The organism is Streptomyces sp. NPDC030809 (genome assembly GCF_055572195.1).
On the sequence record NZ_JBVIDV010000013.1, the window covers coordinates 168,316 to 225,338 of the forward strand.

At 72.4% G+C, this 57,023-nt stretch carries 48 protein-coding genes; 22 read left to right on the forward strand and 26 right to left on the reverse strand.

Annotation, left to right across the window (positions count from 1 at the left end; translation table 11 throughout):
- Positions 1 to 275: 275 nt before the first annotated feature.
- The 5 genes from ACZ407_RS19045 to ACZ407_RS19065 form a co-directional block, all read right to left on the reverse strand.
- Entirely contained in the window at positions 276 to 635 is a 360-nt protein-coding gene (locus tag ACZ407_RS19045; RefSeq protein WP_468129584.1) for a YciI family protein, read from the reverse strand.
- Positions 636 to 716: 81 nt separating this feature from the next.
- Positions 717 to 1,943, reverse strand: a complete 1,227-nt coding sequence (locus tag ACZ407_RS19050) for an acyltransferase family protein (RefSeq protein ID WP_468129586.1) — start codon at positions 1,941 to 1,943, stop codon at positions 717 to 719.
- A 2-nt stretch (positions 1,944 to 1,945) separates the two neighbouring features.
- Positions 1,946 to 3,358: a condensation domain-containing protein gene (locus ACZ407_RS19055; RefSeq protein WP_468129588.1), complete on the reverse strand. Its 1,413-nt coding sequence runs from the start codon at positions 3,356 to 3,358 to the stop codon at positions 1,946 to 1,948.
- Positions 3,355 to 3,627: a phosphopantetheine-binding protein gene (locus ACZ407_RS19060; RefSeq protein ID WP_468129590.1), complete on the reverse strand. Its 273-nt coding sequence runs from the start codon at positions 3,625 to 3,627 to the stop codon at positions 3,355 to 3,357. The genes ACZ407_RS19055 and ACZ407_RS19060 overlap by 4 nt, the downstream gene beginning before the upstream one ends.
- On the reverse strand, positions 3,620 to 5,173 hold the full coding sequence (locus ACZ407_RS19065; protein ID WP_468129592.1) for a 4-hydroxyphenylacetate 3-hydroxylase family protein: 1,554 nt from the start codon (positions 5,171 to 5,173) through the stop codon (positions 3,620 to 3,622). The genes ACZ407_RS19060 and ACZ407_RS19065 overlap by 8 nt, the downstream gene beginning before the upstream one ends.
- 175 nt (positions 5,174 to 5,348) lie before the next feature.
- Between ACZ407_RS19065 and ACZ407_RS19070 the strand changes: the two genes are divergently transcribed.
- The 16 genes from ACZ407_RS19070 (at position 5,349) to ACZ407_RS19145 (ending at position 23,854) form a co-directional block, all read left to right on the forward strand.
- Complete coding sequence (locus ACZ407_RS19070; protein ID WP_468129594.1) at positions 5,349 to 6,710, forward strand: extracellular solute-binding protein; 1,362 nt, start codon at positions 5,349 to 5,351, stop codon at positions 6,708 to 6,710.
- 95 nt (positions 6,711 to 6,805) lie between these two features.
- A complete protein-coding gene (locus ACZ407_RS19075; protein ID WP_468129596.1) occupies positions 6,806 to 7,555 on the forward strand; it encodes a DUF2306 domain-containing protein in 750 nt (249 codons plus the stop codon).
- A gap of 34 nt (positions 7,556 to 7,589) precedes the next feature.
- Positions 7,590 to 8,372 (forward strand): SDR family oxidoreductase, encoded by a 783-nt coding sequence (locus ACZ407_RS19080; protein ID WP_468129598.1) that lies wholly within the window; start codon positions 7,590 to 7,592, stop codon positions 8,370 to 8,372.
- 84 nt (positions 8,373 to 8,456) lie between these two features.
- A complete protein-coding gene (locus ACZ407_RS19085) occupies positions 8,457 to 9,803 on the forward strand; it encodes an FAD-binding oxidoreductase (protein ID WP_468129600.1) in 1,347 nt (448 codons plus the stop codon).
- Positions 9,804 to 9,849: 46 nt separating this feature from the next.
- Positions 9,850 to 11,109 carry an acyl-CoA dehydrogenase family protein gene (locus tag ACZ407_RS19090; protein WP_468129601.1) on the forward strand — a complete coding sequence of 420 codons (1,260 nt, stop codon included), beginning with the start codon at positions 9,850 to 9,852 and terminating at the stop codon, positions 11,107 to 11,109.
- Complete coding sequence (locus ACZ407_RS19095; RefSeq protein ID WP_468129603.1) at positions 11,109 to 12,491, forward strand: FAD-binding oxidoreductase; 1,383 nt, start codon at positions 11,109 to 11,111, stop codon at positions 12,489 to 12,491. Before ACZ407_RS19090 ends, ACZ407_RS19095 begins: the two co-directional genes overlap by 1 nt.
- A gap of 2 nt (positions 12,492 to 12,493) precedes the next feature.
- Positions 12,494 to 13,285 (forward strand): tryptophan 2,3-dioxygenase, encoded by a 792-nt coding sequence (locus tag ACZ407_RS19100; protein WP_468129605.1) that lies wholly within the window; start codon positions 12,494 to 12,496, stop codon positions 13,283 to 13,285.
- 157 nt (positions 13,286 to 13,442) lie between these two features.
- Positions 13,443 to 14,552, forward strand: coding sequence for a serine hydrolase domain-containing protein (locus ACZ407_RS19105; RefSeq protein WP_468129607.1), 1,110 nt, complete (start codon positions 13,443 to 13,445; stop codon positions 14,550 to 14,552).
- Between the two features lie 28 nt (positions 14,553 to 14,580).
- Positions 14,581 to 16,179, forward strand: coding sequence for an MFS transporter (locus ACZ407_RS19110; protein WP_468129609.1), 1,599 nt, complete (start codon positions 14,581 to 14,583; stop codon positions 16,177 to 16,179).
- A gap of 175 nt (positions 16,180 to 16,354) precedes the next feature.
- The gene (locus tag ACZ407_RS19115; RefSeq protein WP_468129611.1) at positions 16,355 to 17,149 is read left to right on the forward strand and encodes an indole-3-glycerol-phosphate synthase; all 795 of its coding nucleotides are present in this window, start codon (positions 16,355 to 16,357) and stop codon (positions 17,147 to 17,149) included.
- Positions 17,137 to 17,940 carry a tryptophan synthase subunit alpha gene (locus ACZ407_RS19120; RefSeq protein WP_468129613.1) on the forward strand — a complete coding sequence of 268 codons (804 nt, stop codon included), beginning with the start codon at positions 17,137 to 17,139 and terminating at the stop codon, positions 17,938 to 17,940. The genes ACZ407_RS19115 and ACZ407_RS19120 overlap by 13 nt, the downstream gene beginning before the upstream one ends.
- Before the next feature lie 5 nt (positions 17,941 to 17,945).
- A complete protein-coding gene (locus ACZ407_RS19125) occupies positions 17,946 to 19,739 on the forward strand; it encodes an FAD-dependent monooxygenase (protein WP_468129679.1) in 1,794 nt (597 codons plus the stop codon).
- The gene (locus ACZ407_RS19130; protein WP_468129615.1) at positions 19,714 to 21,006 is read left to right on the forward strand and encodes a phenylacetate--CoA ligase family protein; all 1,293 of its coding nucleotides are present in this window, start codon (positions 19,714 to 19,716) and stop codon (positions 21,004 to 21,006) included. The genes ACZ407_RS19125 and ACZ407_RS19130 overlap by 26 nt, the downstream gene beginning before the upstream one ends.
- Complete coding sequence (locus tag ACZ407_RS19135; RefSeq protein ID WP_468129617.1) at positions 20,996 to 21,217, forward strand: DUF6052 family protein; 222 nt, start codon at positions 20,996 to 20,998, stop codon at positions 21,215 to 21,217. The genes ACZ407_RS19130 and ACZ407_RS19135 overlap by 11 nt, the downstream gene beginning before the upstream one ends.
- Positions 21,218 to 21,336: 119 nt before the next feature.
- Positions 21,337 to 22,656: an acyltransferase family protein gene (locus ACZ407_RS19140; protein ID WP_468129619.1), complete on the forward strand. Its 1,320-nt coding sequence runs from the start codon at positions 21,337 to 21,339 to the stop codon at positions 22,654 to 22,656.
- 160 nt (positions 22,657 to 22,816) lie between these two features.
- Positions 22,817 to 23,854, forward strand: coding sequence for a carboxymuconolactone decarboxylase family protein (locus ACZ407_RS19145; RefSeq protein ID WP_468129621.1), 1,038 nt, complete (start codon positions 22,817 to 22,819; stop codon positions 23,852 to 23,854).
- A gap of 125 nt (positions 23,855 to 23,979) precedes the next feature.
- Here ACZ407_RS19145 and ACZ407_RS19150 read toward each other — a convergent pair whose 3' ends face one another.
- The 9 genes from ACZ407_RS19150 to ACZ407_RS19190 all read right to left on the reverse strand — a co-directional run bounded on the left by ACZ407_RS19150 (position 23,980) and on the right by ACZ407_RS19190 (position 33,942).
- On the reverse strand, positions 23,980 to 25,140 hold the full coding sequence (locus tag ACZ407_RS19150; protein ID WP_468129623.1) for an epoxide hydrolase family protein: 1,161 nt from the start codon (positions 25,138 to 25,140) through the stop codon (positions 23,980 to 23,982).
- 39 nt (positions 25,141 to 25,179) lie between these two features.
- Entirely contained in the window at positions 25,180 to 26,625 is a 1,446-nt protein-coding gene (locus tag ACZ407_RS19155; protein ID WP_468129625.1) for an FAD-dependent oxidoreductase, read from the reverse strand.
- Between the two features lie 34 nt (positions 26,626 to 26,659).
- On the reverse strand, positions 26,660 to 27,073 hold the full coding sequence (locus ACZ407_RS19160; protein ID WP_468129627.1) for an SgcJ/EcaC family oxidoreductase: 414 nt from the start codon (positions 27,071 to 27,073) through the stop codon (positions 26,660 to 26,662).
- Between the two features lie 77 nt (positions 27,074 to 27,150).
- Positions 27,151 to 28,650 carry an FAD-binding oxidoreductase gene (locus ACZ407_RS19165; RefSeq protein ID WP_468129629.1) on the reverse strand — a complete coding sequence of 500 codons (1,500 nt, stop codon included), beginning with the start codon at positions 28,648 to 28,650 and terminating at the stop codon, positions 27,151 to 27,153.
- A gap of 34 nt (positions 28,651 to 28,684) precedes the next feature.
- On the reverse strand, positions 28,685 to 29,755 hold the full coding sequence (locus ACZ407_RS19170; RefSeq protein ID WP_468129631.1) for a prephenate dehydrogenase: 1,071 nt from the start codon (positions 29,753 to 29,755) through the stop codon (positions 28,685 to 28,687).
- A 106-nt stretch (positions 29,756 to 29,861) separates the two neighbouring features.
- Positions 29,862 to 30,662, reverse strand: a complete 801-nt coding sequence (locus tag ACZ407_RS19175) for a TIGR03084 family metal-binding protein (RefSeq protein WP_468129633.1) — start codon at positions 30,660 to 30,662, stop codon at positions 29,862 to 29,864.
- Between the two features lie 423 nt (positions 30,663 to 31,085).
- Complete coding sequence (locus ACZ407_RS19180; protein ID WP_468129635.1) at positions 31,086 to 31,559, reverse strand: acyl-CoA thioesterase; 474 nt, start codon at positions 31,557 to 31,559, stop codon at positions 31,086 to 31,088.
- A 197-nt stretch (positions 31,560 to 31,756) separates the two neighbouring features.
- Positions 31,757 to 33,415 carry an FAD-dependent oxidoreductase gene (locus tag ACZ407_RS19185; RefSeq protein WP_468129637.1) on the reverse strand — a complete coding sequence of 553 codons (1,659 nt, stop codon included), beginning with the start codon at positions 33,413 to 33,415 and terminating at the stop codon, positions 31,757 to 31,759.
- Positions 33,412 to 33,942 (reverse strand): DUF5987 family protein, encoded by a 531-nt coding sequence (locus ACZ407_RS19190; RefSeq protein ID WP_468129681.1) that lies wholly within the window; start codon positions 33,940 to 33,942, stop codon positions 33,412 to 33,414. The genes ACZ407_RS19185 and ACZ407_RS19190 overlap by 4 nt, the downstream gene beginning before the upstream one ends.
- Positions 33,943 to 34,260: 318 nt before the next feature.
- Between ACZ407_RS19190 and ACZ407_RS19195 the strand changes: the two genes are divergently transcribed.
- Positions 34,261 to 35,364 carry a ParB/RepB/Spo0J family partition protein gene (locus ACZ407_RS19195; RefSeq protein WP_468129639.1) on the forward strand — a complete coding sequence of 368 codons (1,104 nt, stop codon included), beginning with the start codon at positions 34,261 to 34,263 and terminating at the stop codon, positions 35,362 to 35,364.
- Between the two features lie 25 nt (positions 35,365 to 35,389).
- Positions 35,390 to 36,142, forward strand: a complete 753-nt coding sequence (locus tag ACZ407_RS19200; protein WP_468129641.1) for a helix-turn-helix domain-containing protein — start codon at positions 35,390 to 35,392, stop codon at positions 36,140 to 36,142.
- A gap of 76 nt (positions 36,143 to 36,218) precedes the next feature.
- Here ACZ407_RS19200 and ACZ407_RS19205 read toward each other — a convergent pair whose 3' ends face one another.
- From ACZ407_RS19205 to ACZ407_RS19245, 9 genes are all read right to left on the reverse strand, one after another.
- On the reverse strand, positions 36,219 to 37,568 hold the full coding sequence (locus tag ACZ407_RS19205; protein WP_468129643.1) for a cytochrome P450: 1,350 nt from the start codon (positions 37,566 to 37,568) through the stop codon (positions 36,219 to 36,221).
- Positions 37,565 to 38,116 (reverse strand): flavin reductase family protein, encoded by a 552-nt coding sequence (locus ACZ407_RS19210; RefSeq protein ID WP_468129645.1) that lies wholly within the window; start codon positions 38,114 to 38,116, stop codon positions 37,565 to 37,567. The genes ACZ407_RS19205 and ACZ407_RS19210 overlap by 4 nt, the downstream gene beginning before the upstream one ends.
- The gene (locus ACZ407_RS19215; RefSeq protein WP_468129647.1) at positions 38,113 to 38,613 is read right to left on the reverse strand and encodes an acyl-CoA thioesterase; all 501 of its coding nucleotides are present in this window, start codon (positions 38,611 to 38,613) and stop codon (positions 38,113 to 38,115) included. The genes ACZ407_RS19210 and ACZ407_RS19215 overlap by 4 nt, the downstream gene beginning before the upstream one ends.
- On the reverse strand, positions 38,610 to 44,411 hold the full coding sequence (locus ACZ407_RS19220; protein WP_468129649.1) for a type I polyketide synthase: 5,802 nt from the start codon (positions 44,409 to 44,411) through the stop codon (positions 38,610 to 38,612). The genes ACZ407_RS19215 and ACZ407_RS19220 overlap by 4 nt, the downstream gene beginning before the upstream one ends.
- A complete protein-coding gene (locus tag ACZ407_RS19225; protein ID WP_468129683.1) occupies positions 44,408 to 45,529 on the reverse strand; it encodes an enediyne biosynthesis protein in 1,122 nt (373 codons plus the stop codon). Before ACZ407_RS19225 ends, ACZ407_RS19220 begins: the two co-directional genes overlap by 4 nt.
- A 101-nt stretch (positions 45,530 to 45,630) precedes the next feature.
- A complete protein-coding gene (locus ACZ407_RS19230; protein ID WP_468129651.1) occupies positions 45,631 to 47,496 on the reverse strand; it encodes a CRTAC1 family protein in 1,866 nt (621 codons plus the stop codon).
- A 59-nt stretch (positions 47,497 to 47,555) separates the two neighbouring features.
- Positions 47,556 to 48,536, reverse strand: coding sequence for a DUF1702 family protein (locus tag ACZ407_RS19235; protein ID WP_468129685.1), 981 nt, complete (start codon positions 48,534 to 48,536; stop codon positions 47,556 to 47,558).
- A 109-nt stretch (positions 48,537 to 48,645) separates the two neighbouring features.
- A complete protein-coding gene (locus ACZ407_RS19240; RefSeq protein ID WP_468129687.1) occupies positions 48,646 to 49,596 on the reverse strand; it encodes a DUF1702 family protein in 951 nt (316 codons plus the stop codon).
- 136 nt (positions 49,597 to 49,732) lie between these two features.
- Positions 49,733 to 50,176 carry a winged helix-turn-helix transcriptional regulator gene (locus ACZ407_RS19245; RefSeq protein ID WP_468129653.1) on the reverse strand — a complete coding sequence of 148 codons (444 nt, stop codon included), beginning with the start codon at positions 50,174 to 50,176 and terminating at the stop codon, positions 49,733 to 49,735.
- A gap of 138 nt (positions 50,177 to 50,314) precedes the next feature.
- Here ACZ407_RS19245 and ACZ407_RS19250 point away from each other — a divergent pair, with 138 nt between their 5' ends.
- On the forward strand, positions 50,315 to 50,872 hold the full coding sequence (locus ACZ407_RS19250; RefSeq protein ID WP_468129655.1) for a hypothetical protein: 558 nt from the start codon (positions 50,315 to 50,317) through the stop codon (positions 50,870 to 50,872).
- A complete protein-coding gene (locus ACZ407_RS19255; RefSeq protein WP_468129657.1) occupies positions 50,869 to 51,318 on the forward strand; it encodes a hypothetical protein in 450 nt (149 codons plus the stop codon). Before ACZ407_RS19250 ends, ACZ407_RS19255 begins: the two co-directional genes overlap by 4 nt.
- 295 nt (positions 51,319 to 51,613) lie before the next feature.
- On the opposite strand, the gene ACZ407_RS19260 is transcribed toward ACZ407_RS19255, so the two are convergent.
- Positions 51,614 to 52,810 (reverse strand): IS701 family transposase, encoded by a 1,197-nt coding sequence (locus ACZ407_RS19260; protein WP_468129659.1) that lies wholly within the window; start codon positions 52,808 to 52,810, stop codon positions 51,614 to 51,616.
- A 208-nt stretch (positions 52,811 to 53,018) separates the two neighbouring features.
- Between ACZ407_RS19260 and ACZ407_RS19265 the strand changes: the two genes are divergently transcribed.
- The gene (locus ACZ407_RS19265) at positions 53,019 to 53,768 is read left to right on the forward strand and encodes a TetR family transcriptional regulator (protein WP_468129661.1); all 750 of its coding nucleotides are present in this window, start codon (positions 53,019 to 53,021) and stop codon (positions 53,766 to 53,768) included.
- A 119-nt stretch (positions 53,769 to 53,887) separates the two neighbouring features.
- On the opposite strand, the gene ACZ407_RS19270 is transcribed toward ACZ407_RS19265, so the two are convergent.
- The gene (locus ACZ407_RS19270) at positions 53,888 to 54,658 is read right to left on the reverse strand and encodes an SDR family NAD(P)-dependent oxidoreductase (RefSeq protein WP_468129663.1); all 771 of its coding nucleotides are present in this window, start codon (positions 54,656 to 54,658) and stop codon (positions 53,888 to 53,890) included.
- Between the two features lie 217 nt (positions 54,659 to 54,875).
- Entirely contained in the window at positions 54,876 to 55,511 is a 636-nt protein-coding gene (locus tag ACZ407_RS19275; RefSeq protein ID WP_468129665.1) for a ScbR family autoregulator-binding transcription factor, read from the reverse strand.
- 110 nt (positions 55,512 to 55,621) lie between these two features.
- On the opposite strand from ACZ407_RS19275, the gene ACZ407_RS19280 reads away from it, so the two are divergent.
- Positions 55,622 to 56,617: a ScbA/BarX family gamma-butyrolactone biosynthesis protein gene (locus ACZ407_RS19280; protein WP_468129667.1), complete on the forward strand. Its 996-nt coding sequence runs from the start codon at positions 55,622 to 55,624 to the stop codon at positions 56,615 to 56,617.
- Positions 56,618 to 57,023 lie beyond the last annotated feature (406 nt).

A 57,023-nucleotide genomic window follows, 5' to 3' on the forward strand; every position in this document is an offset into this window, starting at 1 on the left:
GGGATCGGGTGGGACATGGGGGGGATCTTCCCCGCAAAAAACCCGCTTTCTCCCCCCCCCCACCCCCCTTCTTTTGCACCTCCCCCCCCCTGTGTTCCCTCCCCGGCTGCACGTCGGGGCCCGGCACCGCGCGGAAGAGACCGGCTGCACGTCAGGGCCCGGCACCGCGCTCGGAACGGCCCCGGCACCGCTCGGAGCGGCCCGCCCGGCGCGGGAGCACAGCAGAAGGGGCCTGCCGCAGCTGCGGCAGGCCCCTTCGGTCGCGTACGGGGCGGCTACTCGGCGCCGACCTCGAAGGCGACCTCGCGGACCTCGACGGCCGTGTGCCGGGCGTCCGGGATGGTGGCGGCCAGCTCGACGGCGCGGGCCTTGTCCGCGACGTCGACCACGTAGTAGCCGCAGAAGAACTCCTCACCGGGGACGTAGGGGCCCTCGGCGGTCTCGGTGGCGCCCCCGCGGACCTTGACGGTGGTGGTGTCGGCCGGGAAGCCGAGCGCCTTGGTGGCGACGAACTCGCCCGAGGCGCGGGTGTTCTTCTGGAAGTCCTCGTGGCCCTGGAAGACCTCCTGCTGCTCGGCCTCGTTCAGCGTGTCCCAGATCTTCGGGTTCATGTGCATGACGAGCAGGTACTTCATGGAACGGGGCTCCTTTGCCGTTCGGGGGTGCGGTGGTTCGGATGACGTGCGGAAAGCAGGCCGGCCGGACGTACTGACGGTCTAACGAGTGCGGCCGGGTTCGGAAGGCCCGGATCCGGCCGGATCCGCGGCCGCGGCCGCGTGCGCCGAGGTGCGCTGCGCGGGGATCGCCGCCAGGCCGGCCGTGCGGGCCGCGGGGGCCTTGCGCGGGCTGCCGAAGCGGCGGGTGGCGGGGAGTTCGACCAGGCGGTACAGCAGCCAGGCGGCCGCCAGGGTGACCGCGCAGGTCAGGGCGATCATGCCGAGGGCCGGAAGGGTGTCCCACTGGCGTCCCGGCACCCGGAAGGTCCCCATCGGCCCGTACCAGACGACCAGGATGTGGACCATGTAGAAGGCGAAGGACACCTCGCCGAGCCACACCATGGGCCGGGTCGCGAACACGGACGTGCGGCCCTGGGCGTCGGCGGCCGCGCCGGCGGCCACGACCAGCGCCAGCGGCACCACCATCGGTGCGGCGATCCCGTACGCGCCGGGCAGCCACAGCAGCAGGGCGTAGCCGGGCACCAGGGTCAGCAGCGCCGGGCCGAGGCCCAGCCCGATCCAGCGGCCGCTCATGACGATGCGGGCCATGACGATGCCGAGGGCGAACTCCAGGACCCGGGTGAGCGGGAAGCTGTAGACGAACCAGAACTGGTACCAGGGCACCGGGAAGTACGGCGGGTTGGGGTCGGAGGGCAGCAGCTTGGAGGCCGCCGCGACGGCGAAGACCCCGGCTGCGAGCACCGCCGCGGACGCCCACAGGTACCTGGCCGGAATCTTGCGGATCCAGTGCAGCAGCAGCGGGAAGGACAGGTAGAAGAGCACCTCGACCGCGAGCGACCAGCTCGGCGGGTTGGTGCCGACCCACAGGTCCTCCACCGGGAACCAGGCCTGCACGAGGAACATCGAGGGCAGCTGGCGCTCGCTGACCGCCGCGTTCATGAACCAGACCATGAGGAAGAGCCCCGCCGCCCAGGTGACCAGGTGGTTGGGGAAGACCTTGACGAGCCGGCGGCGCCAGAACAGCACCGGCCGGTCGTCCTTCCTGGCGGACCAGGTCAGCACGAAGCCGCTGAGGACGAAGAAGAACCCCACGCCGACGTAGCCGAGCTTCGTCACGTACTCGGCCAGGTTCGCGTTGATCTCCTGGTTCTTGAAGATCCCGAACCCGCCCACGTGGCAGGCGAACACCATGAGTGCCGCCACCCACCGCATCCCGGTCAGGGAGGGGAGCCGGGTCGCCGTGCCCGGAGCGCTGCCTCTGCCCATGCCTAGTTCCTCGTTCTCTCTGTGTCGACGACGGCCGCAAGGGGGGCGTCGGGGTCGGCCAGCAGGGCGCCGAGCACCTGCCGGAAGTCGTGCACCAGGGCGCGGGCGGTGCTCGCGTCGTACAGGTTGCTGCTGAAGCCCAGTTCCCCGATCAGGTCGCCGGAGGCCTCGACCTCCAGGCACAGCAGGGTTCCGTCGGGGATGTCGGAGCCCACGGTCTGGGAGAGCACCTTGCGGCGGATGGCCGAGTACTCGAGCGGGCCGATCTGCTCGCGCTCCTTCATGTACGGGGTCTGGATGACCTGGAACACGCAGGAGGCCAGGCCGTCCACGGCGACCCGCTCCATCAGCTCCGGCGCCTCCGCCAGGACCTGGGAGAGCGGCAGTTCGCGCCGGTACGCCTCCAGGCAGCCGGCCCGGGTCCGGGCGAGCACCTCGCGGAACGTGCCGCACTCCGACAGGTCGGTGCGCAGCGGCAGGAAGTTGAAGAAGGAGCCGACGGTCTCCTGGAACCGGGCCTGGTTGCGGCCGGGGGTGAAGGTGGGGACGGTGACGTCCTCCTCGCCGGTGCGCCCGTGCACGAACACGTTGAACGCGGCGAGCAGCACCATGAAGGCGGTGCTGCGGGCGGACCGGGCCAGGGCCGTGACCGCCTCGCAGAGCTCCTCGCCGTAGGAGAAGCGGTACCAGGAGGTGGAGAACTCGCCGGCCTCGGAGCGCAGCCGGTCGGTGGGCAGGGCCAGGGCCCGGGCCCCGTCCAGCTTCTCCCGCCAGAAGGCGGCCGAGGCGCGGCCGGCCTCCTTGGCCTCGTCGGTGTGCTGCCAGCGCGCGTACGCCTGGTAGGGGACGGCGGGCGGCAGGGCGGGCAGCGGGTGCCCGGCCCGTACGGCGTAGAAGTGGGCCAGGTCGCGCAGGATGACCTGCATCGACCAGGCGTCGACCGCCGTGTGGTGGGCGATCAGCGCGAGGACGGCGTCCTCCTCGTCGAAGCGCCCGAGGACGGCGCGCAGCAGGGGGAGGCGCCGGATGGAGATGGTGCCGGCGGCGATCTCGTTGAGGAGTTCCTCGGCGCGCAGCTCGCGGGCGGCCGGGTCGGCGGTCCCGCCGGGGGCCGCGAGCTCGCGGACCTCCAGCGGGACCGGGCCGGCGTCCGTGATGCGCTGGTGGCGGTTGCCCTCGTCGCGGAGCAGGGTGGTGCGCAGCGCCTCGTGGCGTGCGACCACGTCGTCGAGGGCGCCCCGGAGGTGGGCCTCGTCGATCCGCCCGCGCACCCGCCAGCCGTCGACGATGTGGAAGCGCGGCCCGAACGGGCCCATGTCGTCGCCCTTGTCCCACAGGCAGAGGAACTCCTGCTGCACGGACAGCGGCACCGGGGGGACGGTCCCCGGGGTGCCGCCGGTGTCGCGGGTGCTCACGCCGCCCTGCCTCCCTGCGCGCCGTCGGCGTGCCGGGCGACGGCGCCGACGAAGGTCTCCTGGTCGGGGTCGTCGAAGAGGACGTTGATGTCGAGGAGGATGCCCAGCTCCTCCTCCAGCCGGGCGGCGATCCGCACGGCGGTGATGGACTGGCCGGACAGCTCGAAGAACGTCGCGCCCTCCTGTCCGGGCGCGGGCCGGAGCAGCTCCTGCCAGATCCGGGCGGCAACCTGCTCGGCAGGCGACGTCACACCGGTCTTCTCACCCATTGAGCACTCCGTTTCTGATCTTCTTCAGGTCGCCGAAGGAATGGAGGTCCGGGACGGTCCAGCCGTCCAGGTCGTACTCGGACAGGCAGGTGTCGACGAATGCCTTGTATGCGTCGAGCTGTCCGCTGAGGGTCTGGGAGAACAGCATCTCGACCCGGGTGTTCTCGTGGTTTCCCGCGTAGTTCCGCTCGTACAGCTCGTGGCGGCCGCCGAATTCGGTGCCGACCGCGTCCCACAGCAGCTTCATCAGCTTGACGCGGTCCTTCGCCTCGACGCCGTGCGAGCCGCGCACGTACTTGTCGAGGTACGGGCGGATCTCGGGGTTGGAGAAGTCGTCGGCGCTGGAATTCACGTAGATCAGGCCGCTGGCGACGTCCTGGTGGATGATCTCCTTGATGCGGGGATATCCGATCTGCATGAACCAGCGATAGGCCATCCCGTATTCGGGATTGGGCAGCAGCGCGCCGTTCTTCCATTCGATCGGATTGCGGGCGGCGGCGTCGGAGAGGCCCCAGAAGAGGTTGCGCCAGGCCAGCACCTCGCCGAGCCTGCTCTGCACCCCGCGGAACTCGCCGGTGCCGGTGACGTCGAGGGCCTTGGCGAGCAGTCCCGCGAGGAATTCCAGCTTCACGGCGAGCCGGGTGCAGCCGTGGAAGGTGAACCGCTCGGGGAAGCCGGACTTGGCGGTGAACATCTGGACCTTGCCCAGGTCCCCGTAGATGAAGACGTTCTCCCAGGGGATGAGGACCTTGTCCATCACGAGGATGGTGTCGTTCTCGTCCAGGCGCGAGGAGAGGGGGTAGTCGAAGGGGCTGCCCATCACGGAGGCGGTCGCGCTGTACGAGGGCCGGCAGATCAGCTTCAGGCCCTTCGCGTTCATCGGGATGGTCGCGACCAGGGCGAATTCCTTCTCCTTGACCGGCAGCCCGTAGTGCGCGATGAAGTTGTAGTGGGTCAGCGCCGAGCCGGTGGCGACCACCTTCGCCCCGCTGACGACCAGGCCCGCGTCGGTCTCCTTCTCCACGTGGACGAACACGTCCTTGACCTCGTCCGGGGGCCGGTGGCGGTCGACCGGCGGATGGACGATGGCGTGGTTCCAGTAGAGGACCTTCTCCTGGGACTCCTTGTACCAGCGCCGCGCGTTGTCCGAGAACGGCGCGTAGAACTCGGCGTTGGCGCCGAGCGTGCCGAGGAAGGAGGCCTTGTAGTCGGGGCTGCGGCCCATCCAGCCGTAGCTGAGCCTGGCCCATTCGGCGATGGCCCGCTGGTCCGCCACCAGGTCGTCCACGCTGCGCGGGGTGGTGAAGAAGCGGTGGGTGTACCCGTCGCTCCCGGTGTCCGTGGGCGCGGTGAGCACCTTCTTTTTCTCGGGGTCGTGCAGGGCGTCGTAAAGGCGTGCCGTCATCCGGATCGGATTGTGGAATGCCGGATGTTCGAGGACGTCCTTGACGCGCTCGCCGTAGAGATATATCTCGCGGCCGTCGACAAGACTCTGCAGGTACTCTTCGCCGGTGAACGGACGTGTCTTCGGCCGTTCTTCACCCATGACGATTCTCCCTCTGTGTTCCCCGGACTCTGGATTCTGGCAGCAGCCCGCAGAGGCGTCTTCTCCGAGATTGCGGCATTCACCGCACTTCGGAAGATGCCTCTCCCGGGCGGGGCGCAAATCATGTACGCGACTGTCTTCTCCAAGCCGTACGAAGAGCGGAGGCCGCCGCGCCATGACCCCCGAGGTCGTCATAGACGTCTGGCTGAACGACTACCCGGTCGTTCCGCTCTTCCTGAGCGAGACCCGCAGGCTGGCCGAGGAATTCGGACGCACCCACCCCGGCGTCCGCATCGAGGTCCGCGGCGTGGACCACCTGCTGCTGCCCGAGGAGGTGGCGCGTGCCGCCCGCGAGGGCCGACCGCCGGCGATCGTGCAGAGCTTCTACACCTCCACCCAGCTCTCGCGCGACCTGCTCGCGGCCGACGGCAGCCCGCTGTTCACCTCGCTGGAGAAGGCCCTCGGCGGCCGCTCCGAGGTGCTCGGGGTGCCGGTGCGCATCGACGACCTCGTCCCGGCCGCCCGCCGCTACTACACCTTCGGCGAGGGGCTGGCGGCCCTGCCGCCGCTGACCTCCACCACCCTGCTCTACGCCAACACCACCGCACTCCGGGCCGCCGGGGTCTCCGGGGTGCCGCGCACCTGGGAGGAGCTGGAGGCGGCCTGCGCCGCCGTGGCCGGCTCCGCCGAGGGCCCCTCGCACGGCATCACCTGGCCCAACCACGGCTGGCTGTTCCAGCAGGCGGTGGCCCAGCAGGGCGGTCTGCTGACCGCGCCCGACAACGGCCGCACCGGGGACCGGGCCGAGGAGGCCCTGGCGGACTCCCCGCAGGTGCTGGCGTTCGCCCGCTGGTGGCAGCGGCTGCACGCGGCCGGGCACTACCTGTACACCGGGACCCGCTCGGCCGGCGAGGACACGTACAAGGCGTGGGAGCTCAACTACCGGGCCTTCGCCGAACAGCGCACGGCCTTCGTGCTCAGCACCTCCGTCGAGGCCGACCGGATGGTGCAGGCCGGTGCCGACGGCGGGTTCGAGGTGGCCGCGGCCCCGATGCCGTACAGCGCGGCGGCCGGCTACACCGGCAACGTGATCGGCGGGGACGCGCTGTGGCTGACCGCCGGGCTGGAACCGGCCGTCCAGGACGCCGCGCTGGCCTTCCTGATGACCCTGCTGACCCCGCACAACGCGGCCGAGCGGCACAAGAGCAGCGGGTTCATCCCGGTCACCGGCGGGGCCCGGGCGCTGCTGGAGGCCGAGGGCTGGTTCGAGCGCAACCCGCACCACCTGGTCGCCCTGGACCAGCTCGCCGCGGGCGACGGCTCGTACGCCGCCCAGGGCGCGGTGGTCGGCGACTTCGTCTCCCTCCAGGACACCCTGACGGCCGCCATGCACGACGTGCTGACCGCCGGCGCGGAGCCCGCGGCCCGGTTCGCGCAGGCCCGCACCGAGGCACAGGCCCTCCTCGACGACTACAACGCGCACTGCCGCGGGCTGGCCCCCGGGCCGCGCGGACCGCACCGGTTCCTCGTCGGCTGACGCCGCACCTCCCCTCCCCCGCCCTCCCACTCCAGACCCGAGCAACCCCCCACACCGCCCCCCTTGCTCCCGCTCCAGATCTCCGAGGAGAGACAGTGGCCCAGAACGTGCAGATCCCCGAGCCGCTCCAGAGACCGGCCGGCACCGCCGCGAGCACCGCCGCCGAGGGCCGCGCCGCCCGCTCCGCCGGCCCGGCCGGCGGCCCCGCCGCGGCGCGCTCCGTGTGGCGCCGCCCCTGGGTGATACCGCTGGCCGTGGTGGTCATCGGGTTCCTCAGCTACGTGTGGCCGCCCTACCTCGGCCTCGACCCGAAGCAGTCCCTCGTGCCGATCCGGCCGGACGCGCCGCAGCACTACCCGCTGCTCGTCGCGCACATCGCCACCGGCTCCATCGCCCTGCTGACCCTGATCCTCCAGCTGTGGCCCTGGCTGCGCGTCAACCACCCGGCCGTGCACCGCTGGAGCGGGCGGGCGTACGTCTTCGCGGGCGCGCTGCCGTCCGCGATCCTCGCCTTCCTGATCACCCCGCTGTCCCCCGGGCCCACCATCGGCACCACCGTGGGCGGCATCCTCTGGTTCGCCTCCACCTCCATGGGCTTCGTCCGCGCCGTGCAGAAGCGTTTCCTCTCGCACCGGATGTGGATGCTCTACAGCTTCGCCTTCGCCATCAACATCGTCTGGGGCCGGGTCTTCGTGGAGACCCTCCAGGCGCTGGAGGTCTCCGACCAGTCCGTGTGGATGCAGGTCATGGGCACCGCCCCGTGGATCGGCTGGGTGTTCAACCTGATGGTCGTCCAGTGGTTCCTCAACCGCACCGCCGGCCGCCCCCTGAAGGCACTCGTCTGACCTCCCCCCGTCGCAACCGACAGAAGGAAGCACCGTGAGCGCTGTACTGGAGAACAAGGTCGTCGTGGTCGCGGGCGTGGGCCCGTGCCTGGGGCGGGCGCTGGCCGTCGGTGCCGCGCGCGCCGGCGCCGACGTCGTCCTCGCCGCCCGCACGCAGTCCGTCCTCGACGAGGTCGCGGAGGAGGTCGGGAAGACCGGCCGCCGGGCGCTCGCGGTGCCCACCGACATCACCGACGACGCCTCCGCGGCCGCCCTCGTCAAGGCCGCGCTGGCGGAGTTCGGCAGGGTCGACGGCCTGGTCAACAACGCCTTCGCGCTGCCGCCGATGACCCCGCTGGCCGAGGTGGACCTGGACCTCGTCCGGGCCGGCTTCGAGACCAACGTGTACGCGGCGCTGCGCCTGACCCGGCTGTTCGCCCCCGCCCTGGCGGAGAGCTCCGGGTCCGTGGTCATGGTCAACTCGGTCGCCATCCGGCACTCCAAGCCGCTGTTCGGCCCGTACAAGATGGCCAAGGCCTCCCTGCTGGCGCTCGCGCAGAGCCTGGCGAGCGAGCTCGGCCCCTCCGGCGTACGCGTCAACAGCGTTGCCCCCGGCTACATTTGGGCCGACGGGCTGAAGGACTACTTCGCCCACCTGGCCGGCGAGCGGGGCGTCGCCGAGCAGGAGGTGTACGACGAGGTCGCGGCCGGCCTCGACCTGCGCCGCCTGCCCACGCCCGACGAGGTCGCCGGCAGCGTCTTCTTCCTGCTGTCCTCGCTGGCGGGGGCCGTGACGGGCCAGTGCCTGGACGTCAACGGCGGCGAGTACCACCACTGAAACTCCGCAAGCTGGAAGAAGCCGGTGCATTCGCCCGCATGCCAGGCTGAATCAGCTCGGGCCTTCATCCGAACAGGAGAGTTCATGAACACCGCCGCGGTATCCGACCTTGCCGAGAACGTCGAAGGCGACGTCTACCTGCCGGGTGACAGTGAATATGAGCGGCTGCGCCACACCTTCGTGCACCACGGCGAGCCCGCCCTCATCGTCAGCTGCGCGGGCACCGAGGACGTGCGCGCCTCCGTGCGGTTCGCCCGGGAGCAGGAGCTGCTCGTCTCCGTGCGCAGCAGCGGGCACAGCGCCGCCGGTCTGAGCACCAACGACGGCGGCATCGTCATCGACGTCTCCCGGCTGAACTCCATCGAGGTGCTGGACGCCGGCGCCGGCCTGGTGCGCGTCGGTCCCGGCGCCACCTGGATCGAGATCGCCGAGGCCCTCCAGGGCCACGGCCTGGCCTTCTCCTCCGGCGACACCACCACGGTCGCCGCCGGCGGGCTGCTGCTCGGCGGCGGCATCGGCTGGACGGTCCGCAAGAGCGGGCTGGCCCTCGACAACGTGGTCGCCGCCGAGGTGGTCACCGCCGACGGGCGGGTCCTGCGGGCGAGCGCCGAGGAGCACCCGGAGCTGTTCTGGGCGCTGCGCGGCGGCGGCGGCAACTTCGGCATCGTGACCTCCTTCGAGATCACCGGGCACCGCACCGGGACCGTGCACTTCGGGACCATCACCTACCCCGCGTCCGAGGCGGCCTCGGTCATCAAGGGCTGGGCGAAGGTGCTGCGCACCGCCCCGGACGAGCTGACCTCGCACGTCGCGCTGTTCCCGTCCTTCGGCGGGGACCCGGCGCCGGTCGCCCTGCTCGTCTGCTACGCCGGCGACGACGAGGAGGCGGCGGCCGCGGCCATCGCCCCGCTGCTGGAGCTCGGCACCGTGGAGAGCAAGGACATCAACCTCGTCCCGTACCCCTCCGTGCTGGAGGCGCCGGGCGAGCTGCCCCCGGACTGGGAGCCGGCGGTGCGCAACCGCTTCGCGCCCGAGGTGTCCGACGCGTTCGTGGACACCCTCCTGGAGGGGGCCCGCTCCTTCGACACCCTCTTCGTCGAACTGCGCAGCCTCGGCGGGGCGATGGGCCGGGTGCCGGCCGACGCCACCGCCTTCGCCCACCGCGACGCCGCGGTCATGCTCAACACGGCGCGGCTGGCCTCGCGGGCCGACAACCAGGCGGCGGCCGGCGAACTGGCCGCCTTCTGGGAGGCGCTCGCGCCCTACGTGCGCGGTGCGTACAGCAACTTCCTGAGCGACCTGGACGCCGGGGACCTCGCCGCCGTGTACCCGGCCGAGACCCTCGCCCGGCTGCAGTCCGTCAAGGACGCCTACGACCCCGGGAACCTCTTCTCCCGGAACCCCAACGTCAAGCCGACCGGCCGGCCCTGACCGTCACGGCCCCGGGGCCGACCCCCGGGGCCACAAGGAGACTGGGATGACCACCGCAACCCTGAAGTCCGAGGCCGGGGCCGCTGCCCCGCCCGAGCCCGGGCTCACGCCCGAGGAGGCCGTCCGCCGGGCCAGTGCGATCGCCTACTCGCTGCTCGACCGGCAGGCCGAGACCGAGCAGCGCACGTACTACGCCCAGGACACCCACGAGGCGCTCCGGGACGCCGGTCTGTACCGGATCCTGGTGCCGCGGCGCTACGGCGGCTACGAGTTCGGGGCCGACACCTTCCTGCGCGTGACCACCCTGCTGGCCCGGGGCTGTCCCTCCACCGGCTGGATGTACTGCCTGGGCGCCGCCCACGCGCTGGCGGTCGCCTCCTTCTTCGAGGAGGAGGCGCAGGCGGAGATCTTCGCCGGCGGCGACTTCATCAGCCCCGCGACGATCACCCCCGCCGGCACCGCCCGGCGCGCCGACGACGGCGGCTGGATCATCGACGGCACGTTCCACTACTGCTCGGGCGCGCCGTACGCCACCCACTTCATCGGGCACACCGTCATCGAGGACCCGGCGGCCCCCGAGGGCGCGGAACCGCAGCTGCTGCTGTTCATCGCCCCCCGCGACCGCTGGACCATGCTGGACGACTGGGGCCACCAGCTCGGCCTGCGCGGCAGTGGCTCGCACAGCATCTCCTTCTCCGGCGCGCACATCCCGGCCCGCTACGGCCTGGAGTCCACGCACCTGAGCGAGGTGGACGTCACCGGCGGCACCCCCGGCCGGCGGCTGCACCACAACCCCGAGTACGGCGGCGGGCCGCTGAGCTTCATGCTGCTGGAGTCCGCCTCGCTGGCCCTCGGCATGGCCCAGGGGGCGCTCGACGCGTACGAGGAGCTGATGCGCACCCGTACGACGATCTTCACGCAGGTGGGCCGCGCCGAGGACCCCGACTACCAGCTCTGGTACGGGAACGCGGCCGGGATGATCCAGACCGCGGAGGCGGCGCTGCGCCATGCCGCCGGCCAGTGGAGCGAGACCTGCGCCAAGGGCGCCGACGCCTTCACCCGCGAGCGGGACCTGCGGCTGGCCGGCATCTGCCGGGAGGTCATCAGGCTGTGCTGGCAGGCCGTCGAGCGGCACCTGGTGCCCACGGCCGGCTCCAGTGCGGTGAAGAGCGGCGCGACCATCGAGCGGATCTGGCGGGACATGTCCACCCTGCACAGCCACGCCGGGGTCGGCGTGCTGCTGCCGACGGTGGCCACCCGCGAGTACGCCAAGGTGCGCTTCGGCGTGACCGACGGGGCCCACTGATGACCACCGCCCCCGCCCGCCCGGCGGGCCTGGCCCTGCCGGGCGAGGAGGCGTACGCCGCCGCGGCCGCCGTGTTCAACGAGGCCGGCCCGGCCCGGCCGGCCCTGGCCGTGACCGCCCGGTCGGTGGCCGAGGTGCAGGCGGCGGTGCGCTTCGCCGCCGCCGAGGGGATGCCCGTACGGGTCCACACCACCGGGCACTCGGCCGGCGCGGCCGGTCCCATGGACGGCGCCCTGCTGATCCGCACCGACCTGTCCGGCGGGGTGTCCGTGGACCCCCGCCGCCGGATCGCGCGGGTGCCCGCGGGCACCCGGTGGGCCGAGGTGGTGGCGGCGGCCGGGCGGCACGGGCTCGCGGCCCCGCACGGCACCTCGCCCACCGTGGGCGTGGTCGGCTACCTGCTGCGCGGGGGCATGAGCTTCTACAGCCGCCGGGTCGGCCTGGGCGCCAACAGCGTCAAGGCGATCGAACTGGTGACCGCAGACGGCGCCCTGGTGCGGGTGGACCCCGACCACGACCCGGCGCTCTTCTGGGCGCTGCGCGGGGGCGGCGGCGGCTTCGGCGTGGTCACCGCGGTGGAGGTCGCGCTGTTCCCCGCGGCCGGCGTGGTGACCGGGGCGGCCTTCTTCTCCGGCGACCACGCCGAGGAGCTGCTCGCCCGCTGGCTGGAGTGGGCGGCGGACGCCCCCCGGGAGGCGGGCACCTCGCTGCGGATCATGAACCTGCCCGACGTGCCGGAGATACCGCCGTCGCTGCGGGCCGGGCCGGTGCTGTGCGTGGCGGGCGCGGTGCTCGCGCCGGAGCCCGCCGACCTGCCGACGGCCGAGCGGCAGGCCACCGCGCTGCTGGACCCGCTGCGGGCGGTGGCGGCGCCGCTGCTCGACACCTGGCAGCCGGGCACCACCGCCGACGTGGCGCAGGCCCACATGGACCCGCCCGGGCCGGTCAACGTGCTGGGCGACCACATGCTGCTGAACGAACCCGGGCCGCGCGGCGCCGCCGCGTTCCTGGAATCCGCCGGCCCCGGCTCCGGCTCCCCGCTGGTGGCGGCCGAGCTGCGCCAGCTGGGCGGGGCGGCCTCCGAGGAGGACCCGTCGGGCGGGGCGCTGGACCGCCTCGACGCCGCGTACGCGTACATGGGAGCGGGTCTGCCGGACCTGGTGCCCGTGCCGGAGATCCGCGACCGGCTGGCGCGGATCCGCACCGCGCTGACCCCGTGGGACACCGGCCGGACGGCACCCACCTTCGTGGAGAGCCACGGGGAGCGGCGCGGGCACCTCGCGGCCGACGCCGTGGCCGCGGTCGACCGCGTCCGGACCCGTTGCGACCGCGCCGGGCTCTTCCGCCAGGACGTCATGCCCCACTCGACTGCATTGAGGTGAACATGATCGTCGACAGCCCTCCCGCGCTCGCCTACTCCACGTACCTGCGCCTCGGGGAACTGCTCTCGGCACAGGACACCCGCACCGACGCGCACGACGAGCTCCTGTTCATCATCGTCCACCAGGCGCACGAGCTGTGGTTCAAGCAGCTGCTGGCCGAGTTCGACTTGCTGCGCCGCTCGCTGGGCGAGGGCGACTCCGCCCGCGCGCTGCAGACGCTGCACCGCTCGGGCGTGATCCTCAAGGTGGTGATCGGCCACCTCGACGTCCTGGAGACGATGACCCCGATCCAGTTCTCCTCCTTCCGGCACGCGCTGGGCGACGGCAGCGGCTTCCAGTCGGCGCAGTTCCGCGAGGTCGAGGCGGCCCTGGGCCGGCGCGACCCCGCGGTGCAGCTGCGCTACCCGGAGGGCCCCGAACGGCAGCGCATCGAGCGGGCGATGAGCCGCCCGTCCGTCTTCGACGCCTACCTGTCCTACCTGGCCCGGCTGGGCTACCCGGTGCCGGCCGCGCAGCTGGGCCGGGACGTGTCGCTGCCCGCCGAGCCCTCGGCCGAACTGCAGGAGGTCCTGCGGTCGGTGTACGCGGACGACGGGGTGGCCGTGCGCATCGCCGAGCAGCTGGTGGACGTGGACCAGCTGCTGCGCGAGTGGCGCTACCGGCACGTGACGATGGTGACCCGGATCATCGGCATGAAGCCGGGCACCGGCGGCTCCACGGGGGCGGCGTTCCTGAGGTCCGGCCTCTTCGAACCGATGTTCCCCGATCTGTGGAGGGTCCGCGAGAGCCTGTAGGAACGCACCGGGAACGTCCTGATCCGGGTGCGGAAGAGCAGTTTGGAAGATGCGCTTCCGCACCGGAAGGTGCCACCGTCGAGCATGTGCGTGCCCTCGGCTCCCGCCGGCGGCACGGGCAGGGCATTGGCGTCCCTTCCGGTGAGGAAAAGAGAACATGAGCGATATTCAGAAGCTGGTCCAGGGGGCCCTCGACGACCTGGTGGAGTCGGGCGCCGAGACCGGTGTGCAGGCCGCCGTCTACGTGGACGGAGAGCTCGTCGCCGACGCCGTTGCCGGCGCCGCGGACCCCGACACCGGCCGCGAGGTGACCTCCAGCACGCCGTTCTACAGCGCCTCCACGGGCAAGGGCGTCGCCGCGACCGTCGTGCACGTGCTCGTCGAGCGCGGGCTCTTCGGCTACGACACCCCGATCGCCGAGCTGTGGCCCGAGTTCGCCGCCAACGGCAAGGGCGCCGCGACGGTGCGCCACGCCCTCACCCACTCGGTGGGCGTGCCCGGCATGCCCGCCGACATCACCCCCGAGGACCTCACCGACTGGGACCGGATGACCGCCGTGGTCGCCGAGGCCGAGCCGTGGTGGGAGCCGGGCACCAAGACCGGCTACCACGCCTTCACGTACGGCTGGCTGATCGGCGAGATCGTCCGCCGGGCCACCGGCAAGCCGATCTCGCAGGTGCTGCGCGAGGAGGTCGCCGAGCCCCTGGGCATCGCCGACGAGCTGTACTTCGGCGTGCCGGAGTCGGAGCTCGGCCGGCTCGCCAAGCTGGTGGACGCGCCCATGGACCCGGGTGCCTTCGGCGACCTGCCCGAGGACTTCCCGCTGTTCAAGGCCTCCCCGCCGCAGGTCACCCCCAGCGCCTCGTACGGCAACCGGGCCGACATCCTCACCTCCGACATCCCGGCCGGCGGCACGCTGACCGCGCGCGCCGTCGCGAAGATGTACGCCGCGCTGGTCGGCGAGGTGGACGGGGTCCGCCTGGTCTCCCCCGAGCGGCTGGCCGAGATCACCGCCGTGGCCGTGGACGACGTGGACCAGGTCTTCGGGATGCCCGCCCCCAAGGCGCTGGGCTACTCCCTGGGCCGGCCGGGCGCGGACACCGACCTGGGCGTGTTCGGCACCGTCGGCATGGGCGGCAGCGCGGGCTTCGCCGACACGAACGCCCGCTACACCTTCGGCCTGACGAAGAACCGGTTCAACCCCATGGAGGCCAACGCCGTCGTGCGGCTGAGCGAGGTCGTCACCAAGGCCGTGACCGCCGGCTGACGGACCAGCCGGCAAGGAAGGAGCGGCCATGACGGACGTCGCCGCGCAGACAGGTCCCTTGGCGGGACGGCGCGAGTGGACCGGGCTCGGGGTGCTGATGCTCCCGACCCTGCTGATCGCGCTCGACATCGGAGTGCTGTTCCTGGCCCTCCCGCACCTGAGCGAGGACCTCGGCACCAGCGGCACCGAACAGCTGTGGATCACGGACATCTACGGGTTCATGCTCGCCGGGTTCCTCATCACCATGGGCAACCTGGGCGACCGGATCGGGCGGCGCAGGCTGCTGCTCATCGGCGCGGCGGCGTTCGGCGGGGCCTCGGTCCTGGCGGCGTACGCGAGCAGCCCGTGGATGCTGATCGCGGCCCGGGCCCTGCTGGGCGTCGCGGGTGCGACCCTCAACCCGTCCACCCTCGCGCTGATCAGCAACATGTTCCACGACGCGCGCCAGCGCGGGGTGGCCATCTCCCTGTGGGCCACCTGCCAGTTCGCGGGCGCCGCCTTCGGGCCGGTCATCGGCGGCCTGATGCTCAAGCACTTCTGGTGGGGCTCGGTGTTCCTGCTGGGCGTGCCCGTCATGGTGGTGCTGATGGTGGCGGCCCCGCTGCTGCTGCCGGAGTACAAGTCGGGGCAGGCGCCCAGGCTGGACCCGGCGAGCGTGGCCCTGTCCCTGGCGGCGATCCTCCCCGTCATCTACGGGATCAAGGAGCTGGCGGCGGGCCGGTCCGACTCCCCGGTGGCGGCGCTGGCCGCCCTGGCGGCGGGCCTGGCCTTCGCGGCGGTGTTCCTGCGCCGCCAGGCGCGGATCGACAACCCGCTGATCGACCTGCGGCTGTTCCGCAACCGGTCCTTCGCGATCGTGCTGGCGGCCATGGCCATCGGCTCCGGCGCCTTCGCCGGCACCTCGTTCCTGACCAGCCAGTACGTGCAGAGCGTCGCCGGTCTCTCGCCCGCCGAGGCGGGCGTGCTCCAGGCGCCGACGGGCATCGGCATCGCGCTCGGCGTGCTGCTGGCGCCGGTCTTCGTCCGCCACGTGAAGCCGCTGACGGCGATGGTGAGCGGGCTGACGGTGTCCGCCATCGGGCTCGCCGTGCTGACCCTGGTCGGCAGCGAGGGCTCGCTCGCGGTGGTCGTGACCGCCGTCGGCGTCACGGCCTTCGGGATCGGCCCGCTGTTCGCGCTCGGCACCGGCCTGGTGATCGGGGCGGTGCCCATGGAGAAGGCGGGCGCCGCGGCCTCGCTGTCGGAGAGCAGCAACGTGTTCGGCTCCACGCTGGGCCTGGCCGTGCTCGGTTCCGTCGGTGCGGCCGTCTACGGCGCCAAGGTCTCCGACGCGGTCCCGGCCGGGCTGTCCGGCGAGGCCGCCGACGGGGCCCGGGAGACCCTGGCGGGTGCGGTGGCCGCCGCCCAGTCCCTCGGCGGCGGCGCGGGCGACACCCTGCTGACCGCGGCCCGCGACGCGTTCACCTCCGGCCTGAACATCGTGGCCGGGATCTCGGCCGTGCTGGTGGCGGTGCTCGCGGTGGTCGTGGGCACGTCCCAGCGCCAGAAGGCCGGCCCGCAGCCGTCGGCCGAAGGCGCCGGTCCGGCCGCCGACCAGGCCCGGGAGGCCGAGTCGGCACAGCTCTGACACCGCGTCCGGCAGCGGGCCGGACGGGTGGGGCACGGGGGTGCGGCGGACGGCGCCGCACCCCCTTTGTCCTTTCTGAACGGACCTGTTCCGCAGCGCAATCCAAGAGATGCACCGCCGCGGACCGCCGGGTGACCATCCTCGGACAGGCGTCGTCAGAAGGGCAGGTCACACCATGGCGGGGACACTCAAAGGCGATGTGTCGCGCGCCCACGGCCGCAATCCGGGCGACGCCGGCACGGCGGTGGCGGACCCCGGCCCGGCCGCGCGCTCCCTGGCCGCGGTGTTCGCCGCCGCGCGGGCCGAGGGCCGCTGCGCGCTGATCGTGGACGTGAAGTCCTGCTCCCCGCGGGACGGGGTGCTCATCCCGGAGCAGCGCATCGACCCGTACGTGCGCCAGCTGGTGGCGGCCGGTGTGGACGGCCTCTCCACGGTCACCGACTCCCAGTACTTCTGCGGCAGCCTCGCGACCGCCCGGCGGATCCGCGCGCTCTCCGCGCTGCCGCTGATGCGCAAGGAGTTCTTCAGTTCCGTGGAGCAGATCGACGAGTCCTTCTCGTACGGCTTCGACTCGGTGCACCTGACCCTGCGCACGATCGGCGACCTGGGCCTGGCCCGGGAGATGAAGGTGCGCACCGAGGAGCTGGGCATGGAGGCCATCATCGGCGTCCACAGCCTGACCGACCTCGAGGACGCGCTGGCGATGGGCGCCACCCTGATCGGCATCAACAACCGCGACATCCGGGCCCTCGAACTCGACGAGGGGACGGTCGACCACAGCGCCACCCTCACCGCCCTGGTCCCCGGCGACGTGTACGTGATCGCCGAGAGCGGCATGCACACCCCCGACGACGTCGCCCGGGCCACCCGGGCCGGCGCGGACGCGGTGCTGATCGGCACCGCCATCGCCAAGAGCCCCGACCCCGCCGCCCTGCTCCACGACCTCGGAACGGCCGCGTGGCGGCGGTGACACGGATAGCCGACCTCCTGGAGCGGGCCGCGGCCGACGGGCGCAGCCTCCTGGTCGTGTACCTGACCCTGGGCGACCCGGCACTGGGCGATCCCGCCGAGCTGGCCGCGGTGGCGGCCGCGGCGGGGGCCGACGTGGTGGAAGTGGGCCTGCCCACGCCGAGCGCCGCGCCCCGCGGCGAGGTGATGCGGGAGTCGTTCCGGCGGGCCCGGCACACCGACCCCGAAGAGGTGTGGGAGCAGCTGCGGCGCCTGCGCGAGGCCGTGCCGGACACCCCGATCCTGCCGCTCGTCTACCCGGAGACCTCCGACGACCTGGGCTGCGACGTGCTGCTGGCGGACGCCGCGGCGGCCGGCGCCGACGGCGGGGTGCTGACCCGGCCCTGGCACCGCGACGGGATCCTCAAGGCGGGCCGGCGGCTGAGCGCGGTGCCGGTGGTGGCCTCGGACGCCCCGGCGGAGGCCGTGGACCGGGCCGAGAAGGCGGCGTCCGACCTGACGTACCGGACGCTGGCCGCGCGCACCGGCGACCGGTTCGAGCTGGGGTCCGCCGTGGCCCGCGTCCAGGAGCTCGCGGCCCGTGCGACGAAGCCGTTCGTCGTGGGCTTCGGCATCTCGGACGCCCGCGAGATCCGCGCCCTGGCCCCGCACGCGGCCGGCGTGGTGGTCGGCAGCCGGCTGATGCAGACCCTGGCCGCGGCGCGGCCCGCCCGGCGGACGGCCGAGCTGGACGCCGCGGTGCGCGCCTGGAAAGCGGAGACGACACCCCAGCGGCAGGCAAGGAATCGGTGACTCAGATGCGAGTGGACATCATCGGCGGCGGACCCGCGGGGCTCTTCCTCGCCCTCCTGCTGCGGCGCTCCGGCACCGCCGAGGACGTCAGAGTGTACGAGCGGCACTCCGCGGGGACCACGTACGGCTGGGGCGTGGTCTTCCCCGAGGGGGCCCTGGACGAGCTGTCGCGGGTGGCGCCCGACGTGTACGAGCGGATCGCGGCCGCGGGCACCACCTGGACCCACGTCGACGTCCGGCACAAGGACGCCCGGCGCCGGGTCAACGGCAACCGCTTCCACGGGATCGCCCGGCCCGCCCTGCTGGCGGTGCTCCAGGAGAGCGCGGCGCAGGCGGGCGTGGCCCTGCACTTCGAGCACGAGGTGGACGACCTGTCCGGGCACGCGGACGCCGACCTCGTGGTCGGCGCGGACGGGGTGAACTCCGCGGTGCGCGCGGCCGCGCCGGAGGTCTTCGGCCCGCAGGTGCAGGAGTCGGACTTCGTGTACGCGTGGTTCGGCGCGGACCGGGTCTTCGACGACTTCACGTACATCTTCCGGGACACCGAGTGGGGCATCTTCCGGGCCTACGTGTACCCGTCGGGGCAGCGGTGGAGCTCCCTGATCGTGCACGCCTCGCCCGAGACCTGGGAGAAGTCCGGCCTGGCGGCCATGGGCGAGGAGGAGTCGGCCCGGCTGTGCGGGCAGATCTTCGCCCAGGACCTCCAGGGGGCGCCCGTGCTGACGCAGGGCGCGCGGTGGACCCGCTTCCCGCACCTGCGCTGCGCGTCCTGGCACGACGGCCGCCGGACCGTGCTCGTCGGCGACGCCGCGCACACCGCGCACTGGTCGATCGGCTCGGGCACCCGGCTCGCGGTGGAGGACGCGATCGCGCTGGCCCGCGAACTGGCGGCCGCGCCGGGCGACGTGCCGGGGGCACTGGCCCGGTTCGAGGCGGTGCGCCGGCCCGAGGTGGAGAAGTACCAGGTGGTCGCGCGCCGTTCGGAGCGGTACTTCGAGCGGATGCCGCGCTACTTCGGCTTCGAGCCCATCCAGTTCGCGTACCAGCTGACCTCGCGGTCCTGGAAGATCACCCACTCGGACATCGCCCGCCGGGACCCGGAGTTCATCGAGCGCTTCGACGCGTGGTTCCACGGCCGGGCCACCGGCCGGCCGGCCGGGATCGCGCCCCCGCCGGCCTTCGCCCCGCTGCGGATCGGCGGGCTGGAGCTGGCGAACCGGGTGGTGACCGAGGACGGCGTGCCGGGTGCGGGACTGTCCCTGGTGCGCCCGCAGGAGCTGCCGCAGGTGCCGCCGGTCCCGGCCGGGGCGGCCGCGGCGGGCCTGCGGCTGCCGCTGCTGGAGGGGGAGGGGGCGTACACGGAGCCGGTCAAGCACGCGCTCGCGGCCGGCTACGAACTGGTGCTGCTGGAGGCCTCGGAGGCGGACCCGGAGTCCGCCGCGGTGCCGGCGGCAGTACGCGGTCTGCGGGCGCTGTGGCCCGCCGGCCTGCCGGTGGCCGTCGCGGTGGCGGCGCCGGAGGGGAACGAGGAGCCGGACGACGCGGCCGTGGCCGCACTCGTCGGGCATGCGCGGACGCTGGCGGCGGCGGGGGCGGACGCACTCCTCGTGCGCGGCTTCCCGGCGGCCGACGCGGTCCGCAACATCACCGGAATCACCGTCCTTGCCGACGGCGGCGCGCAGACCCGCGACGACGTCGACACCGCGGTCGCCTCCGGGTGGACGGACGCCTGCGTCCTGCGCCCGGCGGTCCGCGAAAAGGTGGAGGGGAACCATGGAGTACTGGAACAAGAAGACTGAGACGATGCCGCGCCCGGACCTGCTGGCCTGGCAGTGGCGCAAGCTGGAACGCGCGCTCGCGCACGCACGGGGGAACTCCAAGTTCTGGGCGGAACGGCTCCCCGGTGACATCACCTCGCTCGACGACTTCATGCAGCGGGTGCCGCTGCTGTACAAGTCCGACCTGACGGCGGCCCAGCAGGTCGCCCCGCCGTACGGCACCCTGCCGTCGACGGACCCGGTGCTGGCGATCCGCCACCACCAGACCAGCGGCACCAGCGGCGCCCCGCCGGTGCGGACCTTCGACACGGCCCGGGACTGGACCTGGGGCGCGGACATGTGGTGCACGGCGCTGTACGGCATCGGCGTGCGGCCCGAGCACCGGGCACTCCTGTCGTTCGGCTACGGCCTGTTCATCGGCTTCTGGGGGATGCACTACGGCCTGGAGCGGCTGGGCGCCACCGTCGTGCCCTCGGGGTCGATGGACTCGCAGAGCCGGGTGAAGCTGCTGGTGGAGCAGCAGATCGAGTTCCTGGCGTGCACGCCCACGTACGCGCTGCGGCTGATCGAGACCGCCCGCGACATGGGCATCGACCTGGCGAAGGAGGCGAACGTCAAGATCGTGGTGGGTGCCGCCGAGCCCCGCCCCGAGAAGACGGACGACGCGATCTCCCAGGCGTTCGGTGCACCCGTGCACAACGTGGCCGGCATGACGGAGCTGGGCACGCTCAACATCTTCGAGTGCACCCACCGCCGCGGCGCCAACCACATCATCGAGACCGGCGTCATCGAGGAGGTGCTGCACCCGCAGACCAAGGAGCCGGTGGGCTACGGCGAGCAGGGCGTCCGGGTCATGACGGGCCTGGGCCGCGAAGGCATCCAGATCTTCCGCTACTGGACCGACGACCTGGTGGTCAAGCGGCCCTGGCACGAGTGCGGCTGCGGCCGGACCTGGGACTTCTTCGACCGCGGGATCCTGGGCCGCACCGACGAGATGCGCAAGATCCGCGGCGTGTCCCTCACCCCCGTGATGGTGGAGGACGTCCTGCGCGGGTTCCCCGACGTGACCGAATTCCAGACAACCCTGCGCACGGAGCGAGGGCTGGACACGGTCGTCGTGCAGGTGGAGCCCCGCGACGTGCCCGGCCTGGACACCGAGGCGCTGCGGCACGGCATCACCAACGAGATGAAGCGCCAGATAGGCCTGCGCCCGGTGGTCGAGATCGTCGCCCCGGGCGGGCTGCCCCGATTCGAAGTGAAGGCGAAGAGGTTCCGCGATGAACGGTGAGGCCGAACTGACCCAGGCGCAGGAGCGGCAGCTGGGCGAGGCGTACGCCTCCCTGCTGGAGCTGGCCTCCTCCTGCGAGGTGCCCGGAGTGGTGGCCGGCGTGCGCGCCGCGCTCGCCGAGCTGCACGCGGCGCTGGAGGGCCAGGCCCTGGAGTTCGAGTTCTACTCGCAGGCCTGGCTGGAGCAGAAGCCCGCCGGAATCGGCGGCTGATTCCCGACTCCCGTGTGAAACAGCACGTTTAAAGCACGACAGAAGGTGCGTGGGGCCGCGGGGCGCGGCCAGCATGGCGAACAGAGCATCAGGTTGCTTGACTCGCAAGGGAGCGAACCGTGGCAACACGCACCATGGGAACGACGAGCACGGGGGCTGGCGCGAAGCGGCGGGTCCCCGCACTCGACGGTCTGCGCGGGCTGTGCGCACTGGCCGTCCTCATCTACCACGTCGCGTACAGCGCGGGCGTGGCCAACCACTTCGCCGACCCCCGGGACACGTTCTGGGGCTACGCGACCGAAGGGCTCGGGGTCTTCCTCCCGCCCTTCTTCGTCCTGTCGGGGCTCCTGCTGTACCTGCCGTTCGCGCGGCGGACCATAACCCCCGGCTCCCCCAAGCCCGCGGTCGTCCCCTTCGTCTGGCGCCGGGTGCTGCGCATCGTGCCCGGCTACTGGGTGCTGGTGTTCGTCGCGATCGTGACGCTGAACTGGAACAGCATCGACGGGGCGGGCTACTTCCTGCGCCCGCTGGCGATGATCCACTTCTTCGTGCGCACCGAGTGGGCCACCGGCCTGGAGCCCACCTGGACCGTGCCCACCGAGATGGCGTTCTACGTCCTGCTCCCGGCGGTCGCATGGGTGATCCACAAGTTCGCGCGCCGGGCCGCCACGCCCAAGCAGCGGGCCCGCCGCATGCTCGTCCCGCTCGCCGTCCTTGTGCTGATCGGCGCCGCCTGGACCGCGTACTGCTTCCTCCCCTCCAACATGGAGGACACCTGGTACTTCAACTTCTTCCCCTTCGGGTACATCGGCTTCTTCGCCGGCGGCATGTCGCTGGCGGTGCTGACCGCCTACTCCGAGGCGGCTCCGCGCCCGCCGGCCGTCTACCGCTGGGCGGCCAAGTGGCCGCTGGGCTTCTGGCTGCTGGCGCTGGTCGCCTACGTGCTCAACGTCCCGCAGCCCTTCGGGCACCCGGGCATGGGCGACAACGGCGCCCTGGTCCAGCAGATGGTCCTGCACGTCCTGTACTTCGCCTTCGCCATGTTCCTCGTGATCCCGGTCGCGGCCCCGGGGGCCGAGTCCAAGACCATGAACCTGGTGCTGGCCAACCGCCCGGCCGCGTACCTCGGCAAGATCTCGTACGGCGTCTACCTGTGGCACGTGTTCTTCATGCACGTGGCCATGCGCAACGGCACCATCTTCGGCAAGGACCCGGTGCCCTCGCCGCTGCTCCGCGGCCAGGTCGGCTTCTGGGAGATGCTCGCCATCACCCTCGTCGGCACCCTCGCCGCCGCCCTGATCAGCCACTACGCCGTCGAGCAGCCGCTCACGCGCAAGCTGAAGGGCATCTTCGACAAGCCCGCCGCCGACGGGGGCACCCCGCCCGGCCCGGGCGCGCCCGGCGCCAGGAAGGACAAGGACGCGCTGACCGCGGCCTGATGCCCTGCTGACGCCCGTACCACCGCGACACCCGCAGAGGGGCAGCGCCGCACCGCACGCGGCTCTGCCCCTCCTGCCGTGCCCCCGCTCCCCCGCTCCCCCCGTGTCCCCCGTATCCCCGTATCCCTTTCCCGTTTTCCCCGCACAGGAGGTCATGACGATGAGGACGCTCGTGAGGGCGGTGCTGCGCGGCTCGCTCAGCCAGGTCCGCCATGTCCGGGCCGTGGCCCCGGGCGCCGCCGAGGGCCTGGTGGCCGAGGTGTACGCCGAGGCCCAGAGCGAGTTCGGCGTGCTGGCCCCGCCGCTGGCCGTGCACTCCCCCTCTCCCGGGGTGCTCGCGGCCGGCTGGTCGATGCTGCGCGAGACGCTGCTGGTGGAGGGGCGGGTGGGGCGGGCCGAGAAGGAGGCCGTGGCCACCGCGGTCTCCGAGCTCAACGCCTGCCCGTACTGCATCGAGGTCCACCAGGCCAAGCTGGACACCCTCGGGGAGGTGCCGCCGCAGGCCGCCGCCCTCGCGGCCTGGCTGCGCTCGGGCAGCCCGGAGCGGCCCCCGTTCACCCCCGAACAGGCCCCGGAGGTCTGCGGGGTGGCCGTCACCTTCCACTACATCAACCGCATGGTCTCGCTGTTCCTCACCGACTCCCCGGTACCCGCGCAGGCCCCCGGCTTCGTGCGCGGCCCCGCGGTGCGCACGGTCGCCCGGCTGATGCGCCCGGTGACCCCCGGCCCGCTGGTGCCCGGCGCCTCGCTGGAGCGGCTGCCCGCCGGCCCGCTGCCCGCCGGGCTGGAGTGGGCCGCGGCCAGTCCGGCGGTGGCCGGGGCGCTGTCCGGCGCCGTCGCGGCGGTCGAGGAGGCCGCGGCCTGGATCCCCGCCGCCGTACGGCAGCGGCTGCGCACCCGGCTGGAGCGCTGGGACGGCAGCCCGGTCGGCCTGAGCCGCTTCTGGCTGGAGGAGGCGCTGACGGGGCTCACCGGTCCGGAGCGCGCCACGGCCCAGCTCGCGCTGCTGACCGCCTTCGCCCCGTACCAGGCGTCGGCGGGCGACGTGGCGGCGTTCCGGGCCGCGCACGGCGGCGACCGCCGGCTCGTGGAGCTGACCTCGTGGGCCGCGCTGACCACCGCCGTGCACCTCGGCGGCCGGCTGCTCCCGGCCGGGTCGGCCCCGGAGACGGCGCCGCAGGCGGCGCGCACGGCCTGAGCCGTCCGCCCCGAACAAACACGGATCCGCCCCGGCACCTGGGGATGCCGGGGCGGATCCGTGTTCCCGGGCCCGTACGGCCGCGGCTCCGGGCCGCAGCCGTACGGGCGGTACGGGTGTGCCGGTCAGGCCACCGAGCGGACGAACGCCCGGATGTCGCCGACCAGCAGGGCGGGCTGCTCCAGCGCGGCGAAGTGGCCGCCCTGCTCGAACTCGCTCCAGTGCGCCAGCGTGGGCAGCAGCGGCTCGGCCCAGCGGCGGATCGGCAGGGCCGCGTCCTCCGGGAAGACGGCCACCCCGACCGGGGCGGACAGCTGCCAGGGCCCGCCCCAGCACTTCACGAAGGCCTCGTCGCCGTGCGCGGACTCGTAGTAGAGCTGCGCGCTGGAGCCCGCCGTGTTGGTGAACCAGAAGATGGAGACCGCGGTCAGCAGGTCGTCGCGGCTGACGGCGTCCTCCGGCACCTCCTTGGAGGCCGTCCACTCCTTGAACTTCTCGGTGATCCAGGCGAGCTGGCCCACCGGGGAGTCGGCGAGGCCGAAGGAGAGGGTGTGCGGGCGGGTGGACTGGATGCGCTGCCAGCCCATGCCGTCCTGCTGGAAGCCGGCGGCGAAGCCGAGCCGGGCCTGGTCGCGCTCGTCGAGCTCGGCGAAGGCGGCCGGGTCGTTCGGCGGGAAGGTGACGAACATGTTGACGTGCACGCCCGCCACGTGCTCCGGGTCGGCCAGGCCCAGCTCCAGGGAGATGGCCATGCCCCAGTCGCCGCCCTGCACGAAGTAGCGGTCGTAGCCCAGGCGGGCCATCAGCTCGGCCCACGCGCGCGCCACCCGCTTGGTGTCCCAGCCGGTCGCGCGGGTGGGCCCGGAGAAGCCGTAGCCGGGGATGGAGGGGATGACCACGTGGAAGGCGTCGGCTGGGTCGCCGCCGTGCGCGGCCGGGTCGGTGAGCGGCCCGATCACGTCGAGGAACTCGGCGACCGTGCCCGGCCAGCCGTGCGTGATGATCAGCGGGCGGGCGTTCGGCTCGGCCGAGCGGACGTGCAGGAAGTGCACGTCGGTGCCGTCGATCTCGGTGATGAACTGCGGGTGCTCGTTGATCCGGGCCTCGACCGCCTTCCAGTCGAACTCGGTACGCCAGTACTCCGCGAGCTCCTTGAGGTAGTCCGCGGGGACGCCGCGGGTCCAGCCCGTGCCCGGCACCTCGCCCTCGGGCCAGCGGGTGGCCGCGATGCGCTGCTTCAGGTCGTCGATGTCGGCCTGGGGGATGTCGATGCGGAAGGGACGCATGTCCGTGGTGCCTTTCGTTCGTACGTGGACGCGCAGCCGCTACGCGGCGGGCGGGAGGTGACGTGCGGCGGCCGGCTCGGCGGCCGGCCGGGGGGCCGCGGCGGCGGACGGCGCGGAGGCCGGAGGCAGCGGCGGCCTGGTGCGTCCCAGCGAGCGCAGTACGCGCAGGACGTTCATCGGCTTCATCAGGGCCGGCGGCGGGTCGATCAGACCGGCCACCCGGATGAAGGCGTTGGTGAGCGCCGGGTCGTCGACGGCGGCGGCGTGCAGGCGGGCCACGTAGGCGTTGGCCATCTTGACCTTGAGGGTCCGCTTGCCGGCGACCTGCGGATAGCCGAGGTCGCCGCCGGCCGACACGTCCCAGGGGGCGGCGATCTGCTGGGCGACGTCCTTGAAGAAGGCCGCGGCCCGCGGCGGGGTGCCCTCCGCCAGGTGGCGGCGCAGGACCAGCGACTCCAGCGCGGAGACCGTCATGCCCTGGGCGTAGATCGGGTTGAAGCTGCACACGGCGTCGCCCATGACCAGGAAGTTCCCGGGGAAGCGGGTCAGGCGCTCGTAGTGGCGCCAGACGCTCGCCGGGTACTTGAAGGTGACCGGGTCGTTGAGGGGTTCGGCCCGGACGATCGCCTCGTAGATGTCCGGGACCGGGAGGGTGCGGGCGAACTCGGTGAAGGCCTCCGGGTCGGTCGGCGGGTGGTCGCCGAGGACGCCGGTGAGGGAGAGCTCGTACAGGACGCCCGACTCCGAGGGGTCGAGCGGCAGCCGGTAGAAGAAGCCGCCGCGCGGGTGGTCCGGGGTGGCCGCCGGTATGAGCGCCAGGTCGGTGCCGAGCGGGTCCTCGGCGAACCGGTAGCGGCGCGTGGTGTAGGCGAGGTCGATCTCGACGCGCTCCTCCTCGGGGCGCGCGTAGCCGAGCTCCTCCAGCCAGACCGGGGTCCGCGAGCCGCGCCCGGTGGTGTCCACCACCAGGTCCGCCTCGATGACCTCGGGCCCGGAGCCGGGGGTGCGGGCCTGGACCTGCACGCCGGTGACCCGGCCGCGGTCCGGGGTGGTCTCCAGGCCGAGGATGTCGTGCTCCTCGGTGAAGGACACGTTGGGCAGCGCCCGTACCCGGCTGCGCACCGTGTTCTCCAGCAGCGGCCGGTCGGCGGGCACGCACACCAGACCGGAGTGCCCGGGCGCCAGCCGCAGGCCGTTGAAGACCCAGCGGACGTCGGAGCTGAAGTCGCCCGTCACCACGCCGGCTGCGCGCAGCTCGTCGGTGAGGCCGGGGAAGTGCTGCTCCAGGATCTGGTGTCCGCGCGCCACCAGGCCGTGCGCGTGGCGGCCGTGCGGCACGCCCCGGCGGTAGCCGGTGACGCCCTCCAGCCGGTCGCGGTCGACGAGGACCACCTCGGTGAAACTCTCGGACAGGACTCGTGCTGCGAGGAGTCCCGCCATGCTGCCGCCGAGCACCACTGCCCGGCGGCCGGCCGTGTTGCCCACTGGCCACCTCTCCTTCGGTTCGGTCGTGGCCGGGTCAGGGAGCGTTGAGGGGGGTGTTCTGGTAGGCGGCGATCCGCCACTCGCCGTCCTGCTTGGTGAGGACCCAGACGGCGCGCACGGCCCGCTCGGCGGCGACCTCGGTCTCGCCCGGGGCGAGGATGCCGCCCTGGGTGATGACGACGACGTTGTCGGCGCTGAGGAACTTGACCGTGAGCGGGCTGCCGGTGACCTGGGTGCCCTTGAAGGGGCCCTGGTACGCCTGGGTCATGAAGCCGCGGATCTGGTCCCGCCCGGTGACGTAGATGCCGGGGAGGCACATGGTGGCGTCCTCGGTGAAGAGGCCGGCGAACGCGTCGGCGTCGTGCTCGGCCCAGGCGGCGACGATGTGCTGGGGTACGGCGGCGACGGCGGCGGCGTCCTCGGCGAGGGCGGTGGTCTGGGCGCTCATGGCGGATCTCTCTTTCGGTGTGGGCGTGGTGTCACGGGTGGGCGGGAAGGGCGCGGGCCGGACGGGCGGGCGGGCCGTCACGCGGGCAGTTCGACCGAGAGGGCGTGCCGGAAGACGTCCCGGGGGTCGTAGGCCTTCTTGACCTGCTGTAGCCGCGGGTAGTTGGCCTTGTAGTAGAGGGTCTGCCAGCCGGTGCCGGAGGTGTTCCAGGCCGGGTCGGCCAGGTCCACGTCGGGGTAGCTGATGTACGAGCCGTCGTCGGTGGGGCCGGGCACGGGGACGCCGCCGGTGTGCGCGTACACGTCGCGGTAGAGCTCCCGCACCCACGCGATGTGCAGCTCGTCCTGCGCGGGGTCGGTCCAGGCCCCGGCCGAGTACGAGGCCTTGAGGATGCAGTCGCGCTGGGCGACGGCCGTGGCGTCGGCGGGCACGGCGTTGACCTGTCCGCCGAAGCCGGTGAGGACCAGGCAGCCCATCGGGTTGTCGTAGTCCGGCTTGGACAGGCCCCGGTACAGGGCGGCGATCTGGTGGGCGGTGAAGCCCGTGCGCAGGTAGCCGGCCTTGTTCTTGTAGCGCCCCTGCGGGTCGCTGGGCCAGCTGTAGGAGGGCATCCAGCTCTCCATCCAGTCCACCGTGTCCCGGTTCACCGCCGCGGGCTCCACCCCGTCGGTGAGGGCCTCCAGGTGCGCGGTGAGCAGCTTGTCCGCGTCGGGGACGTCCGCGTCGATGACGGAGGTCATGAAGAAGGAGCCGGCGGAGCGGTGCAGGACGATGAGGTTGCTCCACAGGTGCGCGTACGGGGAACCGGGCGCGCTGTTCTCCTCGTACCAGGTGCCGTAGTTGCGCAGCAGCCGGCCGAAGGCGGCCTCGTCGAGCCCGTCCCAGGACCAGGTGAGGTCGGCGCGGTGCATGCGGGCGGGGGCCTTGGGCAGGGCGTCCTCGGCGCGGGCCGGGCGGGGGCCGGGGCGGCGCAGCCAGAACCGGGTGACGATGCCGAAGTTGCCGCCGCCCCCGCCGGTGTGCGCCCACCACAGGTCGTGGTGCGGGTCGTCCGGCTCCCTGGTGGCGACGACCGCCCGGGCGGTGCCGTCGGCGGCGACGGTGACGACCTCCACGGCGTACAGGTGGTCGACGACCAGGCCGTCGCGGCGGGAGAGGTGGCCGTAGCCGCCCCCGGTGATGTGGCCGCCGACCCCGACCTCGAAGCAGGTTCCGGCCGGGATGGTGACGCCCCAGCGGCGGTGGAGCTCCGGGTAGAGGTTCCCGAGCACCGCACCGCCGCCGACCTCGAAGGCCGCCATCTCCTCGTCGTAGGAGACCTCCTGCATGCGGGAGAGGTCGATCAGGACCTCGATCCCGTCGGAGGTGAAGGCCTCGAAGCAGTGGCCGCCGCTGCGGACCGCGATGCGGCGGCCCGCAGCGACGGCCTCGGCGACGGCTTCGACGACCTCTTCGGTGGCGGTGACGAGCCGGATGTACGCGGGGCTGCCGGTGAACCGGTGGTTGTAGCCCTCCAGGAGCCCCTGGTAGCGCTCGTCACCGGGCACGACGGCGTCCCCGTGGTTGGCTGCGGCCATGTGGTCGTTCCTCCTCGGCGTGTTGCCTAGAAGGTCACATTCGGCAACCGCCCTGCGCATCTTTCGATTTGCGGTCTTGGGCGGCGGCGGTACGCAACCTGATCCGCCGGGCCCCGGGCCGCCGCGCACCGCGCCGGCCGGACCGGAGCCGGGCCGGGGACGCGGCGGGGACCGGGGCGGGGGCCGGGGCGGGGACCGCGGCCGGGGCTGCGGCCGCAGGGGCCGCGGGGGTGGGGCCGGGCGAGGCCTTCAGCAGGTCCGCACGCCCGGCGTTGCCCCGGCCGAGGAACTCGTGCACCGCATCCGATCCGCAGGTGCCGGTGGCCCTCAACTCTGATGCCACCATGGTGAGTTCGGCCGCCACGCGGACCAGGCTGTCGGCGACGGCGGCCGCGTTCTGGCCCAGGATGTCCCCCCACAGACCGGGGTCGCCGCCCGCGATGCGGGTGGTGTCGCGTACCCCGGTGCCGGCCAGCGAGAGCGTCTCGTGCCCCAGGCCCGCCAGCTGGGCGGCGAGCGCGGAGGACAGCACGTGCGGGGCGTGGGAGAGGGTGGCGACCGCCCGGTCGTGGTCCGCGGGGCTCATGTCCCGCCGGATCCCGCCGCAGAGGCGTACGAGGGCGTCGACCGCGTCGAGGGCCGCCGGCTCGACCGTCGGGTACGGGCAGAGGATCCAGGGCCGGCCCTCGAAGAGGTCGGTGCGGGCGGCGGCCGGGCCGGAGAGCTCACGGCCCGCCATCGGGTGGCCGGGCACGTAGCCGCGTACGTCGCAGGCGCGCAGCCCGGCCTCGATCCAGATGTGCTCCTTGGCGCTGGCCACGTCCGTGTAGGCGTGGCCGAGGCCGCGGGCCTGCGCCTCGACCAGGGTCGCGACGACCGCGGAGGGCGGGGTGGCGACGACCACGAGGTCGGCGGGCGGCAGGGAGGGGGAGTTCGGAACGCCGGCGCCCATCGCGACGGCGGTGGCCAGGGACCGCGGGTCGCGGTCCTCCAGGGCCACGGCCACTCCGGCGCGGGTCAGGGCGAGGGCGACGGAGGTGCCGATCAGCCCGCATCCGATCACGGTCACGCGGTGCAGGACCGGTCCGTCGGTCTTCGGGCTCATCGTCGTCTCCTTGGTGGGCTGCGGGTGCGGGTGCGCAGGCGGATGGCGGGCCTGCGGTGCGGGCCGGGTCTCGGTGCGGGGGACCGGCCGGGGCCGGGGCGGCCGCTCACGCGTCGAGCTCCGCGAACTGGCCGGGGGTGCGGCCCTCGCCGGCCGGGCCGCGGTAGGCCTGGGCGATGCCGAGCCAGCGGCGGGCCTCCTCGCCGGTCGCGGACAGGGCCAGGTCGTCCAGGTGGCGGCGGCGGGTGACCAGCAGGCAGAAGTCGTGGGCGGAGCCGGTGACCCGGTCCTCGGCGTCCTCGGGGCCGATGGTCCACACCTCGCCGGAGGGTGCCGTGAGCTCGAACCGGAAGGGCGCGGCCGGCGGGGTCAGACCGTGCGAGTGGTAGCCGAAGTCACGCGTCAGGAAGGCGAAGTTGACGAGGTTGAGCAGCCGGTCCGTGGGCTCGCGGCGGACCTTCAGCGCGTCGGCGATGTCCTGGCCGTGGCCGAAGAGCTCCATGATCCCGGCGCAGGCGAGCACGACCGGCGGCAGCGGGTTGACCAGCCACGGGACGACCTGACCCTCTGGAATGGCGGCCAGCGCGGTCACGGAGGCCTCGCCCTCGGCCCGGAAGCGGGCCAGCAGCTCCTTCGGCGGGAAGCCGTTGAACTGCTTGAGGGCCGCATTGACCGCGCCGTCGAAGTCGTCGGCGGCCGAGGCGGTGATCTGCTTGAAGACCTCGGGGGCCGCGGCGGCCGTCTTGGCCAGGGTGAAGATGAAGGTCAGGTGGGCGATCTGGTCGGCGATGCTCCAGCCGGTGGCCGGGGTCGGGGTGTTCCAGGCCTCGTCGTCGAGTCCGGCCACCAGGTCGGCGACGGCGTCGATGTCGGCGGTGAGGTCCTTGAGGACGTCGTTGAGGCTCATGTCTGTCTCCTTGGGTTCGGTCGGGGGTTTCCGTGTCTGCGGGGCCGGGTCCGGGTCCGGATCCGGTGGGTTGTGTGATGCAACCCGGTGGGGTCGGTGCGGTGGGTCGTGCGTCGGGGCCGGTGCGGTGGGCCGGTGCGGTGGGCCGGTGCGGTGGGCCGGTGCGTTTCTTGATGCAACCCACCGGCCGGCGGAAGAGGGCGCACGGAGGCGCCGCGTCAGGGGTGCTGCGGGATCTTCGGGATCTGCGGTGGTGCGGTGGTGCGGTGCAGGAGGGCGCGAGGTGCGTTCCGCGGAGTGGTCACGCGGCGGGCGGTGCGCGGTGCGTACCCGGCAGAGCGCGGGGCACGTACGGGTGGGGCTGCGGGGTTCGCGGTCCGCTGCCGGGGCGGCGGAAGGGGTGCGGCGGGTGCCGCGGGAGGATCAGGCGGCGCGGCCGGCCAGGGAGAGCGCCCGGGGGCTCGTGTACGGCTCCAGCGCCTGGGCCAGCGCCTCGGGGATCAGGGAGGGGACGGTGGCGGTGTTGGGACCGCGCATGCAGGCGATCCGCTGCTTGCCGCGGGCGATCAGCGTCTCGCTGCCGTCCTGGCCGAGCTTGACGTAGTCGAAGGTGAACTCCAGCTGGGTCTGGCCCAGCTCGGTCAGCCGCATCCGGATCGACAGCTCGTCGAAGGCCGTGATCTCCGCGAAGAACTCGCAGTCGACCTTCAGGGTGAAGAGCTTGAGGTCGTCCTGGACGTCGGCGAGGACGGCGGGCGCCTTCTGCTTGAGGAACAGCTCCCGGCAGCGGCCCTGCCAGCGGAGGTAGTTCACGTAGTACACGTTGCCGACGAGGTTGGTCTCCTCGAAGCCGACGGTGTGGGTGTACTCGAAGTAGTCGACGGTGGTCGCAGTCATGTTCGTCCTTCGCAGAGTCAGAGGTGGCGTGCCGGGGTCTTTGGGTGCGTCATGGCGGTTCCGGGGTGATGCGGTGGTGCTCGGAAAGGGGTGTTCGAGGCGGTTGCTTGAAACAACCCACTCGGGAGGCACGTCCGCCCGAAGCGATTCCTCGCTGTCGGACGGCGGTGTGCCGGGGGTGTCCGGATGCGCGCAGGTCAGCTGCGCGTCAGGGTGGGCAGCAGCGGCAGGACGTTCTTGCGCCCGCTGCGGGAGCCGTCGGGGGCCGGTGCCCCGTAGCTGACGGAGATGCCCTTGCTCTGGGCGGCCTGCACGATGGCCGGAACGGAGCGCTCGGCGAGTGCGGCGATGGTCATGGCCGGATTGACGGTGAGGGCTCCGGGGACGGCCGAGCCGTCGGTGACGAAGATCCCGGGGTGCCCGCGCAGTTCACTGCGGTCGTCGAGGGCGGACGTGTGCGGGTCGTCTCCCATCCGGCAGGAGGAGAGCGGGTGCACGGTGTAGGCGCCCACCAGGTCGTTGGTCCACGGCATGACCTTGGCCAGGCCGTCCTTCTCCAGGATCTCCTTCACTTCGGCGTCGGATTTGGCCCATGCGCCCAGGGTGTTCGGAGTGGGGTCGTACCTGAGGTTGCCGCGGCCCAGCATCTGCTGGGAGATCCGGTGGGCGTTCCCGGTCGCCGGCGGCGGTCCGAAGACTCCTTCGTTGTCGTCCTCGATCATCGAGAAGATGGTCAGCCACGAGGTCCAGCGCTTGAGGATCTCCTTCTTGTCCTTGCCGAACCAGGTCGGTCCGAGCGCGTCGGGGGCCTGGGCGAGGATCGTCCCGAGGCCGGGCGGGAAGTACAGCTGCTCCAGCGAGTAGCGGGAGTATTCGGGCAGGGAGCCGTCGAGCCGGTCCCAGCTGGCCACGGTCGGGCCCTTGCCGATCTGGTTGGCCATGTAGGCGATGCCGTCGCCGCGGTCGAGGCCGAAGAGCTCGGCGGCCTTGTCCTCGTCGATGATGGCCGTGTTGAGCCGTTCCCCGTTGCCGGAGAAGTACCGGCCGACGGCCCTCGGCATGGTGCCGAGGTGGGCCTCGCTGCGCTGGAGGATCACCGGCGTGGCGCCGGCTCCGGCGGCGATGACCACGATCTTCGCCTCGATGACCCCGCTGCCGTTCTGCAGGCGGTAGTCCTCGTCGTGGACGATGTTGTAGTGGATCCGGTAGTCGCCGTCCGAGGTCCGGGAGATGTGCTGCACCTCGTGCAGCGGGCGTATCTCGGCCCCGTGGGCGAGTGCGGCGGGCAGGTAGTTGACCAGCAGGGACTGCTTGGCCTCGAAGCGGCAGCCGGCCATCATCCAGTTGCAGTTGGTGCACTTGGTGTTGTCGATGGCGACCGCGAGCGGGTTGGCGGTGCGGCCGGCGTGGTTGCAGGCCGCGGCCCACAGGCCGCCCGCGTAGCTGACGTCGTTCCAGGTCTGCTGGGTGACGGAGAGGGACTCCTCCACCCGGTCGTACCAGGGGTCGAGGGTGTCGCGGCTGACGGCTCCCGGCCACATGCGGCGGCCGATGGATCCGTGCCGGTCGAAGACGAACCGGGGGGCCCGGGGCATCGCCGCGAAGTAGACGACGCTGCCGCCGCCGACGCAGTTGCCGCCGAGGATGCTCATCCCGTCGCCGACGACGAAGTCGAAGGCCCGGGTGTAGGAGGAGCCGAGCTTGTAGTCGTGCTCGAAGTCGTCGCTTTTCAGCCAGGGCCCGCGCTCCAGGACGGTGACCTTCGCACCGCCCGCGGCGAGGTGGTAGGCGGCGATGGCGCCGCCGAAACCGCTGCCGATGACCAGGACCTCGGTACGTTCCACGGTGCTGCTCATGCGGGGCTCCCAGTGGCCGTCGTGTCCGGGTGGAGTCGGGCGAGTTCGCGGCCGTAGCCGAAGTTCTTGAAGCGCCAGAGGCCGTCCGCATCGGGGTGCGAGATGCCCATGGCCGCCAGGCCGGGGTGGCCGTCGGCCAGGGCCTCGGCCGTGTGCAGGTGGGCGGCGGAGTCGAAGGCCATGTTGCAGAAGAGCGAGAGCATCACCCAGAACTCCTTTTCCGGGTGTCCGGGGGTGGTCAGCCGCTGCACCACGGCGACCCGGTGGTCGTAGTCGAGGGCGACGAAGGGGGGTACGTCCTCGTCGAGGGTCAGGCCCTGCTCCGCGGCGTACGTGCGGGCGTGCTCGTCCGCGAGGTTCGCCAGGTCGTCCAGGCCGTCGTGGATGCCGGTGGCATCCCACTTCAGGAGGTCCAGCGCGCCGGCCTCGACCGCGCCGCCGCCGGTGGCGACACCGGCTATCGCGCGGTCTCCGGGCCAGCGCTTCTGCCCCGGGACGATGGTGTCGGCCCAAGCCTCCAGCGTCATCGTCCGGTGTTCGCCGTCGGGCGCCACTCGCGTGTTCTGCTCGCTCACTTCGCTCTCCTTCCGGTTTGCTCTGAGTGGTTGCCTTGCGGCGTGAGAGAAAACTAGAAGCGGCCCCCCAGTTCAAGCAACAAGCCAAAGTCGCAGCGAGAGTGAACCCGATTCTCCAGAGTTGGCGCGACGCGGCCCGGGAAATCGGCCCCCCGCCCGACCCGTCACTAGGCTCTGAGCCCGGATGCATTCCTCACCAGCACGTGACATTCCTTCTGCGGGACAAGACGTCATGCGGAAGCGCGCCTTGGTCTCTTGGTTGGGGGCAACGTGAAAAGTGCAGACGAAGCCCAGCCGCCGCCGGATCCCACGCACCGGGTACGCATCGTCGAACTCCTCCCGGCGGATTCGCCCCGGCTCGGCGGCATCGACAAGTCGCACGTCCGCCGGCTCGCCTCGGTCTACGGCTCGCTGCCGCCGGTGCTGGTCCACCGGCCGACGATGCGGGTCGTGGACGGTATGCACCGCATCCGTGCGGCCGCCCTGAAGGGCATGGACACCGTCGAGGTGCGGTTCTTCGACGGCGCCGAGGACCAGGTGTTCCTGCGGTCGGTGGCCGCGAACATCTCGCACGGCCTGCCGCTGTCGGTGGCCGAGCGCAAGACGGCCGCCGCCCGGATCCTCGCCTCGCACCCGAGCCTGTCCGACCGCGCCGTCGCCGCGCACGTCGGGCTCGACGCCAAGACGGTCGCCGGCGTACGGGTGTGTTCAGCCGCGGGATCTCCACCCCTGAACATGCGTACGGGTGCGGACGGCCGCGCGCACCCGCTGGACCGGACCGCCGAGCGCATGCACGCGGCGGAGCTGCTCGCGCGCGACCCGGGCCTGCCGCTGCGCACCGTCGTGGAGAAGACCGGGCTCTCCCTGGGCACGGCCCACGACGTGCGCCAGCGCCTGCTGCGCGGCGAGGACCCGGTGCCCCAGAGCCGGCAGGCGTCGAGCGCGGCGCAGGCCGCCAAGCGGGAAGCGGCCCGGCCGGGGTCCGGCGGGGCGCCCGGCGGCGGCCCCGCGGCCCCCGCCTACCGGGTGGCCGCGCAGCCGCGCAGCGCGGCCGCGGGGGGCGCTCCGGGGCTCTCACCGCGCTCGCGGCCGCCGCTGGACACCCTGTCCCGGCTGGCGGGGGATCCCTCCCTGCGGGGTTCGGACGCGGGCCGGGAGTTCATCCGCTGGCTCCACACGCACTTCATGGTCGACGAGGCCTGGCGCAAGCGCGTGGACGCCGTCCCCCCGCACGCCACGGACGCCATCGCGGACCTCGCGCGGCACTGCTCGGACGTGTGGCGGCGGTTCGCGGAGGAGCTGGCGGTGCGCCGGCACACCGGTCCGGCACGCCCGTCCGCAGACATGCACACGACTCAGCCAACTCGGCGTTGACGCCCCGGAAGGACAGGGAGATACGGTGACCACCACGACCATCGAGCACGCCGTCCGCCGAGTGATCAACTACATGCACGTCAATCTCGGACAGGATCTGACGATCGACGACATGGCCCGCACGGCGATGTTCAGCAAGTTCCACTTCACCCGGATTTTCCGGGACGTCACCGGCACCTCGCCCGGCCGTTTCCTTTCCGCCCTGCGGATTCAGGAGGCCAAGCGGCTGCTCGTGCTGACCGATTTCAGTGTGGCCGATATCAGCAGCCAGGTCGGATACAGCAGCGTCGGCACCTTCAGCTCGCGATTCAAGGCGTGCGTCGGGCTTTCCCCGAGCGCCTACCGCGAGCGCGGCGGAATGCAGCCGAAGTTCCCGCCGGCAACCGTGGTGAAGGGCACCTCCGTGGCCGCGAGCCTGTCGCTGCGCGGCCGCGTGGTCCTGCCGCCCGGCATGGAGGCGGCCCCCGTGTTCGTGGGCCTGTTCCCCGGCCGGGTCCGCCAGGGCCGGCCCGTGCGCTGGACCGTGCTGGACGGCCCGGGCGCCTTCGAGCTCAGGGACGTGCCGACGGGCACCTGGCACATCCTGGTCCACACGACCCCGCTGGGGCACGAGCGGACGCACGCGGACGGCGAGGACCCGGTCGCGCTGTCCGTCGGCCACCACGGGCCCGTCACGGTGCGCCCCGGGGCGCTGCTGCGGCCCGCCGAGATCGTGCTGCGGCCGCTGGACGTCCTGGATCCCCCGGTGCTCCTGGCCCGCTTCGGCACCGGCCAGTAGCCGGCCCTCCCCGGGCACGGCAAAGGGGCCGTACGCGGAACTCCTCCGCGTACGGCCCCTTTTCCGCGCCCGTTCCTCAGCGCACCGGATGCACCGTCATCGGCATGCCCCCGCGCATCCGCAGCGACAGCATCGCCTCGGGCACGGCCGGGTGGCACGGATCCATGCGCAGGTCGAGGTCCCGGGTGACGAGCGCCGCGACGAACACGGCCTCCATCATCCCGAGGTTGCTCCCGATGCAGAACCGGGGTCCCGCGCCGAACGGGATGTACGCGTACCGGTCCCGCCCGGCCGCCCGCTTGGGGTCGAACCGCTCCGGGTCGAAGCGCAGCGGGTCCTCCCACAGGTCGGGGTTGCGGTGCATGACGTACGGGCAGACGAGCACGTCGGCCTTGGCGGACACGTGCCAGCCGCCCACCTCGTCGTCCTGCTGGGCGACCCGGGGCAGCACCCACACCGGCGGGTACAGCCGCATCGCCTCCTGGATGACCTTGGTGGTGTACGTCAGCCTGTGCAGGTCGGCGACCTCGGGCACGCGATCGCCGAGGACCGCCCGGGCCTCCTCCCGCACCCCCTCGCGCGCATCCGGGTGCTGCTCCAGCAGGTACAGGACCCAGCCCAGGGTGCTCGCGGTGGTCTCGTGGCCGGCGAGCAGCAGGGTGACCAGCTCCTCGCGCAGCCGCTGCCGTTCGCGTTCCCGGTCGCTCTCCTGCGCGCGGGCGGTCACGATGATCCGCGACAGCGCGTCGTCCGGCTCCTCGCCGTCCTTCATGCGGGCCACCCGGTCGGCCACGAGGGCGTCGGCCACCCGGTGGAGCTCCCTGCGGGCCCGGCGGAAGCGGGCCTGTGCGGGGAACGGCAGCCAGCCCGGGGTGGCCCCCTGGGTGACCATCTCCAGCATGGCCTGGTCCTGGACCTCCTCGAAGGCGTGCGCGATGGAGTCGTACGCACCGAGGTCGGAGTCGAGCAGGGTGCGGCCGAGCACCCCGAGGGTCAGCCCGGTGACCTCGTGCAGGACGTCGACGGGGCCCTTGCCCTCGTGCCGGCGGAGCAGGTCCACCAGGTTCGCCGCCTCCTGGGCGACGGCGTCCGCCTGCCGGTTGATGCGCCCCGGCTTGAAGGCCGGCTGCACCGCCCGCCGCTGCTTCTTCCACACCTCCCCGTCGCTGGTGAGCAGTCCGTCGCCGAGCACCCTGCGGGCCTGCACGAGGCCTATGCCCTTGTGGTAGTTGTCGGCGTTGTCGGCCAGGACGTGCTTGGCGTAGTCCGGCCGGTTGAAGATGTACAGCTTCTTCGGGCCCATGTTGACCCGTACCGCGTCGCCGAGGTCCGCGGAGTCCTGCATGAGGGCCAGCCGGTCGAAGGCGAGCTTCTTCAGCAGTCCCGGCATCGACCGGAGAGGCGGCCCGGGTGGGTGGATCTTCATGCCGCCCTGCCTTCGGCGTGCTCGGGGACGATCCGGCGGAACCGGCCGCCCGAGAAGAGGATGCCCTCGCTCTCGGGCCGGCGGGCCGCGGAGAGCACCCGGCCGAGGAAGATGGTGTGGTCGCCGCCGTCGTAGCCGGGCCCCCACTTCTCGCATTCGAACTGGGCCACCGCCCCGGAGATCAGCGGGGCGTCCGTGACCCGGCCGGGCACCCAGTCCACGGCGGCGAACTGGTCGGCCCCCGCGGGCCGCGAGCTGTTGGCGAAGTGCCGGGCCACCGATTCGTGGTGGGCGGCGAGCACCGACACCGAGAAGGTGTCGGAGCGGTCCAGGCTGCGGTGCATGACCGCGTCCTTGTTGACGCAGACCAGCACCAGCGGTGGCTCCAGCGACACCGAGGTGAAGGAGTTGGCGGTCATGCCCCGCGGGGCGTCCCCACCGACGGTCACGATGGTGACCCCGGTGGGGAAGGCCCCGAAGGTCCTGCGCAACTGGGTCCGGTCGTCCATGTCGACGAGCTCCGCGGACGGAGCGGCCATCAGAGTCATGTCTGCCTCCCTGCCGGCGGCCGAATCCCGGCCGCGTAGGGCGCCAGCGCGTGTGCCAGCGCGTCGGGGATCAGTGCGGGGACGGGGGCGGCGTCGGGGCCGCGCAGACACACCACGCGCTGGCTGCCCCGGGCCACCGGGACGTCCCCGTCCCCTGTCACCTTGACGTAGTCGAACGTCAGGTCGATCTGCGTGTGGCCCAGTCCGGCCGCACGCATCCTTACGGACAGGCGGTCCTGCGCGGAGACCGCCTCGAAGAGTTCACAGTCCACCTGCAGCGTGAACAGCCGCAGGTCGGCGGGCGAACCACCGATCCCGTCCGGCCCGACCGGTCCGTTGGTCCCGTCGAGCTCGTCGAGCGCCGCCCGGCGCAGGAACAGCTGCCAGCAGCGTGCCTGCCAGTGCAGGTAGTGCACGTAGTCGGCGGTGCCGCACAGGTCGGTCTCCGCGAAGGCCACCGTGTGCCGGTACTCGAAGTGGTCCGCCCGCCCCGTCACGACCCGTCCGCCCCGTCGGTGAGGAAGGCGAAGACACCGGGGTCCAGCGCGCCGCGCAGGGCCGTGACGAAGGTGGCGATCCGCAGCCCGCCGGCGGTGAACACGACCCAGTTGGGCCGCGATCCGGGGACCAGCGTGAGCGGGGCGCCCGCGAGGATCCCGGCCTTCTTCAGGCACTCGACGGCGCTCCACACGCGGGTGGCCGCCGTGTCCGGCGCCTCGCCCGTCTCGGCCGCCACGAGGGCGGCGAGCGGTGCGTGCTCGCCGAGCAGCCCCGCCCACTCCTCCTCGGAGCGGACGTTGACGGCCTCCACGTCGGTGGCGACCGTGCGGTCCGCGACCACGCCGACCGTGACGCCCAGGCCGTGGGCGGCCGAGATCTCCCGGCCCCCGTCGGTCTCGGGCCGGCCGTCGGGCCGGTAGCGGATCTCGGCGGTGTCGCCGAGGGCCCGCTGCACCGCGATCGCGGTCTGCGCCCGGCGGGACGCGACCGAGCCGTCGGCCCCGGGGGCGTCCGGCTCCACCGCGACCGCGATGTGCGTGCCGAGCACCTCCTCCAGGGTCCGTTCCAGGTAGGAGCCGAGCAGCGGCTCCACCCAGGGGCCGGCGCCGTCGTTCTTGCGGACGGCGTGCAGGGTCAGGCCGTCCCAGCGCTCGACGACGGTGCCCTCGGCGTCGCGCACCGCGATGTCGTACACGTACGTGTCTCCGTCGCGGTAGCGCTCGGTGGCGCAGTAGCGGACCTGCTCGGGCACGTCCGCCCCCGCCGCCAGCGGGTACAGCCGCTCGATGCCCGAGGGCAGCAGGGTCGCGTCGGGGACGCAGACCTGGTTGCCGTGCATGAGCGCGTCGCGCATGCCCGGGTCGGCGAGCAGCAGCTGCGCCGGCAGGTACGGGGCGAACCAGCCGGTCGGCGCGCCCAGCGCCACGTCGGCGTCGACGTGCCGGGCGGCCGCCCGGTGGAAGTGCCGCAGCCGCTGGAAGCGGTCGCCCTGGAAGAGGACCCCGCTGCGGTACAGGTCCGCGACGGGCTCCAGCGGGGCCGCGGGGACCCCCGCGGGCACCTGCTCCGGGTCGCCCTCGGGGATCGGCAGCTCTCCGTAGAGCAGCCGGGCCCGGAAGTGCTCGGCGACGTAGCCGGTGTCCTCGGCGTGGATCGCCACGTCCACGGTGTCCGGTCCGGTCACGGTGGCCGCGATCCGGATCCGGGCGGAGCCGTTGGGCGGGACCACGATGGGCCGCAGGAACTTGGCCCCCTCGATGACCGGGACCTTGTCCCAGCCGGTGGCCGCGTGCGCGACCTGGACCATGGCCTCCATGCCGAGGACGGCGGGGAGGAGCAGGTTCCCGTCGAGGAGGTGGTCGGGCAGGTAGGCGTCGGTGCCCGCGTTCAGCTCGACCTCGGTGACGAGCTCCACGCCGTGGTAGCGCACCAGCGGGGTGCCCGTGAAGCGGAGCAGCGGCAGCTGCGGCAGGTCCTTGCGGACCGTGGCGATGCCCTCCGTACGGCCGCTGATGACGGTGACCACGGGGGCGTCGGGGTCGCCGATCAGCCGCAGCATGATCTCGACACCGGCGTCCGGGGAGACCGGCACGATGCCCTCGCGGGAGAGGGTCTCGACGACGGAGAGCTTCTCGCCCATGCCGACGCCGGACCAGACCGACCACTCCATGCACAGGGCCCGGCAGCCGGGCTGCGTACGGGCCACCTCTTCGGTGATGTCGGCCAGCCACTCGTTGGCGGTGGCGTAGTGCGCCTCGCCGCGCAGGCCGGCCCGGCCGATGATGCTGCCGAAGGTGACCAGCAGCTTCAGGCTGCCCTCGCCGACGGCGTCGAGCACGGCCCGCAGGCCGTCGACCTTCGGCGCGAAGGTGCGCCGGAAGTCCTCGATGCCGAGGGAGGTCAGGGCGCCCGGCTCGTTGCGCCCGGCGCCGTGCAGCAGGGCGGTGACGGGGCCCAGCTTCCCGGCGAGTTCGGCGACCGCCGCCGTGACCCGGGCCGGGTCGGTGACGTCCGCGCGGGCGTAGGCGACGGTGACGCCGCTGTCCGCCATGCGGGCCAGGTTCTCGGCGAGGTCCTTGTCCTCGGCCGGGTCGGACCGGCCCAGGACGGCCAGCTTCGCGCCGGTCTCCCGGGCCACGGCGAGGGCGCACTCGGCGGTGATGCCCTTGCCGCCGCCGGTGACGAGGAGGACGTCCTCGGAGCCGATGACGTGCTCGGTGCGGGCGGCCGCCGGGGGCAGGGCCCGCAGGGTCGGGACCCGGCGCACCCCTTCGGCGTCGTAGTGCACCTCGGTGAAGCGGCCGGTGGCCGCGACCTCGGCGACGACCGCCTGCACGGCCTGCTCGTCGGGGGCCGGGGTGTGGACGATGGTCGTCCGCAGGTGGCCCTCCTGGTGCAGGGTCTTGGCGAGTCCGGCCGCTCCGCGGCCGTGCTGCACCAGGACGAACCGCCGCTCGCGGTCGCCCGCCAGGGCCGACTTGGCACCGTCGAGGGCCTGCTCGATGTGCTCGGCCGGGCAGGCCGGCGGCAGCCAGACCACCACGCCCGCGCCCACGCCGGCCTTCTCCAGGGCCTCCTTGAGCTGCTGCCCGAAGGCGCCCTGGCCGGCGGTGAACAGCTCCCAGGAGCCGTTGGCCCCCGGGGTGCCCGGCACCAGCGGCACCTCGTCGAGGTCCACCGCGAACGGGCGGGCCCACACCGCGGATCCGGTGACCAGCGGGGTACTGCCCGCCGCCCCGCCGCCGGAGCCGATCAGCTCCTCCAGCGCCTCGGCGAGCTGGGCCACGGTGGCCGTGGCGAAGTTCGTCGGCACCTGCGCGGCGCCGATCCCCAGCCGGGTGGCCGCCTGGTTGACGATCTGGCCCACGGTGATGGAGCTCATGTGCAGGTCGTCCAGCAGGCTGCTGTCGTCGGCGACCAGCTCCGGGGGCAGCTCGGCGCGCTCGGCGACGAGCGCCCGCAGCACCTCCAGGGGGGTCTCCCCCTCCGCCGCACCGGCCGCGGGGTCCGCGGCCGCGCCCTCGGCGCCGTCCTCGCCCGCGGGGCGCGGGGCGCGCCCGGCCGGCAGGCTGATCTCGGGCGCCTGCTCGCAGGGGCTGGTGAGGAAGCTGAACTCGGTGCCGATCTCCAGCGGCCGGGTCAGCCGGTCGCGGAAGAGCCGCTCGTGGATCAGCGGGGCGCCGGCCACGTACGCGGCTCCGACCACCTGCAGCAGGGACTTGAGCGACTCGTCGTCGGTGTTCAGCGCGACCGCCGGCACCCCGACCGTGGCCGCGGCCATCGAGGTCAGCACCCGGCCGGGCCCGACCTCGACGAACAGGTCCACGTCCGCCGCGGCCGCCTCGACGGCCTGGGTGAACAGCACCGGCTCGGTGATCTGCCGGCGCAGCAGCTTGGCGAGGTCCCCGTCCTGCTCCAGCTCCTCGCCGGTGACGGTGGACACCACCCGGCGGTCCACACCGCCGAACTCGGTGCCGGCCAGCCACTCGCCGAAGGAGTCGGCCGCCGGGGCGACCAGCGGGGAGTGGAAGGCGTGCGAGACGGCGAGGCGGGTGCACTGCACCCCGGCCTGCGCGGCCCGCCGGCCCACCTCCTCGACCGCCTCGACGGTGCCGGCGACCACGGTCTGCCGGGGGCCGTTGTAGCCGGAGACGACCACGTCCAGGCCCTCGGTCAGCGGGGCCACCGCCTCGGGGGCGGCGGCCAGCGAGGCCATCGTGCCCGAGGCGCTGTGCTCGGCCATCGCCGCGCCGCGCACCCGGGCCGCCTCCAGCACGGTGGCCGCGTCGAAGGCGCCCGCCCAGTGCAGCGCGGACAGTTCGCCGAGGCTGTGGCCGACGGCCACGTCCGCCTCGATGCCCAGGGCGTCCAGCACCCGCAGGCCCGCGGTGGAGCCGGTGACGATGCGCGGCTGCGCCACGTCGGTGGCGACCATGTCCCCGCTGGTGGGCAGGCCCGCCTTGTCGAAGACCTCGGCGGCCTCGGTGAAGCGGCGGCGCAGCGCGCCCCCGCCGGTGCCCTTGCCCGAGCCCTGGCCCGGGAAGAGGAACCCGATGCGGGCGTCCCCGTCCGCGGCCTTGCCGAGGAAGGTCCGGCCGTCCTCGGAGAACTGCGAGACCGTGCCCTGGCCGAGGGTCTCGGCGAGGCGGCGCAGCCGCAGCTCGGCGTCCTCGGGGGAGGTGACCACGGCGGCGGCCCGGTAGGGCAGTTCGCGCAGCTCCCGCTGGAGGGTGGCGGCGAGGTCGCCGACCTGCGCGTACGAGAGCTGCGCGGCGAAGTCCGCCACCTCGGTGAGGCGGTCGGCCAGCGCCTGCGGGGACTCGCCGTCGACCAGCAGGAGTTCGGCGTCCTGCAGGGAGGCGGCGAGGGTGGTGGCGCGGCGGCTGGGGGCCGGGCGCCGCTTGGGCACGGCCTTGTCGACGACCACGTGGGTGTTGATGCCGCCGAAGCCCATGGCGGTGACGGCCGCGCGCAGCGGGGCGTCCTTGGGCCAGGCCTCGGCCTTGCGCAGCACCCGGAGGTTGGCCTTCTCGTCGGTGAGGAGGTCGTGCGGGTCCACGCAGCCGATGGCGGGCGGCAGCATCGCCGCGTCCACCGCCATGGCCGCCTTGATGAGTCCGGCGACGCCGGCGGCGGCCTTGGTGTGGCCGATCATGCCCTTGATGGAGCTGATCGCGGCGGTCGGCGCCTTCGGGTTCGCCTCGGCGCGCGCGCCCATGATGGCGCGCAGCTCGGTGGCGTCGCCGACCTCGGTGCCGGTGCCGTGGCCCTCGAAGAGCGGCACGGTGTCGGCGCCGAACCCGGCCCGCTCGTAGGCGCGGCGCATGGCCAGCTGGTAGCCGCTGACCTCGGGGCGGGTGATGCCGCCCTGGCCGTCGGAGGCGATGCCCCAGCCGGCGACCGAGGCGTAGATGCGGTGGCCGGCCGCGAGGGCGTCCTCCTCGCGCATCAGGACGACCATGCCGCAGCCCTCGCCGGGCCAGAAGCCGTTGGAGCCGCGGTCGTAGAGCCGCATCTCCCGCTTGGCCAGCGCGCCGGTCTTGGCGAAGCCGATGATCTCGAAGGGGTCGATGGACAGGTCCACGCCGCCCGCGACGGCCACGTCCAGGTCTCCGTTGACCAGTCCGGTGGCGGCCGTCGTGACCGACAGCAGGGAGGAGGAGCAGGCCCCGTCGACGGTGTAGCCGCCGCCGTTGAGGTCGAAGTAGTTGCAGATCCGGCCCGCGATGGTGTTGGACAGGCCGCCGGCGAGGGTGTCCTCGTCGATGGCGGGGAAGGGCTGCTTGTACGCCTCCTCCACGCCGGCGAGGAAGTCGGCGGTCTTCTCGTCCTCCCATGCCTCGGCCTTCAGGGCGGCCGCGAGCACCCGCCGTACGTACGGCCAGCGCAGCCGCATGACGTTGGCGCGGGAGAACTCGCCGGTGAGGGTGTTGCCGACGATGACGCCGGTGCGCTCCTTCGGCAGTCCCTCGCCGCCCGCGAACCCGGCGTCGGCCAGGGCCTGCGAGGCGGTCTCCAGGGCCAGCCAGTGGGTCAGGTCGGTGGACCGGTAGGTGCTGCCGGCGATCCGGTGGGCGATGCGGTCGAAGGAGTAGCCCTCCAGGACGGCCGCGTTGCGGGCGTAGAAGCGGTCCGGCGCGGCCGGGTCCGCGTCCCAGTAGTCCGCGAGGTTCATCCGTACGTCGGGCAGGCGGCGGAAGGCCCGCCGGCCCGCGACCGCGTTCTCCCAGAGCTCGCGGTGGCTGGTGGCGTCGGGATAGCGGCCCGCTATCCCGACGATGGCGATTCTGCTCACAGGGACACCGTCACCTTCTCGTCCTTGACGGCGGCGGCCCGCATGGCCGCGCACTTGCCGTGCTGGCAGGTGCCTGCGGTGCACGGGTCGGTGACGGCGGAGACGGGGGCGGCGGCCACCGTGGTCATCGGGATGGTCTCGGCCACGGCCGGCAGCTTGACCGGGGCCTCGACGGGCGCCGCGACGGCCGCCGGAGCGGGCGACGGGACGGCGGCGAGGGGCTCCACCGGGCGCAGGCCGGCGCCCTGGGCGGCCGCCTTGCGCTGCTGCTCCTGGTAGTGCAGGCCCCACAGGTACAGGCCGCGGATCAGGCAGACGATGGCGGTGGCGAAGAAGATGCCGTACGTGATGTTCACGGCCATCAGCAGGCCGTAGACGGCGGCGACTCCGGCGCCGAAGGCGATCTGGGAGGACTTCCGGGAGGGCGAGGTGCCCGGGTCGGTGACCATGTAGTTGGTGAAGAGCACGAAGGCCGTGCCCGTCATCATGCCCAGGGCGGCGGGGATGGAGGTGTCGAACATCCAGCCTCGGATGATGGCCTGGAGGGCGAAGCCCACGAGCCAGCCCATGATCAGCGGCATGCGGTTGGTGAGCTTGGCGTTGAGCATGGTGCCGAGCGTGATGATGACGGCCGGAAGGATCCAGTCACCGGGGGCGGTGGTGCCCGTCAGGTACTCGGTGAAGTGGTACGGCGGGGCGATGCTGGCCCAGGGGAACAGCACCAGGATGATCATGATGCCGAAGTTCGACGGGTTCATGTAGTGCCGCATGCGGCCCTTGAGCGGGGCGCGCAGCACGTGCTTGGTACCGACGGCGACGATGACGCCGAACATCATGACCCAGTAGCGGTCGTTGACGTACGTCAGCATGTTCACCGCGAGGCTGGTGATGTGCGCGGGGTACAGGAACTCCACGAGTCCCTTGAACCCGCCGCCCGCGTACCGCGGGGCCCGGCCCTCGCCCTTGGCGCTGATCCACTCCAGGACCAGTTCGGTGGTGTAGCCGGTGGCCACGGCGATGAACGGCCACAGCCAGCCCTGCTCGAAACCGAGCACGGTGTAGCCGAGGATGTTCAGCACCGAGATCGAGATGGCGAACCGCTTGAGCGCGGTGATCACCTTGGGGTCGTGGCGCGGTCCGCCGGCGGGCTTGGCCGGTGCCCCGGCGGGCGTGGCTGGGCTGCCGGTGGCAGGCGCGGTGGCAGTGGAAGACGACACGGTCACTTCTCCTTGGCCTCGGTGCCGAGCTGGACCGAGTGCCAGCCGGGGCTCAGCGAAAGAGCCTGCTTGCGGACCTGGCCGGTCTTGTCCCGCCAGGCGATGTCGGCCTGCACGGGTCCGCTGACCTTGCCGAGGCCGATGTGGACGTCGGTGCTGCGCTTGCCGGAGTGGCCGCTGCCGCCGTCGACGCGGCCGAGCAGCTTCCTGCCGTCCGGGAAGGCGACGGTGACCTGGGCGCCGACCACGGGGGACCCGTTCTCGTCGACCAGCTTCAGGCCGAGGAAGTCGTTGTTCGCGGGGCTGAGGTTGCAGTAGAAGACGGGGGCGTCCCACTGCCGGGCCACCACGAAGTCCAGGCGCCCGTCGCCGTCGGCGTCACCGGTGGCGATGCCGCGGGTGGGCACGGGGACCCCGAGCCCGAGCTCCTTGGAGACGTTGTCGTACTTGTCGCCGTTGCGGGTCCAGAAGCGCAGGAACTGGTCGCCGGCGAGGTCGTCGCCCGCCTCCACCTTCGGCCACCAGTACGGGTGCCGGACCAGCTGGTCGTTGGCGGTGGCGAGCTCCTGGAGCTGCGCCCAGCGGCTGCGCTTGCCCTTCACGAAGCCGGTGGCCTGCGTGATCTCCGGACGGCCGTCGTTGTCGAAGTCGCCCATCTTGGCGTCCCAGCCCCAGCCGGACCAGGCCGTGTTCAGGGAGGCGCTCTCGTCCTTCCACGGGGCCTTGCCGTCGCTCATCTTGCGGTGCAGGTCGTCCAGGTCCTTCGCCTTGCTGATGAAGGTGTAGTTGGACTCCTGGATGCCGAACGAGGTGGTGATGTTCGAGATGAAGGAGTCGAGGAGGCCGTCGCCGTTCAGGTCGGCCCAGTCGATGCCCATGCCCTTGAAGGAGCTGCGCCCGATCTCCTTCGACTTCGGCATCAGGCCGTTGTGGCTGGCCTTGACCTCGGAGAACTTGAGGTTGCCGGGGGTGGACCGGTTGTGCAGCAGGGTGGTCGAACCGAAGTCGAGGCCGAGGTACAGCTCGGGCAGCAGGTCCCCGTCCACGTCGGTGGCGGAGGCGGCCAGGGTCCAGCCGTGCGCGCGGCCCTTCGGGACGACGTCGGTGCCGGGGATCCGCTTGTAGCCGCCGGCGGTCCACAGGAAGAAGTGCCCGCCGCCGCCGTTCTGGGCGTGCGACATGGAGTCGTTCATCGTGACCCCGCCGTCCTTCGTCCAGTCGAGGACGGGGCTCTCGGGGAAGTAGTTGCCGATGTAGATGTCCTTGTGGCCGTCGCCGTCGAAGTCGGCGACCGCGGCCGCGTTGGAGTTCCACAGCGGGCCGGTGTAGATGCTGCCGCCGCTGCCCGGGACCAGCTCCACCGGCTCGAAGCACTCGGCCTTGGGCGGCATCTTCTTGTCCCAGGCCTCCTTCTTCTGCTGGAAGATCACCGGGGTGCGGCCCCAGTAGTAGACGAGGAGGTCGGTGGCGCCGTCCTCGTTGAAGTCACCGGGCACGCAGCCGATGGGCGCGCTGTACTTGCTCTTCGGCAGCGGCGCCGGGTCCAGCACGAAGGGCGCGTACGTGGCGCTCTTGCGGCCGGGGACCGGGGCCGGGGTGACCACGGCCTGGTCGATCCGCGGGTCGGTGATGCACAGGTCGTTGGAGAGGCCGTCGTTGTCGATGTCGTTCATGGCCACGCCGGCGCCCACCGAGGAGATCCACGCCTCGATGTGCTTGTACGCCTTGTTCACCTTGCGCACGGTCTGCTGCTTGTAGCCGGCCGGCATGGAAATCGACATCGGCTCGAATGCGAAGGACTTCGCGAGTTCCTTCTTCTCCGCCGCGGAGGACTCGTCCGGCTTCACGGCGTAAAAGGCGCTCACCATGACAGCGAGGGCCACAATTCCGGCTGCCTGCCTACGCAGCCAGGACACTGGGTGCTGTGTCATGCGCTCGCGCCTTTCTGGGAGTACGAGGGAACGGTGATGCGCGCGGCAATGTCCTGCCGCCAGGTCTCGAAAGCGGGAATTTCACCGCCGGAGCAGCTTTCCGGCCGCGTGTCCAGGCAGACCTGCGCGGCCTCTTCGGGGGTGCGGCCGCCGCACAGCACGCGGGCCGCCATCCGGGTGTGGTCGATGGTGGTGCCGGCCTTGACCCGGGCCTCGGAGGCGAAGGCGGAGCCCTGCGCGAGGTTGGGCAGGTACTTGCCCGCATGCTCGGCGTAACGTTTCAGCTCCTGCTCGTCGGCGCTGCCCGCGTAGGTGCAGGCCAGGCCGGAGCCGGCGTACAGGTCGGCGTGCCGGTGCTCGGGGTACGCGGCGATCAGCCCGGCCACCACATCGGGGTCGGTGCCGCCGACGAACCACAGGGCGCGGCCGATGCCCTGGTCCAGCGCCCGCCGGCTGTAGGCGTCCGGGCCGCCCTTCCAGCTGAAGGGGTGCACGAGGTGCGGCTTGCGGACGTAGTCCTCGGTCTTGAAGTACGCCTGGTGGAAGCCGTACCCGTCGAGGATCAGCCAGCGCAGCACCGGGTCGATCTTCGTGACGTCGGGCCACAGGAACTTCGGCAGCCGGGCCATGGCCCAGCCCACCCCGACGTAGATCATGTAGTCGTGCCTGCTGCCCTCGCCCTCCAGGAGCCCGGTCAGCCGCTTGTCACTGCCGCTCAGCGCGTCGATCATGGCCGCGCCCATGCCGGCGCCCTCGTACGCGAAACCGCGATAGGCGAGGGGAACGGTCTCCAGCCATTCCTCGGCCTCCGCCGCGGAACGGGCCTCGACCGCATAGGCATATCCCTGGAGGAAGGTGCACCCCACGGTCTCCAGCTGATGCTTCGCTTCCGGGTTCTTCACGTGGAATCCGCGTCGATCCAGGTGCGTCTCCCGGACATTGGGTGTGAGAACCCTGCGCCTCAGCGCACGCAACATGGACACGTACCAAACCGCCCCTCGTATACTTTTCCCTGAATTTCCCTTACGAAATACCTGAATTTGAATCTAACGAGCAGCCCCGCCGGAGCGTCTACTCCAGAAGTGCTCAAACGGCATTCACGAGGAGCCGCTCGCGCACCGCGCGGCGCCACAGCTCGTACGTGGGCACGGGGCCCCGGCCGCCGAGGTCGGGGGTGCTCTCGTCGGCGAGCGCGGCGGCCTGCTCCACGGTCAGCCCGGCGAGCGCGTGCACGGCGGTGCGGGTGTGCTCGGGGACGGTCCGCGAGAAGTGGCGCGCCTTGGCCGCGAACACCGAGCCCTGCCCGAGGTGCCCGCGGTGCTCCCCGCTCGCGGAGTACAGCGCGGCGAGGTCCTCGGGGGTGGAGCAGCCGGCGAAGGTGGCGGCGAGCCCGACGCCGGCCCACAGGTCGGCCCGGCGCTCGGAGGCGAAGCGCTCCACGGCGGCGGTGACGTTCTGCACGTGCGCCCCGTGGATGAACCACAGCGCGCGCCCGACCCCCTGGTCGAACGCGCGCTGGAAGTACTCGGGGTGCCCGTCCCACGGGTACGGACTGTCGAGCCGCTGTTCGTCGATCCAGCGGCGGGTGTCGAAGTACGCCCGGTCGAACCCGTAGCCGTCGACCGCGAGCCAGGACATCGGCGGGTAGAACTCCTCGCCGTGCAGCTCGGGCATGACCTTCTTCCAGAGCACCCGCGGGAGCTTGGCCATGGCGAAGCCGATGCCGATGTAGTTGAGGAAGATGTGGCGGCGCCCGTTCGAGCCCTCCATGAGGTCCTGCGTGCGGCGGCCGCGGCCGGGCCCCATGGTGTCCCGGATGACGGAGGCCATGGTGGCGCCCTCGTAGGCGAAGCCCTGGAGCTCGGAGTCGACGAGCGAGAGCCGGCGCTCGGTCTCCCACAGGTCGCGGGACTCGATGCCCCATTCGAAGCCGGTGACGACCGCCTGCGGGATGCTCTCCAGCTGGGCGGTGGCCGCCGTGGCGGTGACGGGGAAGCCCCGTCCGGCGAAGCTGACGTCGCTCAGTGCCGGAGCCATGAGCAGCTTGCGCAGAGCTCCCGTTGCCGTTCCCACGCTGTGCCTCCTTTGCAGGGCCACCGGGTTGGTGGCAGGAGGCTCATGGTGTTCGGGGCCCTATCACAGGGCATCTTCGGGCGTGCGCTCTCCCCCCGGTTCAGCGGATCCGACGGACCGCCACCTCGTCCCCGTGCAGGTCACGCTCACACTTGTCGCAGTCAAGACGGACATGGACATGACCATCACAGCCGATATGCTCGGCTCGGCGCGGAGGCCCCACCTCGGTCGGCAGGTTCCGGTCGCCCCACTGCATCAGGGCGATCACCGAGGTGGCCAGATCCCGCCCCATGGGGGTGAGGGGGTACTCGTACCGGACCGGCTTGTCCTGGTATGGAACCCGCTCCATGATGCCGAGTTCGACGAGACGGGTGAGTCTGCTGGTGAGCACGTTACGGGCGATCTGCAAGTGGCCCATGAACCCGTCGAAGCGCTTGACGCCCAGCAGTGCCGATCGAACGATCAGCAGGCTCCAGCGCTCGCCGATCACCTCCAGGGACCGCGCCAGGTTGCAGTCCTGTCCTTCGTAGGTCCGTTTCAGCATGTACCCACGGTAGCCAGCCAGTTGCGTGACACAACCCTCCCGTTCCCGGCTGAACCGAAGTCCGCACGATCGAAGAAGACCGTCCCCGGCGGCCCCTGCTGAGATGGGCCTCCGGATCTGGAGCATGGAGGTGCCCCGATGGCAGCCGGAACGCAAGCGCCCCTGGTCAAGAGTGGCGCGATGGACTCCCTCAACAGCAGGTTCCACAAGATCGGCCTGCGGGCCTTCCTCGTGATCGTGCTCGCGCACTGGGCCGAGCACCTGACCCAGGCCGTCCAGATCTACGTCCTCGGCTGGCCGCTTCCCGAGGCCCGCGGCGTGCTCGGCGTGCCCTTCCCGTGGCTCGTGAAGTCCGAGTGGATGCACTACAGCTACGCCCTGCTGATGCTCGTCGGCTTCATCGTCTTCCGCCGCGGCTTCACCGGCGCCTCCCGCACCTGGTGGAACACCACCCTCGCGATCCAGATCTGGCACCACTTCGAGCACCTGCTGCTGCTCAGCCAGGCGCTCGCGGGCGCGTACATCGCCGGCAAGGCCGTCCCCACCAGCGTGCTCCAGCTCGTCTTCCCCCGCGTCGAGCTGCACCTCTTCTACAACGCGCTGGTCACCATCCCGATGATCGTCGCCATGGTGCTGCACACCCGCAACCGCGCCGACAACGCCACGGCCCGCTGCGACTGCGCCCTGACGGCATGAGCCGGACCCGCCGCCCCTCCGGTTTCGCAGGCTCCCTGCTGCTGGCCGCGGCCTGCCTGCTGCTGTACGTGGCCCTGCCCAACGTCGGCAACGCGGCGCGCGCGGCGACCGCCGACGGGGTGGCGGGCTCGTTCACCGCCGGCCGGCTGAGCTGCGTGTCCCATCCCGGCCACGAGACCTGCTCCTGGGCGGGCAGTTTCCGGTCGGCCGACGGGTCGGTGGTGCGCGAGGGCGTCACCCTGTACGGAGCCGGCCGCGAGTCCCTGGCCGCAGGCCGCGCGACCGACGCCGTGGACGTGGGCAACCCGGGGCGGGTCTACCGCCCGGGGGGCTCCCTGGAGTGGGTCTTCACCGCGGCCCTGCTGCTCGCGGGCTACGGGGTGCTGGCCTACCTGGTCCGCCGCCACCTGATGCCGCCCCGCACCGGAGCCGTCCGCACGGCCTGACCGGGCGCCCCTGAACACGACCTGAACACCCGAACGCCTCCGCCGCGTACGGGTGTTCGGTCGTTCCGGGGCCGGGACGCGCGCCGCGCACCGGGTGCGTTCAAGCATGTTCAAGCAGCCGTGCGCGCGGACGGCCGTGCCGGCTCTGCCCTCCGGGCGGCAAAAAGCCCCGCCTCTCCGTCACGGGGGGACGAACACGGAGAGGCGGGGCGGTCGTGCGTTCAGGCGGTACGGGCTGTGTTCAAGCGGTACGGACGGCCGTTGGACCCGTACGGGCGCCTGGGGGCGGGACGGCTCAGGCCGAGCGGACGGCGGCGAGCACCGGGTCGGCGGGCATCTCCAGCCGGCTGTAGGCGTACGCCACCGACACCAGGGTCATGTGGTGGTGCCAGCCCGGGTAGGAGCGGCCCTCGAAGTCGAGCAGGCCGAAGTCCTGCTCCAGGTTCTGCACGGTCGCACCTGCGCGCCGCTGGAGCTGCGCCAGTGCCACGAGCTCCTCGGTCCGCCGGTGCACCATGTTGGTCAGCCACATCCGGGTGGAGCGCCGGCCCGCGTAGTGGCGCACGGCGAACAGCCGGTAGGTGTGCTGCGGGGTCTGCCGCCCGGTGCGCATCTCCGGCAGCCGCACCAGGCCCGTCATCACCGAGGCGCGGGCCGGCCGGCCCTCGCGGCCGCCGCCGACGGCGTCCATCCGCAGGTGGCTGCCGGTCTTGAGCTCGAAGAAGCGCTGCGCCTCGACCGCCGCGGGCATCTCCCCGGCGTAGTGCGGGTGCGCCACCAGGTGGCTGCCCGGCACCACGGGGGTCCGGCCCGGCACCGCCACGACGAAGTCCCGGCCCCGCGCGCTGAGGCCGCGTACCAGCGCAGCCGCGCCCGCGTGGTGGCTCAGGTCCGCCACGACCGGCGGGGCGCTCAGCAGGGTGCCGGTGCCCAGGCCGTCCACCAGGTCCAGGGCGTGCTGCTCGACGGACCGGTGCGCGACCCCGTCCGGGACCTTGGCGCGGGAGCGCCGCTGCTCGTCGGTGGACCAGCTGCCCGGGAGCAGCAGCCCCCAGTCGGTGGGGACGGAGTCCACCCCGTTGGTGAGGAACGCCCCCACGCCCACCTGGCAGTTGACGGAGCGTCCGGTCTCCGGGACGAAGCGGCGGTGCACCCCGCAGGAGTGGTCGCCGCGCTTGCGCAGCACCGCGGCCTCCAGCACCCAGGCCTTCGGTGCGAGCCGGCGCTCCACCCAGCGCAGCAGCTCGGTCCGCGCCGGGGCCCACTCCCACGGGCTGGCGTTGACGAACTGGTGCATGGACTGCGAGGCGGTCGGGGAGTCCGAGACCGTCGCGGCGAGCCGGCGTACGGACTTCTTGCCTTCCGTGGTGAGCAGGCCCTGGAGGTACGCCTGCGCCCAGTGCCGCTGATCGGCGCGCGGCAGGTGCCCGAAGATCTGCTCGGTGATCACGGAGACCGGCACCCGAGCTCGGGTCAGGTCGTTGGCTGCCATGGCACGTTCCCCTTCTACATCGGCCGTCCAGGCGAACACGGGGATTAGCATAGCGATCGTTCTCTTTTTTTCCAGCGGTAGCCACAACACGGTTCCGAAGGCGTACGGCACGCCGCCACTTCGGCAAGTCGGGGGCACTTCGGCAACTCTCCGTTGCCAACGGGTGGACACCGCACGCACGCTGGGACGAATCGCACCCGGAGTGATCATGGTGAAACAGGAAAGGGCTGCGAGGAGCCGTCGTTCCCTCGTACAAGCCGCCGCCGACCAGTTCGACCGCGACGGCTACGCCGGCGCGTCGCTGTCCCGCATCTGCAAGGCAGCCGGCATCTCCAGCGGCGGGCTGACCTTCCACTTCTCTTCGAAGGAGGACTTGGCAAGGGCCGTGGAGGAAGCCGGCCGGGAAGCCGTCCAGGCCACCGTCGAGGAGGTCTGCGCCTGGCCCGCGCCGCCCCTGCGGCGGCTGGTGGGACTGACCCTGGAACTGACCCGGCAGGTCGAGGACGACCCCGCCGTACGTGCGCTGGTGCGCCTGGAGCGCGAGCGCCCCGGGGCCCCGCAGTGGGCGGGCCTCTGGTACCCGGTCGCCGAGGATCTCGTCCAACAAGCGCTCTACCGGGGGCAGTTGCGGACGACCGCCCGCCCGGACGCGGTGGCGGCCCTGGCCGTGCACCTGGTGACGGGAGCCGAGATCCTGGCCCGCCGGTACCGGGACTCGGGCGTCTCGGCGCAGCCGCCCGAAAGCAATGCCGGGCTGCTGGAGCGCATATGGAGGCTCGTCCTCACCGGCATCCTGGCCCCGGGCGAGGACGCCGAGGACGCCCTCCTGCCGGGCCCCCCGGCCGCCCTGGACACCCCGGAGCCGGCCGCCGGACCCGCCGCCCCGCAGCCTCCCGGCCCCCTGCGGGCCTCCCTCCCGCCGGCCCCCCGGATCCCCGTCACCGCGGCGGAGGGCTAGCGGGAGCGCGTACGGGCGGGGACGGGGCGGCTGCGGCAACGCGCAGCCGCCCCGTCCCGCATGCCCAGAGCCTCAGGCCCGGAGCCGCATGCGCCGGGCCGTGCCGGCCCGGCTTCGTACTACGCGGCCGTCCAGCCGCCGTCCACCGGCAGCGGGGCCCCGGTCACGAAGGAGGACCGGTCGCTGAGCAGCCAGGCCGCCGCCTGGGCGACCTCCACCGGCTCGGCCATCCGCTTCTGCACCGAGCGCGTGGTGAACGCCTCCTCCAGGGAGGGCGTGTCGGTGAGCACCTCGTGCATCAGCTCGGTCAGCGTGCTGCCCACGACCAGGGAGTTGGCCCGGATCCCGCGCTGCCCGTACTCCTCCGCGGTCGCCCGGGTCAGGCCGATCACCGCGTGCTTGGCGGCGATGTAGGGCGCGGTGGCACCGGTGGCCAGCACCCCGGCCACGCTCGCCGTGTTCACGATGGAGCCGCCGCGGCCGCCGGCCAGCATGGCGGGTATCTGCTGCTTGAGGCAGTTCCACACGCCCCGCAGGTTCACGTCGAGGACCTTCTCGAAGACCTCGTCGTCGGTCTCGTGGATCGGGGTGCCGGCCGTGGCCCACCCCGCGTTGTTGAACGCTCCGTCCAGCCGGCCGTACGTGTCCACCGCCAGGGCCACCGCCCGCGCGACGTCCTCGGGCCGGGTCACGTCGCCGGCCACCGCGGACGCCCGGCCGCCCGCCTCGGCGATCTCCTTGGCCAGCGATTCCAGCAGGCCCTCGCGGCGGGCCAGCATCACCACCGCAGCGCCCTCCGCCGCGAACAGCCGGGCGGCCGCCGCTCCGATGCCGCTGGACGCACCCGTCACCATGACGACTCTGTTCTCCAGCAAACGTGAGGGGGTCATGCCAAGCCGTCCTTCAACTGAGCGCAGGCGGGGGGTGATTGAAGATGAAATTGTCCGGAAGTGGTGCACCGTGATCACGGTGTGGCCGAGTATGACCGACAAGCGCGCCGAGCGAAACCGTCATCGGCGCGTCGCACCCGGCAGGCACCTCCGCGCACCGCCCCCGACCTGCGGCCCCCCGGCCGCCGGCCCCGCCACCTCGCAGGTGGTCACCCGGTCACTTGGTCAGCGCCGCGGCCCTCCGCAGACTCACCTTCACCGCCTTGCGCCCGTACTCGGTCGTGATCGACGGGATCAGCAGCTCCCACATGTTCACGGTGCGCCGCGGCAGGTCCCGCCGCCGCGCCACCAGGTCCGAGTACAGCTGCATGCCCGTGCACGCCCCGACCACGAACTCCGCGACCTTGTGCCCGTCCACGGATTCGAGCAGCTCACCGCGGTTCCGGGCCTCCGTGAGGCAGTCCTCCATGATCTGGCGCCACTCCTCGTACGACTCCGGGTCGTGCATCCCGAAACCCGTCTGCTCGACGGCGAGCCGCACCGCGGCGCGCAGGATCTTGTCGACCTGGAGCTGGTGCGACCACACCAGCGTGATGTCCACGAGGCGCTGGAGACCTTCCGAAGCGAGCTTCGGCATGATGGTCTCCGGCTGGGAGTTCATCACCGCGAGGGCGAGCGCTTCCTTGTTCGGGAAGTGGAAGTACACCGCACCGAGGGTGACCCCCGCCCTCTTCATGATTTCCCGCATGCTGGCGCCGTGGTAGCCGCACTCGTCGAAGACCTCGGCCGCCGCGAAGATGATCGCCTGCCGTGTCCGCACCGCCCGTTCCTGCTTCAGCCGGCCCTCTGCCACGCCTGCACCTTCTCTCGACAAACAAAGCGAACGCACTTTATTTTACGGATCGGGTCAACGACCGGACAGGTCACTCGGGGACCTGAAATACGCACGCCAAAGGGGATGGCATGCTCGTATCGTCTGAAAGCCCCGCACAAGCTCAGAACGCACTGACCTCCACCGTCGCCAAGGAATACGTGCATCGTGCAGCTCTCGCCGATGTCTTCCTGACGGGCTGGTCGGCGCAGGGGACCGACACCTTCACCATCGACGCTCAATGGCCGCGCTACCACGGCTTCTACACCGCCGAGCACGGCCTCTACGATCCGCTCCTTCTCTGCGAGACGATCCGGCAGACGCTCCCGCTCCTGACGCACACCGCCTACGGAGTGCCGTTCGGGCACCAGCTCGGCTGGTCCCGCTTCCAGTACGCGGTCAACCCGCGCGCCATGCGCGTCGAACACACTCCGGCCGAGTTACGCATCCACGCCACCTGCACCAGCGTCAGATACCGGCGTGCCCTGCCGGTCGCCCTGACCATGCAGTACGAGGTGATGCGCGGGAAGCTGCTGCTCGCCGTCGCGAACACCGTGTTCAACTGCCACGCTCCCGCCCTCTACCAGCGGCTGCGCGCCGGCCGCGGCAACGTGGGCCAGATGTTCTGGAACGTGCCCGAGCCTGCTCCGCCGTTGGCCAAAGAGCTCTGCGGACGGGACCGCCACCAGGACGTCGTCCTGTCCCACGGCGGGGAGCCCCCCGCCGGAGGGCCGCCGCGCTGGCAACTGCGCGTCGACACCTCGCACCCGGTCCTCTTCGACCACCCGGTCGACCACGTGCCGGGCATGCTGCTCCTCGAAGCGGCACGTCAGGCGGCGCACGCCGCCACTCCCCCACCGGACGGCCGGGACGGCCGCTGCGACGAGCCCGGCATCTGCTGGCCGGTCTCGATGGACGTCGCCTTCCGGCGCTACGTCGAGTTCGACAGCCCCTGCTGGATCTCCGCGGAACCCGCCGTGCCCAAGGCTCCCGGCCACGACCGGGGACTCCGCGTCACCGCAGCCCAGGGCGACGATCCCACACCGGCTTTCACGGCCACCGTCGCCCTCGCCCACCGGCTGCCCTGAGCCCTCTCCGGCCTGCCCGCCGACCGCCGGACCTCCCGGCCGGCAGGCCGGAGCCGGCCTGCGCCCGACCCCGCGGACCGCGCCGGCGCCCACCCCGCCACGGGGCGCCGAGCGGCCACCCCGCTGCGCCGCGTCTACGCTCAACCGACCGGGCCCGCCACCGCACCCGTACCGCAGGCACACCGGCACGGCGCCACCCGCCCGTACGCACATCGAGGTATTCGCAGGGCGGCCCGGAATGTCCCCCGCGCACCGGAAGCGGGTCGCCGGCTCCGCCCTGGGCCCTCTCCTGACGCGCCCCCACCGCCCACGGCGTTAACGGCGTTAACACCCGCCCCCGCCCCACCCGCCCACCGTTAACGCCGTTAACCCCACCCCGGCCGCACCGTTAACGCCGTTAACGCCC

Excerpts from the sequence above, each read along its gene's own strand:
- ACZ407_RS19265 (WP_468129661.1), top strand. The coding sequence starts at position 53,019 with ATGGTGAAACAGGAAAGGGCTGCGAGGAGCCGTCGTTCCCTCGTACAA.
- ACZ407_RS19065 (WP_468129592.1), bottom strand. The coding sequence starts at position 5,173 with ATGGGTGAAGAACGGCCGAAGACACGTCCGTTCACCGGCGAAGAGTAC.
- ACZ407_RS19110 (WP_468129609.1), top strand. The coding sequence starts at position 14,581 with ATGACGGACGTCGCCGCGCAGACAGGTCCCTTGGCGGGACGGCGCGAG.
- ACZ407_RS19145 (WP_468129621.1), top strand. The coding sequence starts at position 22,817 with ATGAGGACGCTCGTGAGGGCGGTGCTGCGCGGCTCGCTCAGCCAGGTC.
- ACZ407_RS19115 (WP_468129611.1), top strand. The coding sequence starts at position 16,355 with ATGGCGGGGACACTCAAAGGCGATGTGTCGCGCGCCCACGGCCGCAAT.
- ACZ407_RS19165 (WP_468129629.1), bottom strand. The coding sequence starts at position 28,650 with ATGGCCGCAGCCAACCACGGGGACGCCGTCGTGCCCGGTGACGAGCGC.
- ACZ407_RS19130 (WP_468129615.1), top strand. The coding sequence starts at position 19,714 with ATGGAGTACTGGAACAAGAAGACTGAGACGATGCCGCGCCCGGACCTG.
- ACZ407_RS19230 (WP_468129651.1), bottom strand. The coding sequence starts at position 47,496 with ATGGTGAGCGCCTTTTACGCCGTGAAGCCGGACGAGTCCTCCGCGGCG.
- ACZ407_RS19100 (WP_468129605.1), top strand. The coding sequence starts at position 12,494 with ATGATCGTCGACAGCCCTCCCGCGCTCGCCTACTCCACGTACCTGCGC.
- ACZ407_RS19190 (WP_468129681.1), bottom strand. The coding sequence starts at position 33,942 with ATGACGCTGGAGGCTTGGGCCGACACCATCGTCCCGGGGCAGAAGCGC.
- ACZ407_RS19210 (WP_468129645.1), bottom strand. The coding sequence starts at position 38,116 with ATGACTCTGATGGCCGCTCCGTCCGCGGAGCTCGTCGACATGGACGAC.
- ACZ407_RS19105 (WP_468129607.1), top strand. The coding sequence starts at position 13,443 with ATGAGCGATATTCAGAAGCTGGTCCAGGGGGCCCTCGACGACCTGGTG.
- ACZ407_RS19045 (WP_468129584.1), bottom strand. The coding sequence starts at position 635 with ATGAAGTACCTGCTCGTCATGCACATGAACCCGAAGATCTGGGACACG.
- ACZ407_RS19250 (WP_468129655.1), top strand. The coding sequence starts at position 50,315 with ATGGCAGCCGGAACGCAAGCGCCCCTGGTCAAGAGTGGCGCGATGGAC.
- ACZ407_RS19150 (WP_468129623.1), bottom strand. The coding sequence starts at position 25,140 with ATGCGTCCCTTCCGCATCGACATCCCCCAGGCCGACATCGACGACCTG.
- ACZ407_RS19170 (WP_468129631.1), bottom strand. The coding sequence starts at position 29,755 with ATGAGCCCGAAGACCGACGGACCGGTCCTGCACCGCGTGACCGTGATC.
- ACZ407_RS19160 (WP_468129627.1), bottom strand. The coding sequence starts at position 27,073 with ATGAGCGCCCAGACCACCGCCCTCGCCGAGGACGCCGCCGCCGTCGCC.
- ACZ407_RS19095 (WP_468129603.1), top strand. The coding sequence starts at position 11,109 with ATGACCACCGCCCCCGCCCGCCCGGCGGGCCTGGCCCTGCCGGGCGAG.
- ACZ407_RS19135 (WP_468129617.1), top strand. The coding sequence starts at position 20,996 with ATGAACGGTGAGGCCGAACTGACCCAGGCGCAGGAGCGGCAGCTGGGC.
- ACZ407_RS19185 (WP_468129637.1), bottom strand. The coding sequence starts at position 33,415 with ATGAGCAGCACCGTGGAACGTACCGAGGTCCTGGTCATCGGCAGCGGT.
- ACZ407_RS19070 (WP_468129594.1), top strand. The coding sequence starts at position 5,349 with ATGACCCCCGAGGTCGTCATAGACGTCTGGCTGAACGACTACCCGGTC.
- ACZ407_RS19260 (WP_468129659.1), bottom strand. The coding sequence starts at position 52,810 with ATGGCAGCCAACGACCTGACCCGAGCTCGGGTGCCGGTCTCCGTGATC.
- ACZ407_RS19235 (WP_468129685.1), bottom strand. The coding sequence starts at position 48,536 with ATGTTGCGTGCGCTGAGGCGCAGGGTTCTCACACCCAATGTCCGGGAG.
- ACZ407_RS19050 (WP_468129586.1), bottom strand. The coding sequence starts at position 1,943 with ATGGGCAGAGGCAGCGCTCCGGGCACGGCGACCCGGCTCCCCTCCCTG.
- ACZ407_RS19175 (WP_468129633.1), bottom strand. The coding sequence starts at position 30,662 with ATGAGCCTCAACGACGTCCTCAAGGACCTCACCGCCGACATCGACGCC.
- ACZ407_RS19180 (WP_468129635.1), bottom strand. The coding sequence starts at position 31,559 with ATGACTGCGACCACCGTCGACTACTTCGAGTACACCCACACCGTCGGC.
- ACZ407_RS19245 (WP_468129653.1), bottom strand. The coding sequence starts at position 50,176 with ATGCTGAAACGGACCTACGAAGGACAGGACTGCAACCTGGCGCGGTCC.
- ACZ407_RS19060 (WP_468129590.1), bottom strand. The coding sequence starts at position 3,627 with ATGGGTGAGAAGACCGGTGTGACGTCGCCTGCCGAGCAGGTTGCCGCC.
- ACZ407_RS19090 (WP_468129601.1), top strand. The coding sequence starts at position 9,850 with ATGACCACCGCAACCCTGAAGTCCGAGGCCGGGGCCGCTGCCCCGCCC.
- ACZ407_RS19205 (WP_468129643.1), bottom strand. The coding sequence starts at position 37,568 with ATGAAGATCCACCCACCCGGGCCGCCTCTCCGGTCGATGCCGGGACTG.
- ACZ407_RS19240 (WP_468129687.1), bottom strand. The coding sequence starts at position 49,596 with ATGGCTCCGGCACTGAGCGACGTCAGCTTCGCCGGACGGGGCTTCCCC.
- ACZ407_RS19255 (WP_468129657.1), top strand. The coding sequence starts at position 50,869 with ATGAGCCGGACCCGCCGCCCCTCCGGTTTCGCAGGCTCCCTGCTGCTG.
- ACZ407_RS19280 (WP_468129667.1), top strand. The coding sequence starts at position 55,622 with ATGCTCGTATCGTCTGAAAGCCCCGCACAAGCTCAGAACGCACTGACC.
- ACZ407_RS19270 (WP_468129663.1), bottom strand. The coding sequence starts at position 54,658 with ATGACCCCCTCACGTTTGCTGGAGAACAGAGTCGTCATGGTGACGGGT.
- ACZ407_RS19125 (WP_468129679.1), top strand. The coding sequence starts at position 17,946 with ATGCGAGTGGACATCATCGGCGGCGGACCCGCGGGGCTCTTCCTCGCC.
- ACZ407_RS19085 (WP_468129600.1), top strand. The coding sequence starts at position 8,457 with ATGAACACCGCCGCGGTATCCGACCTTGCCGAGAACGTCGAAGGCGAC.